This window comes from Levilactobacillus hammesii DSM 16381, assembly GCF_001434395.1.
Taxonomy (GTDB): Bacteria; Bacillota; Bacilli; order Lactobacillales; family Lactobacillaceae; genus Levilactobacillus; species Levilactobacillus hammesii.
In genome coordinates this window covers 1-54,331 of the sequence record NZ_AZFS01000064.1, presented here as the reverse complement: position 1 = coordinate 54,331, position 54,331 = coordinate 1, and the positions used below count along the sequence as shown (strand labels likewise).

Annotated in this window: 48 protein-coding genes; 15 read left to right on the top strand and 33 right to left on the bottom strand. The window is 50.3% G+C overall.

The features are described from left to right. Positions 1–191 precede the first annotated feature (191 nt). The 4 genes from FD28_RS10660 to FD28_RS10645 all read right to left on the bottom strand — a co-directional run bounded on the left by FD28_RS10660 (position 192) and on the right by FD28_RS10645 (position 5,741). Positions 192–671 (bottom strand): glutathione peroxidase, encoded by a 480-nt coding sequence (locus FD28_RS10660; RefSeq protein WP_057735032.1) that lies wholly within the window; start codon positions 669–671, stop codon positions 192–194. Positions 672–772: 101 nt separating this feature from the next. After that, positions 773–1,270 (bottom strand): isochorismatase family protein, encoded by a 498-nt coding sequence (locus FD28_RS10655; RefSeq protein WP_057735031.1) that lies wholly within the window; start codon positions 1,268–1,270, stop codon positions 773–775. Positions 1,271–1,563: 293 nt separating this feature from the next. Further along, on the bottom strand, positions 1,564–2,829 hold the full coding sequence (locus tag FD28_RS10650; protein WP_057735030.1) for a hypothetical protein: 1,266 nt from the start codon (positions 2,827–2,829) through the stop codon (positions 1,564–1,566). Positions 2,830–3,209: 380 nt separating this feature from the next. Next, a complete protein-coding gene (locus FD28_RS10645) occupies positions 3,210–5,741 on the bottom strand; it encodes a glycoside hydrolase family 30 protein (protein WP_057735029.1) in 2,532 nt (843 codons plus the stop codon). A 651-nt stretch (positions 5,742–6,392) separates the two neighbouring features. Between FD28_RS10645 and FD28_RS10640 the strand changes: the two genes are divergently transcribed. Beyond that, positions 6,393–7,388 (top strand): LacI family DNA-binding transcriptional regulator, encoded by a 996-nt coding sequence (locus tag FD28_RS10640; RefSeq protein ID WP_057735028.1) that lies wholly within the window; start codon positions 6,393–6,395, stop codon positions 7,386–7,388. A 234-nt stretch (positions 7,389–7,622) separates the two neighbouring features. On the opposite strand, the gene uidA is transcribed toward FD28_RS10640, so the two are convergent. The 7 genes from uidA to FD28_RS10605 form a co-directional block, all read right to left on the bottom strand. Continuing rightward, positions 7,623–9,434, bottom strand: coding sequence for a beta-glucuronidase (gene uidA / locus FD28_RS10635; protein ID WP_057735027.1), 1,812 nt, complete (start codon positions 9,432–9,434; stop codon positions 7,623–7,625). Between the two features lie 27 nt (positions 9,435–9,461). Next, a complete protein-coding gene (locus FD28_RS10630) occupies positions 9,462–11,348 on the bottom strand; it encodes a DUF2264 domain-containing protein (protein WP_057735026.1) in 1,887 nt (628 codons plus the stop codon). 177 nt (positions 11,349–11,525) lie between these two features. Then, positions 11,526–12,821, bottom strand: a complete 1,296-nt coding sequence (locus FD28_RS10625) for an MFS transporter (RefSeq protein WP_057735025.1) — start codon at positions 12,819–12,821, stop codon at positions 11,526–11,528. 406 nt (positions 12,822–13,227) lie between these two features. Then, on the bottom strand, positions 13,228–13,416 hold the full coding sequence (locus FD28_RS10620; protein WP_057735024.1) for a hypothetical protein: 189 nt from the start codon (positions 13,414–13,416) through the stop codon (positions 13,228–13,230). Positions 13,417–13,513: 97 nt separating this feature from the next. After that, positions 13,514–14,164, bottom strand: coding sequence for a VTT domain-containing protein (locus tag FD28_RS10615; RefSeq protein WP_057735023.1), 651 nt, complete (start codon positions 14,162–14,164; stop codon positions 13,514–13,516). Positions 14,165–14,476: 312 nt separating this feature from the next. Beyond that, entirely contained in the window at positions 14,477–15,934 is a 1,458-nt protein-coding gene (locus FD28_RS10610) for an NCS2 family permease (protein WP_057735022.1), read from the bottom strand. 258 nt (positions 15,935–16,192) lie between these two features. After that, a complete protein-coding gene (locus FD28_RS10605; protein WP_057735021.1) occupies positions 16,193–18,100 on the bottom strand; it encodes a heavy metal translocating P-type ATPase in 1,908 nt (635 codons plus the stop codon). A 141-nt stretch (positions 18,101–18,241) separates the two neighbouring features. On the opposite strand from FD28_RS10605, the gene FD28_RS10600 reads away from it, so the two are divergent. Continuing rightward, positions 18,242–18,547: an ArsR/SmtB family transcription factor gene (locus tag FD28_RS10600; RefSeq protein ID WP_057735020.1), complete on the top strand. Its 306-nt coding sequence runs from the start codon at positions 18,242–18,244 to the stop codon at positions 18,545–18,547. A gap of 641 nt (positions 18,548–19,188) precedes the next feature. Here the strand turns inward: FD28_RS10600 and FD28_RS10590 are convergent. Together FD28_RS10590 and FD28_RS10585 are read right to left on the bottom strand one after the other, a co-directional pair. Next, a complete protein-coding gene (locus FD28_RS10590; protein ID WP_157059886.1) occupies positions 19,189–19,920 on the bottom strand; it encodes a matrixin family metalloprotease in 732 nt (243 codons plus the stop codon). 180 nt (positions 19,921–20,100) lie between these two features. After that, on the bottom strand, positions 20,101–20,763 hold the full coding sequence (locus tag FD28_RS10585; RefSeq protein WP_157059885.1) for a TetR/AcrR family transcriptional regulator: 663 nt from the start codon (positions 20,761–20,763) through the stop codon (positions 20,101–20,103). 163 nt (positions 20,764–20,926) lie between these two features. Here FD28_RS10585 and FD28_RS10580 point away from each other — a divergent pair, with 163 nt between their 5' ends. Further along, positions 20,927–21,823, top strand: a complete 897-nt coding sequence (locus FD28_RS10580) for an alpha/beta hydrolase (RefSeq protein WP_057735017.1) — start codon at positions 20,927–20,929, stop codon at positions 21,821–21,823. Between the two features lie 58 nt (positions 21,824–21,881). On the opposite strand, the gene FD28_RS10575 is transcribed toward FD28_RS10580, so the two are convergent. The 3 genes from FD28_RS10575 to FD28_RS10565 all read right to left on the bottom strand — a co-directional run bounded on the left by FD28_RS10575 (position 21,882) and on the right by FD28_RS10565 (position 23,733). Then, positions 21,882–22,151 (bottom strand): type II toxin-antitoxin system RelE family toxin, encoded by a 270-nt coding sequence (locus FD28_RS10575; RefSeq protein WP_057735016.1) that lies wholly within the window; start codon positions 22,149–22,151, stop codon positions 21,882–21,884. Then, a complete protein-coding gene (gene relB / locus FD28_RS10570; protein WP_057735015.1) occupies positions 22,148–22,366 on the bottom strand; it encodes a type II toxin-antitoxin system RelB family antitoxin in 219 nt (72 codons plus the stop codon). The genes FD28_RS10575 and relB overlap by 4 nt, the downstream gene beginning before the upstream one ends. 173 nt (positions 22,367–22,539) lie before the next feature. Then, on the bottom strand, positions 22,540–23,733 hold the full coding sequence (locus tag FD28_RS10565; RefSeq protein WP_057735014.1) for a multidrug effflux MFS transporter: 1,194 nt from the start codon (positions 23,731–23,733) through the stop codon (positions 22,540–22,542). Positions 23,734–24,031: 298 nt separating this feature from the next. Between FD28_RS10565 and FD28_RS13320 the strand changes: the two genes are divergently transcribed. Beyond that, the gene (locus tag FD28_RS13320) at positions 24,032–24,262 is read left to right on the top strand and encodes a hypothetical protein (RefSeq protein WP_057735013.1); all 231 of its coding nucleotides are present in this window, start codon (positions 24,032–24,034) and stop codon (positions 24,260–24,262) included. Further along, positions 24,249–24,617, top strand: coding sequence for a type II toxin-antitoxin system PemK/MazF family toxin (locus FD28_RS10555; protein WP_057735012.1), 369 nt, complete (start codon positions 24,249–24,251; stop codon positions 24,615–24,617). The genes FD28_RS13320 and FD28_RS10555 overlap by 14 nt, the downstream gene beginning before the upstream one ends. Before the next feature lie 144 nt (positions 24,618–24,761). On the opposite strand, the gene map is transcribed toward FD28_RS10555, so the two are convergent. Beyond that, complete coding sequence (gene map, locus FD28_RS10550; protein WP_057735011.1) at positions 24,762–25,550, bottom strand: type I methionyl aminopeptidase; 789 nt, start codon at positions 25,548–25,550, stop codon at positions 24,762–24,764. 264 nt (positions 25,551–25,814) lie between these two features. Between map and FD28_RS10545 the strand changes: the two genes are divergently transcribed. The 4 genes from FD28_RS10545 (at position 25,815) to FD28_RS10530 (ending at position 29,196) form a co-directional block, all read left to right on the top strand. Further along, positions 25,815–26,726 carry a hypothetical protein gene (locus FD28_RS10545; RefSeq protein ID WP_057735010.1) on the top strand — a complete coding sequence of 304 codons (912 nt, stop codon included), beginning with the start codon at positions 25,815–25,817 and terminating at the stop codon, positions 26,724–26,726. A gap of 346 nt (positions 26,727–27,072) precedes the next feature. Continuing rightward, a complete protein-coding gene (locus tag FD28_RS10540; protein WP_057735009.1) occupies positions 27,073–27,903 on the top strand; it encodes an undecaprenyl-diphosphate phosphatase in 831 nt (276 codons plus the stop codon). 303 nt (positions 27,904–28,206) lie between these two features. Next, on the top strand, positions 28,207–28,548 hold the full coding sequence (locus tag FD28_RS10535) for an aggregation-promoting factor C-terminal-like domain-containing protein (protein ID WP_083478187.1): 342 nt from the start codon (positions 28,207–28,209) through the stop codon (positions 28,546–28,548). Positions 28,549–28,665: 117 nt separating this feature from the next. Then, on the top strand, positions 28,666–29,196 hold the full coding sequence (locus tag FD28_RS10530; RefSeq protein ID WP_057735007.1) for a hypothetical protein: 531 nt from the start codon (positions 28,666–28,668) through the stop codon (positions 29,194–29,196). A 47-nt stretch (positions 29,197–29,243) separates the two neighbouring features. On the opposite strand, the gene FD28_RS10525 is transcribed toward FD28_RS10530, so the two are convergent. Next, positions 29,244–30,407 (bottom strand): DUF998 domain-containing protein, encoded by a 1,164-nt coding sequence (locus FD28_RS10525; RefSeq protein WP_057735006.1) that lies wholly within the window; start codon positions 30,405–30,407, stop codon positions 29,244–29,246. A gap of 284 nt (positions 30,408–30,691) precedes the next feature. Between FD28_RS10525 and FD28_RS10520 the strand changes: the two genes are divergently transcribed. Further along, complete coding sequence (locus FD28_RS10520; protein WP_057735005.1) at positions 30,692–31,732, top strand: zinc-binding dehydrogenase; 1,041 nt, start codon at positions 30,692–30,694, stop codon at positions 31,730–31,732. 168 nt (positions 31,733–31,900) lie between these two features. Here FD28_RS10520 and FD28_RS10515 read toward each other — a convergent pair whose 3' ends face one another. Continuing rightward, positions 31,901–32,473: an NADPH-dependent F420 reductase gene (locus tag FD28_RS10515; protein WP_057735004.1), complete on the bottom strand. Its 573-nt coding sequence runs from the start codon at positions 32,471–32,473 to the stop codon at positions 31,901–31,903. A gap of 189 nt (positions 32,474–32,662) precedes the next feature. Between FD28_RS10515 and FD28_RS10510 the strand changes: the two genes are divergently transcribed. Then, entirely contained in the window at positions 32,663–33,094 is a 432-nt protein-coding gene (locus FD28_RS10510; protein WP_057735003.1) for an Rrf2 family transcriptional regulator, read from the top strand. Positions 33,095–33,692: 598 nt separating this feature from the next. Here FD28_RS10510 and FD28_RS10505 read toward each other — a convergent pair. Beyond that, the gene (locus FD28_RS10505) at positions 33,693–34,823 is read right to left on the bottom strand and encodes a GGDEF domain-containing protein (RefSeq protein ID WP_057735002.1); all 1,131 of its coding nucleotides are present in this window, start codon (positions 34,821–34,823) and stop codon (positions 33,693–33,695) included. A 436-nt stretch (positions 34,824–35,259) separates the two neighbouring features. Between FD28_RS10505 and FD28_RS10500 the strand changes: the two genes are divergently transcribed. Further along, on the top strand, positions 35,260–35,463 hold the full coding sequence (locus FD28_RS10500) for a hypothetical protein (protein ID WP_057735001.1): 204 nt from the start codon (positions 35,260–35,262) through the stop codon (positions 35,461–35,463). A gap of 140 nt (positions 35,464–35,603) precedes the next feature. Here FD28_RS10500 and FD28_RS10495 read toward each other — a convergent pair whose 3' ends face one another. From FD28_RS10495 to FD28_RS10465, 7 genes are all read right to left on the bottom strand, one after another. Next, complete coding sequence (locus FD28_RS10495) at positions 35,604–36,467, bottom strand: glycosyltransferase family 8 protein (RefSeq protein ID WP_235806889.1); 864 nt, start codon at positions 36,465–36,467, stop codon at positions 35,604–35,606. 535 nt (positions 36,468–37,002) lie between these two features. After that, positions 37,003–37,710, bottom strand: coding sequence for a hypothetical protein (locus FD28_RS10490; RefSeq protein WP_057734999.1), 708 nt, complete (start codon positions 37,708–37,710; stop codon positions 37,003–37,005). A gap of 263 nt (positions 37,711–37,973) precedes the next feature. Then, positions 37,974–39,572: a TIGR03766 family XrtG-associated glycosyltransferase gene (locus tag FD28_RS10485; RefSeq protein WP_057734998.1), complete on the bottom strand. Its 1,599-nt coding sequence runs from the start codon at positions 39,570–39,572 to the stop codon at positions 37,974–37,976. Further along, a complete protein-coding gene (locus FD28_RS10480) occupies positions 39,562–39,990 on the bottom strand; it encodes a 6-carboxytetrahydropterin synthase (protein WP_083478174.1) in 429 nt (142 codons plus the stop codon). The genes FD28_RS10485 and FD28_RS10480 overlap by 11 nt, the downstream gene beginning before the upstream one ends. 3 nt (positions 39,991–39,993) lie before the next feature. Next, on the bottom strand, positions 39,994–41,349 hold the full coding sequence (locus tag FD28_RS10475) for a TIGR03111 family XrtG-associated glycosyltransferase (RefSeq protein WP_083478173.1): 1,356 nt from the start codon (positions 41,347–41,349) through the stop codon (positions 39,994–39,996). Further along, positions 41,349–41,948, bottom strand: coding sequence for an exosortase family protein XrtG (gene xrtG / locus FD28_RS10470; protein WP_057734996.1), 600 nt, complete (start codon positions 41,946–41,948; stop codon positions 41,349–41,351). Before xrtG ends, FD28_RS10475 begins: the two co-directional genes overlap by 1 nt. A 50-nt stretch (positions 41,949–41,998) precedes the next feature. Beyond that, entirely contained in the window at positions 41,999–43,207 is a 1,209-nt protein-coding gene (locus FD28_RS10465) for a Firmicu-CTERM sorting domain-containing protein (protein ID WP_157059884.1), read from the bottom strand. Positions 43,208–43,708: 501 nt separating this feature from the next. On the opposite strand from FD28_RS10465, the gene FD28_RS10460 reads away from it, so the two are divergent. The 3 genes from FD28_RS10460 (at position 43,709) to FD28_RS10450 (ending at position 46,975) form a co-directional block, all read left to right on the top strand. Beyond that, positions 43,709–44,554, top strand: coding sequence for a hypothetical protein (locus FD28_RS10460; RefSeq protein ID WP_057734994.1), 846 nt, complete (start codon positions 43,709–43,711; stop codon positions 44,552–44,554). 318 nt (positions 44,555–44,872) lie between these two features. After that, positions 44,873–45,802, top strand: a complete 930-nt coding sequence (locus FD28_RS10455) for a tyrosine-protein phosphatase (protein WP_057734993.1) — start codon at positions 44,873–44,875, stop codon at positions 45,800–45,802. A 234-nt stretch (positions 45,803–46,036) separates the two neighbouring features. Continuing rightward, on the top strand, positions 46,037–46,975 hold the full coding sequence (locus FD28_RS10450) for a nucleoside hydrolase (RefSeq protein WP_057734992.1): 939 nt from the start codon (positions 46,037–46,039) through the stop codon (positions 46,973–46,975). A 120-nt stretch (positions 46,976–47,095) separates the two neighbouring features. On the opposite strand, the gene FD28_RS10445 is transcribed toward FD28_RS10450, so the two are convergent. The 6 genes from FD28_RS10445 to FD28_RS10420 form a co-directional block, all read right to left on the bottom strand. Next, the gene (locus FD28_RS10445; protein WP_057734991.1) at positions 47,096–47,782 is read right to left on the bottom strand and encodes a GNAT family N-acetyltransferase; all 687 of its coding nucleotides are present in this window, start codon (positions 47,780–47,782) and stop codon (positions 47,096–47,098) included. A 279-nt stretch (positions 47,783–48,061) separates the two neighbouring features. Continuing rightward, positions 48,062–49,204, bottom strand: coding sequence for a PrsW family glutamic-type intramembrane protease (locus FD28_RS10440; protein WP_057734990.1), 1,143 nt, complete (start codon positions 49,202–49,204; stop codon positions 48,062–48,064). Positions 49,205–49,216: 12 nt separating this feature from the next. Further along, positions 49,217–50,605 (bottom strand): serine hydrolase, encoded by a 1,389-nt coding sequence (locus FD28_RS10435; RefSeq protein ID WP_057734989.1) that lies wholly within the window; start codon positions 50,603–50,605, stop codon positions 49,217–49,219. A gap of 14 nt (positions 50,606–50,619) precedes the next feature. Then, positions 50,620–51,306: a zinc ribbon domain-containing protein gene (locus FD28_RS10430; RefSeq protein ID WP_057734988.1), complete on the bottom strand. Its 687-nt coding sequence runs from the start codon at positions 51,304–51,306 to the stop codon at positions 50,620–50,622. Positions 51,307–51,319: 13 nt separating this feature from the next. After that, positions 51,320–51,586, bottom strand: coding sequence for a Mor transcription activator family protein (locus tag FD28_RS10425; protein WP_057734987.1), 267 nt, complete (start codon positions 51,584–51,586; stop codon positions 51,320–51,322). Positions 51,587–51,880: 294 nt separating this feature from the next. Next, on the bottom strand, positions 51,881–54,331 hold a 2,451-nt coding region (locus tag FD28_RS10420), incomplete at its 5' end, for a leucine-rich repeat domain-containing protein (protein ID WP_057734986.1).

The following is a 54,331-nucleotide window of genomic DNA, read 5'->3' as shown; positions in this document are numbered from 1 at the left end:
CGCTTCTCAGGCCGCAGGCGGTCCCCACAGCAGCCGGAATCTCTGGCAGCCGCAGGCGGAACGGCAAGGCGGCCAGCTACCACCACCGTTGCCCAACAATGCACAATAACGTTAAGTCTTGAAAGGCGTTGGTTGCCAGAAACTCTCTGGTAACCAACGCCTTTTTAGCATGGGTTCAATTCGGCAATGCCCTAACCCACCGTGACCCGCAAAGCCTGGACAATTGTGTCTTCCAGACTCTCCGGCTTAGTGATTGGCGCATAGCGATCAATTAGCTGGCCGTCCCGACCAATCAAGAATTTGGTGAAGTTCCATTTGATCCGACCGTGCCCCGCCGTCGCCTTAAGGTAAGTAAACAAGGGGTCTTCGTCCTCCCCGTTGACCCGCACCTGCTTAGTCATGGGAAAGGTTACGCCATAGTGCATCTGACAGAAGTCACTGGTGGCTTCATCCGAATCGAGTTCCTGGTGAAACTGATTGGATGGCAGTCCCAGCACTTCGAGGCCTTGATCATGATACCGCTTATACAACGCTTCAATGCCCTCAAGTTGCGGCGCTAGGCCACATTTGCTCGCCGTATTCACAATGAGCACCACCTTGCCGCGATAATCCTTGAAATCAATCGTCTGACCGCTCATCTCAGTTTCGGAAAAATTATAGATTGTTGCCATGGGCCAACTTCCTTTCTAGAAACGATCCTTCGCAAAACAATTAATCCGTTTAAATCAGTTGTGCATAATCAAATTATACACCAACTAATTTAGAATTGCGTCTAATCCATTGCTGGATAAACCGTGGCAAAGCTACCGTCCCAGATGCCTTCGTGGTGACGGCGAATCACCGCGGCGGGGAGTTCGGGGGTTTCAAAGGTCGTGCTCATCCCAGAAATGGTCATCATGTCAAACCCGCGATCATGGCCGACCCGAAAAGCGGTGTCCACGCAGTATTCAGTCCGCAAGCCACAGATCTCCACGCTTTCCGCCAGGATGTGGTGTAACCGTTCCGCCAAGCCCGTCTCGTAAAAGGAATCCGAGTGGTATTTCAGAAAAACCGTATCCGCCGTCTGCCGGTGCAAGCGCGCATCTAAACGCCACGCATCACTGCCATACGGCAACGTATCGTCCGTATGCTGCATGAAGATCACGGGCCGGTCCTCATCATGGTAAATATCTAGGCGCTCATTGATCCGGTCAACCAGCGCTGCGTACCCCGCTGCTTGATTCAAGCCGTTTTGAACATCGATCACTAATAGGACATCTGCTTGTGGCATAGTTGTCACCCTTTCGGTCATTTAGTTGCTTTGAGTGTAGCACGCTTCCCTTAAAATTTCAGCACGCGGATCGGATAAACCACAACTGCCCCACGCAGCCTCTACTTATTACTAACGAGAAAAAGGCGATTTCAGTCTCACTTTTTTGAGAAAGAAATCAGAAATCGACAAAAACTCGCTGACAGTCCTGAATTGGCTGTCAGCGAGTTCTTTATTTTGAATCTTAGGATCACCGATTTTTCACTGACTTATAGGTGACCTAGTCGAAATACCTTTATTCACACGCTTTTCCGTTACGGCTGCGTCTTCAACATCTCCACTGCCTTTTCCGGCGCAGCCTGTATCAGATACGTCAGCAACTCATCGAAGGGCAAATCCGTTTGCACCAAGGTTTCATCCTGATCGTCAATCACATCAAAGACCGAGATGATGGGATAGCGAAGGCGGGGCAGCCGCTCGCGAGCATTGACGCCCACGATATTGCTATCAGCCACCTCAAAATCATGCACCAAAGCAAAGCTGACTTGGCGGCGGAGATAACGGTCGATGCTCAGGCCCTGACTGCTAGCCAACGCCAACACCCATTCCGTCAGACGCCGATCGGTGGCCGCAAATTCCAAGGGCTGGTCACGCCGCATCCAGTTCATCACCGTCAGCATGTCATCGTTCGGGATTTGACCGCCATAAGTGCCCTGGCCCTCATAACCGTGAAAACGGTAGCTACTATCCAGATGCGGTTCATCTTTTACGACTGGCAGATGCTCGATGTCCCGCAAATCAGCCGCGCTCTGAACGACTCGTGGTTCCGAGCAATAGTTTCGATAAAGGGTGACATCGGCTTCAGCCAGCAGATCTGCGGACAGGTTCGGGTAACAGAACAGGGCCTTGATGGCAAAAATGTCCACGCCCAGTAAGAGACTCCACAACACAGGAATTAACATTTTTTTGGTCAAGTCACGAAAGAGGGCCTGACCCGACCGATCCAAAACTGAGTAATAGGCCTCTTGATCAAGCATAATCTTACTGCCCACCTTGGTGCGGTACATGAAGGGCACGTCGTTTTGGTCGACCATAAACTTACTACCACCCTCACTCTCGACAATCATGGGTGCTGGTCCCTCGTCTTCGCGTTCCTCAAACAACACACCAAGGAGCGCGTCATCGGCGAGTACATCCCAGGCGTCGTAGGGCTCCTGATGAACACCGACCACAGAATATCCCATAGGAGCAACCCACTTAATCAGTTGCATCACAAAATTAAAGTCGGGATTGTAAGGTTCAATGGGATCTGGGAGGGTATCGGTATTTAAAATATCAACGAGCACATTTTGGAGATGGCCCTGATCCAGATCGTGGGCAAAGTAGTAACGACCATCACTGCTGAAAAGTTCAAAGTGGGATTGGCGTTCACGCATGCGGCGGCGTTCACCGGAAAATAGCGTGACGACCCCCTCAGACACTAGCGGCATGCGCGTACCATAATCGTACGCCGACACACTACTTTCCAACTGCATCTTTTTGAGAAAATCATTCAAATCAAAGCCCTGTTCTTCTTCCATGTCAGACCTCCTACGGTTAACCTCGAGCGGCAAACAACGGTACTTTAGCTTACGGTCTAACTGTAGCATGTGGCCCTGACACATGGTGTCGCTATGGCGCGGTCTGGCTGCAAAATCGAAAATTTTTTTAATTATATTTCGGTCGTGCAAAGAGTGGGACAGGAGGCGCTTAGATCCTGAGCATTAACCCCATAAGGCGGAAAATCCCGGGCTTGGATTATTCGCCTTATGGGGTTAAGCGCAGGGATCTGCCTTCTGTCCCACGTTTCAGCCATATACGTTTTGAGCGCAAAAAAAGTCTGGAAGTTTTGTCCCAGACTCTTGAATTGCTGCAAATTTTCTCTTGGCGCGCATTTCTCAAAACACCACGCAGTTAGGAATTACCGGTAGAAGCCAACGGCATCCAGCGTGTAACGCCCCGCCGTCACGGTAATCGTCACGTGATGCTTAACCGCTGGCAATCCCAGGAAGATGGCATTCTCCGCCTTATCCGCGGCGCGTTGCGGTTCAAAGTTGGGGGCCAATACGTGACCATCCACGCTGACCGCCAACCGACTCGTCACCATCTGTTTACCGTACAACGCAAAGCCGGTACCGGTGAAGTCAAACGCGACCTGCGTCTTCTCCCCGGCAGTCCCCGTTGATAGCGTGCGGTTCCAAATCGTATTGCCTAACCCACAGACATGTTGCCAATCCCCCCGATACGTGAGCCGTTCGTCTAAGTCGTCTCGTCGTTGATACTGCACGTCATCGGTCGCGGCGCTTTTGGCAATCACAATCTGCGAAATTTCGGTATGGTAGTACCCGGTTCCCAGTTTAACCCGGCCGCTATAGTGTGGATTGTCGGTATCCACGTAAGCCAACACGGTCTGACCATCAACGCTCGCCGTCAACCGATTATCCCGCACCCCGAAGCGCAGGTGATGTGGCTGGGCGAGGTCCAAGCCATCCACGTAGGCCAAACCCACTACCCGGTCGTCCTTGAGCAACTGGCAGCTGCCGTCCGTGGCGAGTTTGAAGACGTATGGGGCACTCTCCAGGCGACCTTTAACGTCCGTGACCTGGTAGAGCCCAATCCCGAAGTAATTGCCACTCGGGGAGTTCTGCTGCGTCTGCTGGTCAAAACGCACGGTCACCGCCACGGTGTAGTTGTGCCAGCGGTCATCCCCCAGCGTCAGGTTCGGTGCAAAGGAGTATTCCCAGTCCAGTGCCCGTTCGGCCTCGGTGATCTGCTGACGCAAGACCCCCTGGCCCTCACGAACCTCAACCTCAAAGGCCCCGCCCTGATCCGTGGTGTATCTTGGCGTGCCGCCCCGTTGCGTTAGATATTTTGCCGCGTAGCCGAAGTCATCTTGATAGAAGATATCCTGACTCTCCGCCACGTCCAACAGGTCATTGGTCACGGGGGCCACCTGCCGCGTATAGGTAACGGTAGGGTCATTAGCCAATGCTAGTGTGGTTGCCGTCACGATGGAATGGGACCGCACCAGAACCCGCAACTGCCCCGCTTTGGCAACTAGGGTTTCCCGCTGGCGTTTCAACCCGCTATCGTACGCCTGACCCGTAGCTGGCCCGCGACTCTCCCAAACGGTGACCGGTTTGCCAACTGCCGGCAAGTTGCGCAGCTGGAGCGTGTACGTCCGCGGTTCGGCACTGTCGTTCACCAAGACGGTCGAGAAGTCCTGCTTATCCGGGGCCACCAGCGTCAAATAGCTGGGAGCCGCCGTATTTTCCGTCAGATTCTCCGTTCCGCCAACGCGGCTACCACAGGCACTCGGCAGGTAGCGCCAGGGGTGGCTTTCCTGCCAGCCCGCCTGAGCAAAGTCCGTGAAGTGCTTCATCACCTGTAAGCCCACGTTATCCACCTCAAAGTAGCCGGACCACGGGTGATTGGCCGTAATCAATTCCTTGTGACTATAATTCACCCCGGGATAGTAGGCGGAAACGGCCGGCTGGAAAATGTAGAAGGTCCGCCGGGAGTTCACGTAGCTCTTAATCAGACGGTTGGCAACGTCCAAGCCACTCTGCTTTCCCCCAATGCCATCGCCGGAACTCGCCCGCACTCGGTACTTGCCAAAGGTCATTGGCGCAATGCCCTCGCTATACCAAACCTCGTGGTGCTGCTCATCGGCCAAGCGTTTGTATGGCTTATGCGGCCCATCATCGGTATTATAGTGATAACCGACTGCCGCCACGCGCTGAAGTAGTTCCCGGTCAGTCAACATGGCATCACCAAACGCCGTCTCGTAATTCTGATCGGCCGCAATGATCTTGATGTGCTGATACTGAGCCACGGGGAAGCCGTCAGGAAAGTCCGTATCATTGTGGAGCCGGTCCGCAAACCACTTGATCCACCGGTACATGGGGTGTTTGGTCTCATTTCGATCCGGATCGACGTAATCGAATAGGTAACCGAACTGTTGATAGGCCGCCACGATAGTCTGCTTGTAGAGTTGATACATGGGCTCATAAGCATCCTCACTGACGTTGTGGTCGGGATCAGCGCTCTTCACGGCTTGCCAGAGCGGCCGCAGGTAACCGGGTTCGCCCCAACGCAGGAGGCTCGTCTTCAACTGGGGATGGTATCGCTTGGCATCCGCAATCAACTGGTAACCGGCGCCCCGCAAGACGTTGGCGGGTTCCTCGGCCGAACGCTTCGTGGCCGGTTCGGTCCCGGACGACGTATTGGCATCATCCCCCAATTCCACCTTGACCATGTTCATTAAGGGATGGGGCCCACCAAACAGAATCTGTAAAATCTGCCGATAACTCGCGGGTTGTTCTGCTTTATAATCTAATAATAACCGTGATGAATTATTACAGCTCAGGTAACCAAACCCCTTGAACGTATTGGCATCATGGGCCGTGGTATCCAGCAGGTCACCATCAATAGTCACTAATGTTGTATTCATTAATTCCGTCACACTCCGATCTATTAAAATACAGTTTAAAAATATGAAGCTGGCTGATCACCTGCGGCTGCCAGAAGTTCCGGCTGCTGTGGGGACCGCCTGCGGCCTGAGAAACGGTCTTCCGGCTCGGTTTGAAGCCTGACCAAAACCGTCAGTCTCCAAACACGTCCCACGGTGTAAGCCGCTTCTCGGCTAACACCGTTGTCACGGCTGCCTCCACTTCTGGCCTCCTCCGGTTAAGCGAGTTCTTAACTCTAACATTGATGTGAGCATCGCCGATCTGGCAACGTTCATCCCAGGTTATGGGCAACTTTCAGTGGATCTGTGAGTGAGCTAATTTTGAGTTCGGCTATGCCATTTTCCAAGTAGTCTAGCTTGGACGCCCTCAGGGAATATAGTCGAAACCTGTTCCAGCTCAAATTTGGTGAATAGTAAGTTCGTATCATGATGCAACGTTGCCTGCAATACCGGCAGATGACACCAGTACCTTCAAGTTTGCCAAGCAACTAAAGTTTTAATTATTGGTTTATGTGCATAAAGAAACTAAGAAATCTCAAATTTTAGTAAACGTTTGCTCACTTTTACAGCTATAATACTTATATGCAATGGAATACGCAGCCTGTAAATAAATCTCATTCAGGAGGACATCCGATGACAACCATCAAAGATGTGGCCAAAAGTGCTGGTGTGTCGGCCTCGACCGTCTCACGGATCTTAAATTACGATGCCACACTCGCCGTCAGTGAAGAAACTCGGCGGAAGGTCCTAGAAGTCGCCGAAAAATTACAATACAAGAAAAAAGCCAAGAAAGCCAAACAATCCGGTGCCAAAATCGCCGTGGTTCAGTGGCACTCCGATAAAGAAGAATTAAACGACCTCTACTATTATCAAATTCAATACGGTATCGAGACCCGGGCCCTCAGTGGCGGTGTTTCCGTGGATACCATTTCCTTTAATAATATTGCGCACATTGACCTCACCGCTTACGTCGGGATCATTGCCGTGGGCAAGTACGATGAATCCGAAATTCACCTACTCGCCGACTACCATAAGCCACTGGTCTTCATCGGTGAGAATTACCTACTCTACGGTTTCGACAGCGTTCAGAGTGACTTCTTAACACCCATCAACTGGATTATTAATCATTATCTGGCTGAAGGGATTAAGGATATCGGTTTGATTGCTGGCCAGGAGGAAACTCTGACCGAACACAACGCCGTGTATGATCCTCGCGCCACGACTTATCGCACGCGAATGACACGTGAGAAATTGTTTAACCCGGACTACCTCTTCACGGGCAGTTACGGCCCCGATTCCGGCTATCTCCTAATGGAACGGGCCATCACCGAGCTCAAAGATGACCTCCCCCATGCCTTCATCATCGGGAGTGATTCCATGGCTATCGGTGCGCTCAAGGCCCTGAAGCAACACGATATCCAGGTTCCCGATCGCGTGAATATTATTAGTTTTAACGACGTGGCGATTGCTAAATACGCTTATCCCGCACTCACCACGGTTCACGTTTACACGGAAATCATGGGCGAACGCGCCTTCGATCTGCTCCAAGAACAGATCAAAAATGCCAATAAGATCCCTGAATCAGTCGTGATTAGTACTCGAATTATTAAACGCGACAGCAGTCTCTAGTTATCATAAAACCCGCAGTCAAACCCAGGCTTCCTCATGCTGGGTTTGACTGCGGGTTTTAACGATTTAAGTGGTCCAATTCATCCGGCACCAACACCGCTAATGATCACATCAAACCTAGTTTTGACTTTCTCAGCTTCAACTACATGCTTACCTTCCGCTTACAACTGCCAGAGGTTCTGGCGACTGTGGGGGTCAACCATCACGGGCCAACCGAAAGGCGGAAGACCACCGTCATTCGTTTTTGAAGTTAGGATCAATGTCTAACCACCGTTTACGCAGGTAGAATGCCGCTGCCTTCGGTTGACGATCACGGGTAAACAGGCCCTTCTTGTTGCCGTTAACCCGCATGTTGCCTTCAACCGTTTGGAAATCGGCCAAATTCCACGGCTGTTCCCCGCGGATGAAGTCGTAGGAATCAAAGACCCGATTGAACATCTGGAGCAATTCAATCTGATACTCCTCACTCCACATCACGGATGGCAGCTTGTGCAGGCCCGGTTGGGTGTCGGCCCCGTACTCCGAGAAGACGATCGGCTTATCAATATCCGAGGCCGCCCACTTGTCGAGTTCCGCGCGAAGCCCCGCTTCCCCATCGGAGATCTCATACCCCCACTTGTGGTACCAACCTGGATAGCGGTTCAACAGGTAGAAATCTGGGAACTGCTTGCAGTAAGAGGTATCGAAGGTATCGTCTTCGTTTAGGGTAAAGGTCCGCGGCCGTTGATCGGGATCTAAGGCCTTGGTATCCGCAAAGAGTTTTTCAAAGTATGGCACGGCCGATTCGCTCGACGTATCGGGCTCGTTGAGGAGGCTCCACGCCAGCACACTCGGGTGATTCTTATCTCGATGAACCATATCGGTAATCTGATCCAAGTGCTTCTTGTAGAGCTCTTCAGTCCAATCGCCATCGAAGAAGGATTGGTCGAGGCCCCCTAAGAAACTGGCCGCGGCCATTTTAAACCCAACGGCGGGCACCTCATCGATGATTAAGAAACCTTCCCGATCGGCAAACCGGTAAACCTCTTCGTCATAGGGGTAATGTGACGTCCGGAAGGAATTGGCTCCCATCCATTTCATCAATTCAAAGTCGCGCATTTCCACGTTGAGGTCAAAGGCCCGGCCCGCATAAATGCTGTCTTCGTGGCGACCGAATCCCTTCAAATAAACGGGTTGGCCGTTCACTAAGATCTGATGACCTGCAATGGCAATCGTCCGAATCCCAATTTCATCGCTGTACTCGTCAATCAGTTGGTCATTGGCTTTTAATTGGATAGTCAACGTGTAAAGGTGGGCGTCACGCACGTTCCACAACAGCGGGTGCTGGACGACCAAGTCACCGGTCCGGCCATTCCCCGTTGCCACAACCTGCCCCTTTTCATCGCGCAATGTCACACTGACACTGGCGGCCGCCTGACTCGTGGTCACGGTGTAATGCACCGTGGCGGCATCGTCCTGTAACGTGGACACCGCCGTGTAATCCACCACGTGATTCTGTGGCGTTGCGATCAGGTGAACACTACGGTTAAGGCCCGAATAGTTGTAAAAGTCAAAGAAAGGCTTGGCCATCTTCTTACCATTCTTGAGAACCGCGGTATCACCGGCTGGCAAGGCATCCCGGTGAAGCTCATTGTTCATCTTCAAGACGATTTCGTTTTCGGCGTCAAATTTCACGGCACTGGTAATATCGGCAAGAAACGGTAGGAAACCGCCCTCATGACTGCGGATCTCCTGGCCGTTCACGTAGACCGTTGCCCGGTGCGTTGCCGCGCCAAATCGTAGGCCAATCAATTGGCCCCGCAGTGATCCCGGGATAAATACCCGCTTGGCATACCAGAAGTCCCCGGTAAATTCACGTGAATCCTTGTCCGTAAAGAAGTCATTGAAACTAGCCGGTACGGGCATCTTAATCGGGTCTGGCAGTTGCTGGGTCCAGTGTTGCGCACCCCCCTGACTCTCGCGGTCAAATTCAAAATCCCACAGACCGTCTAGTTTTTGATCAAACCGGCATTGATTGGTCAACGGGTAGAGTAATTCTTTTTCCATAACGTCTGATTCCTCCAAGCTTTTTCTTTAAAATTCATCCAGGGTGACTTTAGTTGTCTGCCCGTTCAAGGTTATTTCGACACGGTTCCCCACGAGTGCCACCGTTGGCACGACAATCTGGCCATCGGCATCCAAACTTTCTAACTCGCGGTCACCGAGGTAGAGCGAAACCAGCGTGTGTTTCCCCGGCTTCAGGATCCCCGTTTGTAGTGGAATCTTGGTCTTAGGGAAATAAATGTTGGTATTGGGTTCTGGCACGGACAGGTCGACCTTTAAGTTGTCAGACAGGCCAACCAGCCCGGTGATTCCCACGCGCGTCTGGTAAAAGACGGCGTTCTTCGCCTTCACGGCAACCTCGTGTTCCCGCGGATCGCCACTGTCGGGGGCTGCAAAGCTCCCTTCGGCAACGTGCAGCTCCCGGGCCGTGTCAATCTGGTGAATCCGCACGTGCCACGGCATCGCTGGGATCACGTAGTTTTTAATTTCGACATCATTCCAGGGTTGCCAGTCAGAGTAGACGTAGTCATCATGAATTTGATAGTCCGCGTACTTGAAGGCCGTTCGCCAGAAGTTCTCCGACTCGGAAACGGCCAGCGTGTTGTCAAAGGCCCCCTGTTTTAGGAGCACAGAACCCTTGGGCGTACTGAAGCCAAAGGTTGAGGAGTACACGTACTTTTCGTACTTGGCTGCCCCTGCCGCGTGTTCGTGGGAGTGTTGGCCGGCCGTAAACGACTGAACCTCCAACCCCGTTTGACTGTGGGCAACCAGCATCCGCGGTTCCGGCTGTTTTTTCAGGGATTCAAACTTGAAGTCTTCGCTTTCCGGCGTTGTCCAGAAGGGATCGTCGTCCGGTAAGGCGTAGAAAATGAAGGTCTTCAGCGCCCAATAGGCCGAAGCGGGCCCATTGTAGCCCTCCGCAAAGACCATGTTGGGATAGGCATACCCGATGGGAATCAAGCCGTCCGTGGTAAAGATATTTTGTTGGAACCACCAGCGAAGGTTGTTCAAGAGCAAGTGCTTCACATCCCCGAGGCTGTATCCCGTTGGCAAGTCAATGTGCGCATAAGCCGCCACGGCCCAGAAAGCCGCTTGGGCAAAGCGATAATCGAGGCTCCGACCATACGGCAGGGCCGCACCATCGGCCGCAAACCAGTTGGCATAGCTAGGTACAAACGCCTTAGCGCGCTCCCGCAACAGCGTGGCTTCATCCCCCTGCCAGTCGGTCAACCCAACCGTCAGTAAGGTGAAGAACTGGTAAGCAAACGGAATGTAGTTATCAATCTGATTCTTGTAGCCGTCGTAAGACCAGCCGTGATCCAGGTAATGCGTGTTGGTGATAGCATAGTCGTCGGCCACCAACTGGGAATGATCGGCATAGCCCGTGTCGGTGATAAATTTATTCACCATGGCTTTGAAGAAGAGCCAGTTGGTCTTGGGCACGACCTTGTCGTTAACCTGGTCCATCCAGTCCACAACCTGCTTCTGTTGCGTGGTGGACAGACTATCCCAGAAGTTGGGCTTAGTTTCATACAAGAAGGCGGTCAGGGCCCCCATTTCGACGAAGAGCTGGTCGTAGTCGCCCAAATCGCCACCCCAGTAGCTGTCTGACTGGGGATCGACGCCGGCGAGAATGCCCTGCGTGGTCATTTCAAACCAGTCGGGATAGGCCTTAATGTTCTCCGCGTTACTGAAGAACGGGCCGAGCCCCCAGAGTAAGCGCATGAAACCCTCGATTTCCGTCTTATCCTCCAGATAGACGGCACCACTATCGCTCATACGAAAGCGTCCGCGCAACTTTTGTTGACGCAAGACGTCCATGGCTGGGCGCAAAATATCAAGCAATGCCGACTTCACATCCGCTTTACTGCGGAGGGGATTGGCTTTGATTTGTTCATTAAATAATTGCCGTTTCACGTTAAGTCCTCCTTTACCTTTTTTCGAAAAAGGCCCTACGCCGCTATTGACATAGAGTCTTCTTTGTACAATCAGAGCAATGATTACTTCACTTATAGAGCAGTAACGTATGGGCAACATTGAAGAAAACCGTCGCCTTACCGTTCGCCAGTGAATTTTCATCGCAAGTCGTAAAATCTACCGAACACGTTTGATCATGGCGATCGCAATACCACCGATTAATTCCATGGCAATGGCAAAGATGAAGATGGCACCGTAACCGAAGGCCGCAACAATGGCAGAAGCGACCATGGCCCCTAACATTTGACCCAACGTGTTGGCCAAGTTGATCAACCCTAAGTCTTTGCCGGCCGTATCGGAGGAAGGCAAAACGTCCATGTTCAAGGCGCCATCGACGGAGTTGTACAACCCATTACCGAAGGCGGCGATGACGGCGTAGACGAACATTGCCCATGGCTTCTGAACGAACAGTGGGAACAAGGCGGCGAAACCTAACGCAAAGGTGGCAATCACAACAGGAGCTTTAACCCGGTTTAACTTGTCGGCCAATGGTCCCCCAATTAAGGCGAAGATCACACCGATAACTAACATAATCGTTGAGAAGATTGAAATTGATTTCCCAGCTTCACTCGTTCCTTGACCAATGTAGTCGGTGAACAAGAAGAGTAAGAAGGTCGTCACAATCGTTGACCCAACCACCATGAAGAATTTACCCGTCAAGGCAAGGTAGAAGTCCCGTGCATCATGCGTTGGGAAGAAGAAGTACTTCTTTAAGGTGTCCTTGTTCAAGGATACTTTAGGTTCATCCAGGTTACCCTTTTCTTGAATCAAGAGTAAGTGAATGATGGCCAAGATAACCGTACTGCCGGCCATGAAGTAAATCCCCATTTTAACGTTACCCAGGAATTGAGCCGCTAACAGCGCGAACCCTTGTTGGGCAATGGTAAAGCCGACCCCGTAGAAGGTCGAAACGGTTCCCCGCCATTTCGGGGCAACCCGGTCCGATATTTGCGGGTATATCGCCGCCGCAATGGCGTTTTCGGCCGCGGCCGCGATAATCCAAATCAGAATGATGGCCATAATCGATTTGACATTGGCAATCACAATCAGGGAAATTGCAATCGCGATCGTCCCAATGACAATGTAAGGCTTCCGTTTCCCGAACCGCGTCCGGGTCACATCAGAGAAGGCCCCGAATAACAGGTTGGCGACGGCCCCAGTGATGGAAGCGACCGTGGCAAGAATCCCAACGGCCCAAACTTTATGTACGGGGTCCAATTGCGCGAATAATTGCGGGATTAAGACACTTCTAGTAGACCCAATCGGCCCGTACCAACATAATGGCGCTAAAAACATGGCGGAAGAAACCATCCAAGGCAGTTTCGGTTGTTCCTCGTCTTTAACTTTGGCGTTGGTAACGACCCCGACACCTGCCTTGACGGCTTTCTTATCCGTCCGATCATCTTTCGACATGACTGCTCACTCCTAAGTATGTATAGAATTGTAAGGGCTTTCTTTTCTGAGTAATTTTTAGTCCCCGCTAAATCATGATTCGGGGACGTCTTTAAAATACGAAATCATTCAGAATAAAACGCTTACAAGTGGATTATAACGCTTTCATTTCGTAAAGTATAGGCTAAATTTAGTAAAATATTACCTAATTTTACAATATTTACTAAATTAAAAGAGTGTGTGACGAGAGAGCTTCGCCACGCACTCTTTTGCACGAAAAAAAGGTGTACGCCTCTTTTGGCAGCACACCTCTGACTAACTGATCAAAATTTAAGAGACACGTTTGCAGGTTGGTCGTGCTGAGCTGATGGCCTTCATTAACCCATCCGATACCCAGTTGCCCCTCATGATTACTAAACATGCCGGCCTACTGATCGGAAATTTTCGCATCCTTACAGAGCTTTTGCAAGTCCGCTGCCGCGACCATCAGCTTCACTTCACCCGTTTCCAGATTCACGTCCGCCTTAAGATTAACGGTCTTTGTCATCAAACTGCCCGTCTGGCGTTTGATCTTCAGTGGCATTGAATACGCTAACGTCTCATATTGTTGGTGCATGGGCGATCCCTCCCAGTTCAAGTTGCCCACAGCGTAACACAATTGCGGGAGCCTTACTGGGCACGCGTCTTACAAATATTTTTATGAGCCGCGCAGGTTAGTCAACGCGCTTCTTCTGCAGGGCCACCTTCAGCCATCCCACTACCGCCGGAATCAAGGATACCACGATGATCCCCAGTACGACGGCCGAGAAGTGCGCCTTCACAAAGGCAATGTTGCCGAAGAAGTAACCCCCACCGCAGCAGATCGCCACCCACGCCACGGCCGCACTCACGTTGTATTTCAGGAATCGGCGATAATCAAAGTGCGAACCGGCGGCAACAAAGGGCACAAACGTCCGAATAATTGGCAAAAACCGACCCAGGAAAATGGCGAGAGGCCCGTGCTTACGGAAGAACCGTTCCGACTGCGCTAGACGTTCCTGATTGATCAACCTGCCAAACCAGGAGCGCTTATTTAAGGCCACGCTGGTTCGCCGCCCCAGGTAAAAGTTCAACGAATCACCGCCAATGGCCGCCACTAGAAACAGTGGGATAAACCACCAGATGTGCAGGCCATATGCCGGATTGGCGGCCAGTGCCGCAGCTGCGAAGAGTAACGAATCGCCCGGCAGAAACGGTAGGATTACCGCCCCGGTTTCCACAAAAATAATGGCGAACAGGATGAGGTAGGTTGAACTGCCGAACGTATTGACAATGCTGACGAGGTGACTATCAATGTGTAACACGAAATCAATGAAATATCCCATGAGGTCCTCCATCAACCGCACAAAATCACGGTCGTCTCTTATTTAACCTCAATAATATTGAAAAATCGTGGACGCTGACAGAGGCAACAAAAAAGATTAATCTGTGATTTTATCAGAGTTTAAGTCTCGGTAGACTCGTAGAATCACGCAAACGCGATATTAACACAATTTCTGAAACGCTCTGTTAGTCACAGGTACCCCTCTTGGCATTCCGCTTACCGAGAAAGTGACATCCAGAATCAACTGGTTACTTGAAAATTAAAAAGCATCAGATTGGCTTTTCCACCCCAAAGCTTCTGACGACCTTATTGACTAGACAAACGCCAGCACCGCAAAATTAATCACGAACAGTGCCGACACAATCCAAATCAACCCGTGAACCTCTTTGGCCTTGCCTTCCACCGTCTTGACCAAGCAGTAGAAAATGAATCCGGCGGCAATCCCGTAGGTAATGTTGTAGGCAAACGCCATGATGAATGACGTCATAAAGGCGGGAATCGCCTCACCAAGGTCGTGCCACGGAATCTGGCTAAAGGCACTCATCATCATGATCCCTACCAGAATCAGCGAAGGTGCAATGGCCGCCGTCGGAATGATCGACAGCAACGGTGACGCAAGTGAACTCAGCAGGAACAGAACGGAGACCACGACGCTGGTTAATCCCGTTCGCCCACCTGCCCCAATACCGGCGGAACTTTCCACGTAGGTTGTCAGGTTAGACGTTCCGAAGATGGACCCCACCCCGGTCGCAATGGAATCGGCGAAGAGGGCCTTGTCGAGTTTTGACTTAAAACCCGGTTGTGCTTCCAGCTCCAGTTCACGTTTACCCGAGAAGATCCCCGTCTGCCGGCCGGTTCCAATGAAGGTCCCCAGCGAGTCAAACGTGTCAGACAAGCTAAACGATAGAATCGTCATCAGCACCAGAATCACGCGATTGTGTTCGGCAAACAGTGACCCCATCCCCTCGGACGAGAAAGCTGCCAGAAAGGTCGTGCCCAATTGATGAAAGGAAGACCCAATCGAGTAGCCACTCGCGAGGTGCAGATTCGTCACGCCCATGGGGATCCCAATGACCGTCGTGGTTAAGATCCCAATCAGCAACGCACCGGGCACCTTACGAACCTTGAAGATAACGGTCACAATCAACCCAATAACGGCTAGGACCAGTGATGGTGAATTGAAGACGGCCAGTGCGGGAGTAATGCTCCCGTTCGTCACCACGGAGCTGATCCCGTGTTTGAAGGTCTCTTGCGTGGCGTTAAACGCTTTGCCATTAACCGTCAGTAAACTGCTCGTATCGCTGGTAAACTGCAGAAAGTTCCCGTTTTTCAGCCCCACATACGCAATGAAGGCCCCAATCCCACCACTAATGGCGAGCTGCAGGTTTACAGGAATCGCGGAAATTAACATCTTCCGAATCTTGGTGGCCGTAATAATGATATTGATAATTCCGCAGAAGAATACCAGTGCGAGGGCCTGTTGCCAAGTGAACCCTAGCCCCATGACCACGGTGTACGTGAAGAAGGCATTCAGTCCCATTCCGGGAGCCAAGGCGTAAGGCACGTTGGCAAATAACCCCATGACCAACGTTCCCGCGACTGAAGCAATGATGGTTGCTAGAAAAACGGCCTGTTGGGGCATTCCCGCCTGGCCCAAGATCTGCGGATTGACAAAGAGAATATATGACATGGCGAAGAAGGTGGTCACCCCAGCGCCAATCTCGGTACCAACGGTGGTTCCTGATTCCTTAAGCTTAAAGAACTTATCCACAGTGGATTCCTCCTAAATACGAATATTATTATATTTGCTTAAAATAATGTCAGTTTCTATAGGGACCACTATACCAGATAGCCCTGATTAAGCCAAGAAAAATATACGATACACGAACTTAATCATTTTACATTGTAGCAGTTGTGAACCAACAGCATCCCCCTCACGCACACTGGTAACCCACGCTATAAACGCAAAAAAATCCCGTAAAACCAACCGAACTGGTTTTACGGGACTTAAGCACGCATTTCTAAAAATTTACCCACTCACTTTGGCCAAGGTCTTCTGAACTTTCTGGGGCTTCTCTTGGCGCCCAATGAGTAACAATCGCAAGGTGTTTAGCACGGCGATCAGCGTCACACCGACGTCTGAGAACACCGCCCACCACATGGTGGTAATGCCGAATGCCGCCAACGTCAAGAAGAGAATCTTAATCCCCAACGCAAAGACAATGTTTTCCCAGACAATCTGCTTCGTGCGCTTGGCAATCGCAATCGTCCGTGGAATCGCCAAGGGATCATCGTTCATCAAAACGATATCGGCCGATTCGATGGCGGCATCGGAACCCAAGGCGCCCATAGCAATGCCCACATCGGCACTCGCCAATACTGGTGTGTCATTGAGGCCATCACCAACAAAGGCCAGCTTTTCTTTAGGCCCCAACTCAGCCTTCAACTTTCCCATTTCAGCCACTTTGTCTTGGGGCAAGAGTTCGGCCTTAACCGCATCGATCTTGATCTGATCACCCACGGCCTGGCCCACTTGACGGTTGTCCCCCGTCAACATGACCGTCTGGCGAATACCATTTTGTTTCAGCGCCGCCAATGCCGGCACGGTGGTGTCTTTGATGGCATCGGCCACTTCAATGGCCCCCTGGTACCGATCGGCTAATGCCACGTAGACCATGGTTCCCGTGGTACTGTCTGGCAAGTCGTTCGTGATTCCAACCTGCCGCATGAGTTTGGCATTGCCCACGTATAGGGGTTGCCCCGCACTGGTCGCTTTAACGCCCAGACCGACCAATTCCTCGGCGGACTGCTGACCATCAGCGCGGATACCAGCCATGGCCACAATCGACTTGGCAATCGGATGGGGTGACGCCACTTCGGCAGTCGCCGCCAACCGAATCAGTGCCGGCTTGCTGAGACTCACGGGAGCCACGTTAACCACCGCAAATTCACCGCGGGTCAACGTCCCCGTCTTATCAAAGGCCACCGTTTTCACCTGATTCAAGGCTTCCAAATAATTACTGCCTTTAATCAAGACGCCCGCGCGAGAAGCGGCGCCAATGCCACCGAAGTAACTCAGTGGCACGGAGATCACTAAGGCACACGGACAAGAGATCACCAGGAAGATGAGGGCCCGGTACAACCAGTCGTTAAACGGCAGTCCGAAAAACAACGGTGGCACAATCGCCAGTAAAGCCGCCATTCCCACAACCGCCGGGGTGTACACCCGCGCAAATTTCGTAATAAAGTTTTCCGTCTTGGTCTTCTTCGTCGTGGCGTCCTGAACCAATTCCAGGATCTTCGCCACCGTTGAGTCAGCATAGGCTTTTTCAACGTGGAGTTCGATAACCCCGTTACTGACAATGGTTCCACTCAACGCTTGATCACCCGCGGCAACCAGTGACGGTTTGGTTTCGCCAGTCAGGGCCTTGGTATCCAAATAGGTCTCGCCACTGGTGACGACCCCATCGGCTGGTACTTTTTCACCCGGTCGCACAATCAGGGTATCCCCCACCTGAACCTGGTCCGGCGCAATCTGTTGCGTATGCCCATTGACCACCAGGTTGGCATAGTCCGGACGAATCTTGAGGAGATCCGTGATCGACCGTTTGGACTTGCTAACGGCTGAATCCTGGAAGAATTCACCGATTCGGTAGAAAAGCATCACGGCGACGGCTTCGGGATACTGTTGAATCGCCAGCGCACCCACCGTAGCCACCGTCATCAGGAAAGCCTCACCGAAGAGTTTCCCAGTAAAGAGATCACGAACAGCTTCAACTAGAATCGGACCACCCACCAAGAGATAGGCCAGCAGGTATAGTCCAATTGTAACCGCTTTCAATAACGGTGAAAAACCTGCGATAATCAGTAAGATAATACTCCCTAAAATCATGGCTAAGTCACGTTTGGTCTCAGCTAGCTTCAGATATTCCCGCATCGTACTCGCCTCCTAAGTCTTATATGAATACTCGCTCATATGTATGGCTTCATCATAACATATCTCATACTGGTGTCAACTGCTAAAGTGGACAAACTCGCCCAGCCCTTTTATGGTAAAATGAACCCCATGGTGATAAATATGGAAAAACAAACGACTCAGCTCCCTACAACCGAAGAAATCAAAAAAAGCGTCGACCTCTTCAAAACCTTTGGCGACGCGACGCGCTATCAAATTCTCTCTTTGCTGTACCAAAATAGCCGCACCGTCAGTGAAATTACGGCGGTGATGGATGTCTCCCAATCGGCAATTTCCCACCAACTCAAGACCTTGCGCCAGGCCGGCTTGGTCATTGGCAATCGCGAGGGTAAATTCATCAAATACGCACTCGCTGATGAACATATCTTCGAAATCTTTGAGCTGGTCAAAGCCCATATTCAAGAATAGACTATCTAGACACTAAGCGGTCAGGACGTTTGCCCTGGCCGCTTAGTGTCTTTACGTTTATAACCTAAAATCTGAACGATAAAATCCCTGTTCCGTCTCAGTACTGGTAAACATTCACGCCATTAAATTCGACTAAATTGGCCGCACTCCGGCTGCCAGGGATTCCGCCTGCTGTGGGGACGCTTCAGACCGGCAGAACACCGGTCTTCTCGCTCGATTTGGAGCCACGAAGACCACCTGTCTCCAAAGTCGCCCGTGCTGTAAACTGGCTGGAAAACGCCAGTTAACACCACTTTCACGGCTGGCTCCATCCCTGACCTCCTCCGGCTCTGGTTGTGTTTTATCACAACAACGGTTGAAAACGTGGGATTTAGCAATTTCGGTCCAACTAATAACGACTATGGCAGTCATTAACTCAGTCGCCTAAGATCGCCGTGTAAGCCGTGAGGTCGGCAGATATGGGCTCAGGCGCGTCGTTCTACTTAGTCAGTAAGTGAATTCCTTACTGGCTTAGTAGAAAACCAAGCTTGTAGACTCGTGATTTTCGAGGCTTCAAGTTGTGTTCGCACCGTTCCAGTCCCATATCTGCCGACCGGTAAGGCGAAGGACCCACCAAGTTGCCTAGCAGTCCCACTGTTGTTTTATGACCGATAGATCCGCTTCAAGCCGCGGATATCGGCATGGGACAGCTTGACCTTCCCCTGATCCAACGGGTACATCACCGAATGCCGATTCATGCTGTGATCCAATCCTAGGGCGTGCCCTAATTCATGCACGGCAATGGAGTCCCCATAGGCTAGCGCGTATTCCGTGTTTAGGCTGGCTTTGGCGTGGTTGTGCACGACGATCCCGTGAATGCTGACGGTCTGCGTAATGCCCGGCCCACCACGACCGAGCTCCACACTGGTCTGATTGTGCCCCACCTGTTTGCGATAAGTGCCAAAGGTAATCCGGTTCTTGCCGTGTTTTGCAAGGCCAGGAACCAGATGGACAATCCCGGTTCGATTGTAGATGCGGATTGCCCGCTTGAACGTTTGACGCCCTGCTGGGGGCATCGTTGCCGTGAAGCGGTAATGATAAGTCTTCTTCAGCTTTAACCCCGCCACGACGGGTTCCACCGGCGTATGGGGCTTCGCCTTGTGTGCAGCCCGGCGACTAGATGACGCGCGAAGGTCCGTGACCTTTTGGGGACTGGCCTGGCCCGCATCCGAGGGCGTATCCGGTTGAAACTGCCTATGAACCTGCCGTTCCACGGCATTTCCCATGGCCGTGACCTGCTTCGATACACCGGCCAGTGGGCCCCAGCCATCCTTGACGGCCATGACCGCCACAACCAGCGCTAACAGTACCAGCAACCGTCTAACGACTTTCAATCCGCTCTTCCTTTCCTATCGTTTCCCGATTTCATCAATGATAGTGATTTTACGCGAGCAACGACGCAATAGCAAATGTCCAGAGGCGGAATCCTACCCAAAACCGCATCAAAATGATCGGTATCATTTTACTCCCGAACAGTCCTAGTCGAAACGTGCGACCCAGGCCACCTATTTTTCCTATACCATCAAGATTCGCGAATAAGTCGCAATTATCCGATCGAATTGACCGGGCGCCAATGCCTGATGAACCGCCACGCGATACTCAGGAGCCACCGTCTCACGCACGACCTGGTCGAAGTAGCCATTAATCAGGTCGCTCACGGTATCCCCACTGCTTAGCAAGAACTCCCGCGTCAGCATGGCCGGAATGACCTGTTTATCCTGTAAAACGGCCAAATGCGGTTTCAGTTCGGGCATAAAGAAGCCACTGGCCTGGCCATCGCGATAAAAGGCCAACAAGCGTTGTTCGTACGCGTGGCGGGCCTGCATAAACTTTTGATAAAGTTGCGGATAGTCCTGCTGGAGATCCCGCAAAAAGACCGCCGTCGTGGTTCCCAGATACGCCACGTTGGCCGAAAACATCTGGGGAAAGGCCGCCGTATACGCCTCTGGCTGACGCATTTCAGTGGGCACCGTCATCGCCGAAACGTAGTCCAAATAACGTTGAACCATTGCCGTGATCACGGCATCCTTCGACCCAAAGTATTGGTACAGTTTAGCCCGACTGACGTTCATGATTTTAGCCAGTTCATCCACCTTGATACCCGCAAAGCCGTGAACAATGACGGTCTCCTGAACCGCCATCAGCATTTGCAATTTTCGTTCTTCTCTGTCACGCACGCACGTCAGTCCTTCCTTTTTTTCAAATCATACCGTATTTTTGGATTGCACACAAATTATACGTTTTAGACTTTTTAAACTCATTATGTATATTTTTATTGACTCTCAGCCAAATTCAAGCTATCTTTAAAGCAGATATTTTGTCTCGTGAAGGGAGAAACTCATGCTTTCAATCGTCTTTGGCTTCGCCGGTTTACTCGTGTTAGATCTGCTCTCCATCAGTATCTGTCTGGCCCAGGAAAATGTGGCCCGACCGACCACCGCTCCCAAGGCGACGGTGCCGCGAACTGCCGATCAACAGGCATTCATGGCGCTTCCCAGAGAAACCTGGTGCCTTGACACCTGTGATGGTCTCTGCCAGAGTGCGTGGTACATCCCAGCCGCTAAACCCAGCCGGCACACCGCCCTGCTGTTCCACGACTTCCGCGCGGATAAAGCGTCCATGGCCGATTATGGCATGCTGTTTCACCGTCTGAATTACAACGTCGTCCTGACGGATAACCGCGCTACCGGGCAGAGCGAGGGCAACTATACCGGTTACGGCTATCTGGAACGGATCGATGCCCGCTGTTGGGTTGAAGCCACGATTGCCAAACTGGGGACAGATACTGAGATCGTCCTGTTCGGCACAGCCATGGGCGCCGCTATCGTGGGCATGACCTGTGGACTAACCCTGCCGCGTAACGTGAAGGCCGCCATCATGGACTCCTCATACACCTCCGCCATCGACGAACTCCGCTACCGGGTGAATCAAGAGTACCATCTGCCCGCCATTACGGTTCACGTGGCCTCAAAGGTCGTGAAGATCCAGGCCGGTTACTGCCTCGATCAGGCCAGTCCCCTTGAGGCCCTGAAGAAGAGTCATCTCCCCACCCTGTTCATCCACGGTGCCGCCGATGAAACCACACCGGTCAAGATGGCCGATGAACTTTACACGCAGTATCACGGTGCCAAAGAGTTCTGTATCATCCCCCACGCGGCTCACGGACAAAGCTACGCCACAGATCGCAAGCAGTACGAGACGCGTGTGGCGGGCTTTCTAGAACGCCACGCCGCTTAAACATAAAGGACACGACAAGCCTACGCTGAAATCGCGCAAGTCTGTCGTGTCCTTTTCATTATTTATAAACGTCATTCCTCTTGGCCGTTTTAACGACTAAAACAACAAAATTGCCATCCTGAATATCCGCAACAATTCGGTAACTGCCAACCCGATAGCGCCAGAAGGTCCCAAGATCACCTTCCAGGGCTTTTCCCCAAACACGTGGATTGGACGCCCCCTGAATATGCTCATCTAACCACTTCACAAGGCGCAATTGAACTTGCCGATCAAGCTTACGAAACGCCTTATCTGCCTTAGCCGAAAATGCCCAAGTATACGTCTTCATTCAAGCGCCAATCGGTGCCTAATCTCTTCACGAGAGACCACTGCATCATGACGATCACCGAGATTGCTAACGGCGTCTTGGTAATCAGCCTCATCTTCCAAACGTTCCAAAATCGTTTGACGCATAAACGTCGTGACTGACTCCCCATAGAAATCTGCCAATGCCTTAACTTCTCGGTATTGGTCATCTTTGAACCGCAATGATGTAACTGTCATCTTCAGCACCTCCTAGCGGTATTATACCATGCTTAGGCTTCAATTGAAGTCTGAATGTTTTCCCCTTTAATCTGCAGAAATTCTAACTCAATGTGTCACTGCGAGTGTGAACGATCAGCACACGGCGGAATCGAAGCGACACATCTCCTGAACAAGGAAACTCCCTCACTTTTTCATTCCGTCACAGTTGCCCGTATCCGGCTACCAATCAGCCCGATAAACACCAGCAGCATGCCACCACTGAGGCCGGCCATATACCACGGCAAGGCCTGGATTGCGCCATTGTGCAGCCAACTCATGCCGTACGTCAGTGCGCTAACCACTAAGTAGTAGCCCAGGCTGAACCAGCCACTGGCACTCCCCATGACGGCCTCGTAGCCGACCAGCGCCCGGTTGAGCGCGTTAGGCAGCGTCACGTTAAGGCCCAAGAATGTGAGGAAGATCCCGCCAATCATCAAAATCGGCTGTTGACCATAAGCGGCCACCACGAGGCCCCCGCTGGCAACCACGCTGAACAACAACCCGCGAAGGGCCACCTGTTCCGGCGTCCAAAAGTTCAAGCAGCGGTTCACCAGTAAGGCACCTAGTAGGCTGGCACTCGCTAGCACCAATCCTAGCCAGCCGTATTGTACGGCCGAATAGCCGAAGTGCGTCATGAAGATAAAGGGCGCCTCGGCGTAATAGCTAAATAAAATCCCATTGATGCCCCCAATCAGCAGGCCGTATCCCCAGACTACGGGATCGGTCAGCAGGCGGCGCACCACCCGCCACTGATGGACCCGCGGTGGCTGAACATCCCGGCGTTGGGTCTCGGGTAACCGACTCAGGGCATACAACCCGACCGCCACTGCCATGGTTACCAGCGTTGCGAAGACACTGCGATAGCCAAAGTAGGTCTGCATGACGCCCCCAATTAAGGGACCCAGCGCTGGGGCCAGGGCCATGGCGGCACTGGTCTTAGCAAAGACCTTGGCTCCGGTAATGCCGCTAAAACTTTCCCGCATCATCGTCTGGGTGACGACGGATCCCGCACTGGCTCCCAATGCCTGAATCAACCGCCAGCCTAGCAGACCCGTAAAGGTTCCCGTCAGATAAAGGCCCAGGTTACCCAACAGGTAGACCGCAATGCCGGCTAACATGGCCGGTCGTCGCCCCCATTTATCGGCCAACTGGCCCCACATGAGGACCCCGATGGCAAAGGCGACAAAATAGGTGCTCATCGTCAATTGTACCTGACTCGCGCTCACGTTAAAGGCCCGGCGCAGCTCTGGCAATACCGGGGTAAAAATAGACTCGCTAATCTGTGGAAAACCAACGAGTGTGATCATCAGTCCCAGGGATGGGGCTGATGGACGGACGTTTTTCATCATTTTTCTCCTTAGAATTTACTTTGAGGAAAAACGTCCGTATCCGTCTGCGGGGACACACGCCATTAGCATCTTAAGCGTCATGGGCTGGTCACCCCTTCCTGTTTAATGTTGTTTTAGACTAAGGGAAAAGGGGGGCCTTGTCAAGGGTGAACACTGATTGAACCGATGAATTCTGAAGCTGCCTTGATATATCGTGAGTGACAGGAAACGAATCTCACTCTGTTTTTTGCCCAGCATAATCGTTGACATCATCCCAGCTCGTATATATCATATGTATATATCAGGAGGCGATTAAATGAAATCTGTCAAGCCAAGAATCGTTGGAAGTTCAACCGTTCTAACGGTTCCCAAGGGGATCTCAGCAAAATATCCCGAGTACGATGTCTACTCCGGGCGAAATGGCGCAATTGTATTCTTACCAAAAGAAAAGAATCCTTTCACTGATCCTGAATTCATTAAACGCCACCAGGGGGCACTGTCCGACAAAGATTTTACCCAAGTCGAGGTTCAACATGACGAATTCTAAGTCACCGTCGTTCCCTGAACAACAAGAGATTGTGTGGGTAGACTTTCAGCCATCCAAACACAATGAATTGCGAGGTAGACATCCTGCTGTTGTACTCAGTACTAAGGGATTTTCACAGATCACTGGTCAAGTTGCCGTCTCACCCATTACGCACGCCACCAGTAATCACCTAAAATCATTCTTTGTGCCCATCTCAAACAACGCCCAGATTCAGGGGTACGTTAATCCGCTTCAATTTCATACGTTTAGTCTGCTGGGCCGACACATTACCAGTACCAAAACTTTTCTGGATGACGCCGCCTTTATGAAAGTCATCCGGACTCACGCTCAAATCCTGAACATCTACGATAAGTAGCCTAAAGGGTCTGAAACACAACTCAAAAATCGGTCATTTCAGAAACGATTAAGTTCTGAAATAACCGATTTATTTTTTGCCATGATGGTGCCGAAACGTGGGACAGAAGGCGCCTTCTGTCCCACTCCGTTTACACGCCCTGATTTACTTTAACAAGTACTTCGCATCCAGCTCATGATCAAACGACGTCAGGATCTTGGGGCCATCAGTCGTAATCACAATGGTGTGTTCGTACTGGCAGCTCAGACTGCCGTCAATCGTGGAGATCGTCCAGCCATCAGCGGCCGGATCGCTACAGCCCCAATCCCCCACGTTAATCATGGGTTCAATGGTGATGGTCATCCCCGCCTTCAGCCGCGTCCCGTGACCGGCCGTTCCGTAGTGGGGAACATCGGGATCCTCATGCATGGTCGGGCCGATACCGTGACCAATGTAGTCCCGTACCACACCGTAACCCAACTGGTTTTCTGCGTAGTCCTGAATGGCAAACCCAATGTCACCAATTCGATTGCCAACAACGGCTTGATCGATGCCCAAGTAAAGTGCCTTTAACGTCACGTCCATGAGTTTCTGGACTTCCGCCGAAGGCTGACCCACAGCAAACGCATGGCAAGCATCGCTCAAGTAACCGTGGTAGTCAATCACGGTGTCCACCTTGACCAGGTCGCCGTTCTTGATGAGCACGTCCTTACTAGGACACCCATGACAGATCACATCGTTGACACTGACACAGGTCGAGAACTTGTAGCCCTCAAAGTTCAATTCACCCGGTGTCGCATCGTGATCAATAATATATTGATAAGAAAAGTGATCGATATCCCAGGTCGTGATTCCTGGTTTCAGATAATCTTCCAAGGCGTGAAACAGCCCCGCGAGAATATCGCCAGCCGCCTGCATCCCTTCGATTTCGCGTGTCGATTTTAAAGCTATCATGTTGCCTCCTGATGGTTTGGTTGTGTGCGTTTTAGTTATCTCTTTCAGTATACCTTACTGGAGATGTGCTTCAACAGGCAGATCACGGTTGATTTTAGACTAGCGGCTATTGAAGCGATTTCAAACTGCTAAGTCATCCAATTCCTGCGACAATCGCACTTTCAGCCATTTTCATACCTGAATAATTTGATGAAACATGTTACAATCATTTTTGCTGTGTCACGCACGATTGTCATTCAAAGAATTCACCAAGGAGGTTTCCCAATGTCTCTGACAAAAAGAGAGGGCCGCGACTATCTGATTGGCTTCGCCCTGGTTCTCACGATGGTCGGCATCGCCACTTGGCTGCACGATGCCGAAATTATTCTACCTGAGATTGGCGCTTTGACTGCCGGGATGTGGATCTATCACAATCCCACTTGGGTCAGCCAACCCATCAAGATCTTTCTGGCGCCCTCCGGAACTGCGGTGATTGGCTTTATCGTCAACCAATTTTCCATCATCTATCCTGAAAAGATCGGGATCACGCTACTCTTGATTCTCCTGTTTTTAAACGTGCTACGCTCAACGTTGGCCCCCTCATTTGCAACGGGCCTGCTTCCCATCATCATCAACGCGACGCACTGGTCCTTTATCCTTGCGATCTTCGCCTTTACGCTGACCTTGATGGTGGGCGTTCTCCTGCAGGGTCACTACAAGGGGCAACCCGCTGGCAAACCCCTGCGGTATCAGCACATGCTGGGCTTTGTCCTGGCCGCTGCCATCTGGATTGGCGCGGTCTGGCTCGCTGGCTACCCGCAAATGGCGGGAATCCCGCCCGTGCTGGTGGTCTTCTTCGAGGTTTCGCAGATGACTAGCTACAGCGGCAAGCTGGCCCTCAAACACATCGTCGCGCTGGGGGGCGCCGCAACCCTGGGTGTCCTGGTCCATCTCGTGGTGGCGTCATGGCTACTGGCCACACTCATCACACTGCCGTTGGTCTTTATTCTCTTGCAACTGCTACGAATCAAGCTGCCGGCAGCTTATGCCTTCCCATTGCTGGCCTTGGTGTTACCCACCAGCATGTTCCACACCCTACCGATTGCCGCTACCCTGGCCGCCTGCTTCTTCTTGGGTTCAGTGTTCGCTTATCGCAAACTAGCAACGCTAACCGGGCTGGCATCGGAAAATAATTAAAGCTTAACTTAGAGAAGCTGGGACAATTGCCCCGGCTTTTTTCTATTGTCCAAGACTGGAACATGACCACGATGCCTGATGTCACAGGTATTCACCACCTCAGTCTGGGCGACCCTAATTAGAAATAGCAGAGCGCCGTTATTTGCGCGATACTTAGCGACATACAATGGGCAAGTAGCTGGGTAACCGGAGGCGGCCAAAGATTCCGGTAGCCGCAGGTGACGGCAACTCGTACTCTTTTACAGAGTTTTTACGCAAACCACATGGACTCTTTACACCCCTTCTGTACGATTAAAATTACCGCATCATTTAGCCACTAATTCACGACAATAGAGGGAGTCTTGACGTGTTAGATATCATAAAAGCCGCCATTTTAGGCATCATCGAAGGGATTACAGAATTCTTACCCATTAGCTCTACCGGTCACTTATACTTAGCCGATGAATTTATCAAGCTCCACGAGTCAACGGCCTTTATTAATATGTTTATGGTGGTCATCCAGCTCGGCGCCATCCTCGCCGTGGTCGTCCTCTACTTTGGCAAACTCAACCCTTGGGCACCTCACAAAAACCAGCTCGAACGTCATCAAACCTGGACACTGTGGTTCAAGGTAATCCTCGCCGTTCTGCCCTCGGTCATCGTGGGTCTGCCACTAAACGACTGGATGGAGGCCCACCTCACCAGTTGGCAGGTCATCGCGACCACACTCATCGTCTACGGAATCTTATTTATTGTCATTGAAACCTACAACCGGCGAACGACCGCCCGTTTCACCGACCTCAATCAGCTCCCCTTCAAGATCGCCATTTTGATCGGGCTATTTCAGATTTTGTCCATGGTTCCCGGCACCTCACGCTCTGGTGCCACGATTCTCGGCGGGATTCTCATTGGGACCTCACGCTTCGTGGCGACCGAATTCTCCTTCTTCCTGGCGATTCCCACCATGTTTGGCGCCTCACTGCTTAAACTCCTGAAATACTTTCTACATGGCAACACCTTTACCGGCAGTCAAACTCTCGTGCTACTGACGGGGACCGTCGTTTCCTTTGCCGTTGCCTACTTGGCGATTAAATTCCTGTTAAATTACATCCGCCATAATGATTTCAAAGGCTTCGGTTGGTACCGCATCGGGTTAGGGGTCATTGTGATCGCCTACTTTGGTCTCATCCACGCCTAACTAGCACCTCATTCTATTTTTAATCTAACTAATCAATAGCTTATCCTAATTTTCGACACCATTCCTATCCTAATCTCAGTTTATGTAGCCAGTTATACGCATGAAAGCGCTGGATAATTCATTTTGCAACAAACTGCAATCAAATGTGACGGCCTTTTAACTGCTTAGTAACTAAACTGCAATATTTCTCGGGTATGCTGTAAAGTATTAAGAAAACAGATTGGATAGATTAAAAAAATGTCGAAATCAAAACTTACAACTAAATTTGCATCACTTTTACTTTTGTTTGGCTTTTCCTTCGGCATGGTGACCGATGTAACGTCAAGCTTGGTTCCTGAACAAACCACGACTGCTCAGGCTTCTTCTCGGGTGTCTGCTAGTCAGGCCAAGAAGATTGCTAAGATTAACGCCGGCCTGTCAAAATCCCAAAAATCAGCTAAGAACTGGATCGCCAAGCGCGAATCAAGTTACAACTACTCTGCTCGTAACGGAAACTGTTACGGTCGTTACCAACTTTTGAAGTCCTACTTGCACGGTGACTACTCTCCTGCAAACCAGGAAAAGACGGCTAACCGTTACGTCAACAATCGTTACGGTTCATGGACGAAAGCCAAGCGGTTCTGGCAAAGTCATCACTGGTACTAAAACGCCATTTAATTTAACAGATGCGTTTTGAAGACAGCACAATTTAAGTAAGGCGGTTAGACCCAGATTGGTTTAACCGCCTTTTTTCTAATTTATTTTAAGAAAGAATGATTCCAAATGAAGAAACGCCTCGCCATTGGCGGTCTGCTCCTCTTGTTGGTCATGGGTGGACTGACACTCTCCCACGTGACACGTCAGTCACAGCCACACCCCTCATCAGCGACCCCAACAGCCTCTAGCCGCAAAGTCGCCCCCAAGCTAACCCGCAGCGACTTACGGCACAACCGTAAGCTCACGTACAGTGCCATCATTTACTTTGCCATTAAGCACTCCCAGCTTCAGCGTTGGCAGGAAGTCTCCGATTTTAAGCTGGGATGGCAAGTCGAGAGCTATCCTAAAAATGGCGGCACTAAATACCTAGTCTGGCCCGACCAACACATTCAAGATAGCGCCAAGAACCTGGCGCCCAACTGGTTCCGGCTAACGGACAGCCAGCACGTGTTATACGACAGCATGATCGTCCACTCCTTCCGTAAGGACCAGACGAAGACAGCCACCCTGCGTGAAATCGTCAACCAGATCAACGCCGACCACGCAGCCACCAAAGTGCGGGCCATGCCCCAAAGACTCACCGTGGTGACTCACTAACCCGACTCAAAAAGCCGATCCCGTTTCGGCATCGACTTCAAATTCGTTTATTCTTCTAGTGAAATGATACTCTCGGTCCCCACGTTGATCAGTGACTCAATCCGATCCAACAGGAGCAGGAGCCACCCGAAGGCCATCACGAAGGCCACCATTTCAAAGGCCGTCAGGGAAAAGTAACCGATCCCCCGGAAGAGGACTTCGGCAACGATCAGGGCCACCCCGACCCCATACGAGAGATACAAGAATTCCTGCGTGATCTGTGGCAGCAACCAGCGCACGCCCACAATCAGTGCGAGCACGCAATAAATCAAGAAGCTGGCGACCTGGTCGTGGAGCAGATGCGACGAGATGTTGTTCGGAAAGACCCCCACTAGCCCCAGATTAATGGCCGTCAGCGTCAAGAGAATGCGGAGCACAATCAACCGCCGTGACCCCGGGTAATATTCCTGCAGGCTGACGAACAGGTAGTCAATCAAGGCGATCATCAGCAGCGCCGAGAAGATCAGCGTCGCGTTGAATTGCCAGCCACTAGAGGCGTTACGCGTCCCCAAGAAGCTCAGGTTGTGTTGCCACCAGTAGCGCTCATTGTTCACGGCCATCGAGATCACAACCCCGCTGATAATCACCAAGGTAAGCACAGTTGATAAAACCCCGGCATCCACCGCCTGTGCAAAGTAAATCATGGCCAGATTCACGAAGACTCCAAAGACAAAGATAATGATGCTGGCCGTAATCCGATCAAAGCTGGCCCCGTTAAACAGCATCCCCAGTAGCCACATACTCCCTACCAGTACCAAGGCCAGGATCAGGGCAAAGGACAGCACAATCACGGGAAAGTTTCGCCAGTAGATATTCTTGGTGAAGTGATTTTGGGGATTATTACGATCGCGAATAAAAAAGATCGCAAACAACAGGGTCCCCATCACCACGCCGGTCACAATCAGTCCCGTCGCTAGCGACTCATCCCCCGACAGTTTGAGATGACGGACCCCCTGCCACCGGCAAAAGAGGTAATACCCAATGCTGACCACAAAGGCGGCAATGACTGGCCACCACATGATACGATTCTGAAAGATCCGCCGCCGTGATTCGGCAAATTCCACGACTAGGCGGTCGCGCTTGACCACGAGTTTAACCGGCGTGCCATCATCGAGCTTTAACTGCTCACTGATGTCCGCCGGGATCTTTAAATTAAAGTCCTTATTTTTCATGTTTCCCTCCACCGTTCCGTAAACCATTCTCGTTAATTATAGCAAATCTAGCGGGAAATTAATGAGGTTTATCGCTGGTCACCGCTCTTCTCTCTAAAAAACGTTCCTCAGCTATAACCAACAGGCATCGCCAACAATAGTCCATAAGTATTAGACAAGCCTGTCCCGCTGGCTTACACTGATCTGCGGGGGCGCCTTGTGCGTCCCCTGGTTGAAGTCATGATTCTTTACATGCACTCTGTAAACGCTTAAAATTTTCAGTATCAAAGCCTAGGAGGCCAAACATGAAATCTACTATTTTTATGAAACCTGGAAAAGTTGAAGTTGAAGATATTCAAAAACCCACGATTCAAGCCAGCGACGATGTTATCATTCACGTCGTACGGACCTGTGTCTGTGGGTCCGACCTGTGGGCCTACCGCGGGTTAGAAGACAAGGCTGCTCACTCCGAAAATTCCGGTCACGAAGCCATCGGGATTGTGGAAGAAGTCGGGTCTGACATCACCACGGTTAAGCCCGGTGACTTTGTCATTGCTCCATTCACTCACGGCTGTGGCCACTGTGCCGCTTGTCGTGCCGGCTTCGACGGTGTTTGCCAGAACCATACTGATAACTTCAGTAACGGTGTGCAGTCCGAATACATTCGTTTCCAACACGGGGAATGGGCCTTGGTCAAGATTCCTGGCCAACCCGAAGATTACAGCGATGCCATGCTGAACTCCCTCCTGAGTCTGGCTGACGTCATGGCAACGGGTTACCACGCCGCTCGTGTCGCCAACGTCAAGACTGGCGATACGGTCGTCGTTGTCGGTGACGGTGCCGTGGGTCTCTGTGGTGTGATTGCCGCTCAGATGCGTGGTGCTAAGCGGATCATTGCGATGAGCCGTCACGCCGACCGGCAAAAGTTAGCCCTCGAATTTGGCGCGACGGACATCGTTTCTGAACGTGGGGACGAAGCCGTTGCCAAGGTTAAGGCCCTGACTAATGATGCCGGTGCCGATGCTGTCTTGGAATGTGTTGGGACTGAATTGTCCAACGACACGGCCATGAAGGTTGCCCGTCCAGGTGCTATCGTGGGCCGGGTTGGTCTGCCTCACGAACCTAAGATGGACATGACCACGTCCTTCTACACCAACACCATCATTGCCGGTGGTCCCGCTTCCGTCACTACCTACGATAAGCAAGTCTTATTAAAGGCCGTGCTGGATGGCGACATTCACCCCGGCAAGGTCTTCAACCAACAATTCACGTTGGATGACATCGACAATGCTTACCAAGCCATGACCGACCGGAAAGCCATCAAGTCACTGGTTGTCATCGGTTAACTTTTCCCATTTAAATAACCCATTAGGCCAAGCTCGCCGTCCGCGAACTTGGCTTTTTTGCGGCCCAATCAAAAATAGCCTCAGAAATCGCAAGCGATTCCTAAGACTATTCCCCAAATATCACATTTTAACACTGACCCAGTTACTCTTTAGCACGTTTATTTAACGCTACTTTTCGACCGCAAAGCCACCGGTCCAGCCAATCTTTTCGCCGGCAGCTAAGGTCATTTGTAAGAAACCAAAGCTTTCCAGTTCACGGGCCCGCTTCAAGGAACCTGCATCGACGAAGGCAACGCCACTGTTGGTCAATGCCGCAGCCAAGTCTTGCTTGGCAGCTGCGTCATCACCAGCAGCCATGACGGTCGTCTGTTGATCGCCCACCTTACGGCTCTGCAAAGTTGCGGCGAAGGTGGTGTTAAAGGCCTTCAGCACCTTTGAGTCAGGTAAAGCAGCGGCAATCTGGGCAGCTGCTGAACTGTCAGCGGGAACGACCAATTCGTCCCAAGTTTCAAAGTTCAGTGGGTTCGTAATATCCACAACGACCTTGCCTGCTAAAGCGGCTTGGTTAGCCTTAGCAATGCTCAGAGCGGCGTTGTAAGGAACGGCCAACACCACAATCTCTCCCAGATTTTCAACTGGGTCCTTGGAATCAATGTAGCTGACTTGGTTACCGCCTTGCGTGAAGACGTCACCGATTGCTTGACCCATGTTACCTTTACCAAAAATTGTAATTGCTGCCATAATGCAAACCCCCTGATTAATTTTTGTATTATTTTTAAGTACAGTTTGTATCATAACCGCATTTTATCCGAAAGTCAACTATTTGTATTTCCGGAAGAAATTACTTTTAGATTCCAGTAACTTTTAGCTGACTTTTTACGAAAACTGTTATAAAATAACATACAGAATTAAAAAAGGAGGCGGCCCCGGATGGCGAACACCCAATTCAGTGATACCATTCACGTCTTAGTCTACATTGCGTACTTTAAAGGCAAGAAGATTACCAGTCAGGAAATGGCTAGTAGTTTAGAAACATCCCCCAGTCTCATTCGGAAGATCATGGCTAACTTAAAACGTAGTCACCTCCTCGCGCCGACTCACGGGCCAACCCAACTGGCCCTGGCACGGGAACCCGCAGCCATTACGCTACGGGATATCTACGCAACCCTGCCTGGGCAGGCGCCCCTGCTGAACGTGGACGCACATACGTCTCAGAAGTGTCCTATCGGCAAGACCGTGCCCAAGGTTCTCGGCCACTACTACGATGAAATTCAAGCAGCAGCGGAGGCTAAGATGGCTAAAATCACCCTCCAAGACCTGCTAAACGACGTCACCTTAATGCAACGCTTAGCCGCAGAATAGAAGAAGAGCTAACTTTAAAGCGCCACACCGAAAATTTTCGGTGTGGCGCTTTTCTTATGAATAGTTATCAAATGATTCAGCCATTTTCCACTGAATACGCCTGATGGTTTGGCAATGAACGCCTCTGCCCACAAGCTAGTGTTACTTTGCCAGAAGACTAATCAACCCTGAGACTAGTAGAATGCCCAGTTGAATTACCATCATTCTCCTCACCCGTTTCCACAGCGGTTAGCCCGCGATTTAATACCTACAGCATACTGAACTCCCGGCATTTTATATACGAGGTCAATAAGAGAATGATCTGACAAATTCTCAGAATCAACGCTAGACCGCAAAAAAATGGCTGATTCCATCGGCAGAATCAGCCATTCACAGACAGTAACTTCTTGCAGAGTAAGGGAGTTAGAACATGCCATCAAGTTCAAGAGTGGTTCAACCAGGCCGGTGTCGGGAAGTACCCGGCTTGATTAACCATGACCCCATTATGCTGCTGAAGGGCCACAACTAAAAGTAGCTTCAAATAAACTTTTTCTGAGAATTTGTCAGGATTCCCCCACCTAAAAATCTGGGGAAGTTGTTTCTATAAGTTTAGCAATAATCAGGCGATGGTAATCTGCATCCGCCCGTGCCGTTTGGAATGATATAGGTTCCGGTCAACCCGATTGTAAAAGTCCATCGGGGCCTTATCATCCGTGGTAATTGCGGAAACCCCCACGGAAACCGACAACTTGATCACACCCTCATCCGACTGAACCTCCAGGTGATTAATCGCCGTGAAAATCTGATCGACGATGGTTTTGGTGGCATCAACATCGTATCCGGGAAAGAGAATATTGAACTCCTCGCCACCCGTCCGATAGAACTTCACCCGCGGGTCATTGGCGGTCAGCACCGTCTGTACGGTCGCTGAAACCTCCCTGAGGACTTCATCCCCAATCGCATGACCATAGGTGTCGTTGATGTGCTTGAAGTGATCGATGTCAAACATCATCATGGATAACGCCCGACCCGTTTGACCATAGTGCTTAAATAAATATTCAATATCTTCCGTATAAGCCGCAAAATTTCCCGTCTTCGTCAACGCATCGTGACTGGCAAACTTGGCCAGTCGTAGTTTGAGCGCCGTGTCGTGTGACAACATCGACACATAAATATAAAGCAACGTTTCAAAGATGACCAGATATAGCCATTCCTGCCACAACGTCGTCCAGGAGAAGTTAAACTTCAACATCATCCAGAACCAGAGCAAGCCCCCAAAAACTACTGTTGTCAACAAGTACGGCACGAAGGCATGCTTGAATTTCTGAAAGGTGGTATGACCGATGTTTAACACGACAAAGAACGCAAATAGTGTCACGGCATGGGCCCACGACTGCCAGTACCCCAGTGAGCCATCAAAGACCATGTAGACCAACATGATGGGAACCAGGAGGACGTACGGCACCCGGATTTCTAGGAAATAGGCACAGAATGTAATGGCAATCAATTCAAAATTCATAAACTGCCAGGCGTCACTCTGCCCGACAATCAACGACTGCATGCTAAAAACAAAGACCACCATATAGAGCAAGCCATACCAGGTGTTAATGACATTGTCAGAAACGTTGATTCGGTGCGTGTGCGTCCAAGAAATAATCCAATTATAGGTCACCCAATAAAGCGTGAGTACGCCCAGGACAAAGAATACACTGGTGGTAAATGGTGGCACCTGCCAATGAGACCACGTCATTAATAAACCCTCTTCTTTAAGTTTGCGTGATGCACCCAACGACTCACGCGTCGGGCCCGTTTACATTTCAATTCGACAATAGGCCCGCTAATGGAACAACACGCGGGCCAGCTTATTTACATTATCATAAAGCCATAATAATCCCATTATTAGGCAAAGGAAATAACCAGAATGGCAAAAGTGCTGAATTATGTAAACATTTTCAATAACACACTTACTTTTACTATTAACTATTCTCTAATAATTGACGCTCGTTCCCCGTCTGGCGCCCACAGCTATCTGAGAGTTTATCAGATAAAGCTCAGGAAACCCCTAGTGAATCACCACTAAAAAGCGCGTATTCTCTACACTAAGGGCAGGCGGTAACTTTCGTCGTCCGGCACCACTTACGCTATACAAACGAAAACGACAACTTAACTATCAGGAGGCACCTCTTATGAAAAATCAAAATAACGACAAAACCACGCAAACCGATCTCAACCAACTCATGCACCAGGTCGCCACGCAACACCGGCCCATCAGGCTACATTCGTCTACTGACGATGCTGACGTGGTCCTGATTAGTCAGGCCGACTTAGATACCGCTCAGGCCGTGATCAAGGCCTCAATCGGTCGTAATGTCCCGTTCTTAATGGCTTAATCGTAACACCCGGCCCCTATGCCACTCATCTCATGAAATGAACCGCCTTCTCGACAAGCATACCGGGAAGGCGGTTCATTGTTGTGCAGTAATTGCTGACGGCCACACTAAAAAGTGCGTGCACCCAATAACTTTTAGTCTCAATCAACCACTTTCGGCGCTGCCAACTCAGTCAACAGACGCTGTAGTTGCTGTTGATAATTCAAAAATATTCCTGTGAACTTGCTATCACTGCTTGGGTCCCAGGGCTTGGGCGTGCCACAATAGTGCAAAATCACGGTATTCGCCATCACCCAGTGAATCTCATGCTGATTTAAGCTCCGCGTCTGATACGTAAAGTATTTCCGCGTATCGTAATTCCAAACTTCCTCGGGAATTTCTAAAATATCGGCACCGTACAGGAAGTTTAAAACATCCTGATCTGGCAAGATCAATTCACTGCGATACTTTTCAATCGCCGCCGTAATATCGTTCAACTTAATCTTGGTGCGTGCTTGATCGAGATCAATGACCAAGACGCCCGAATTAAAGTAGCTGGTCTTTGTCCCTAACCGAATCATATTGAGACCATCAACCATCTTCGTTACACCACGATGGACGGCAGCGGCCAACATGTGACCCTTTAAGTCTATCTCCCATAGCGGACGAAGCGCGTTAATCACCAGCAAATCGGGATCTAGGTAAATGACCCGTTTGACATCTCTCGGTAAAATTTCACCACTGAGTAGCCGGAAATACATTTCCTTAGGATACCGCTTGATCAGGGGTACCCCCGCCGCAAAGTCGGCGGCCACGCGCTGATCCGTAAATTGCCAGTTAAAGACTGACGCCAACTGGGCCACCCCTGATACCTCTGTGGGTGTGAGTGAAGCGTGCAATAGCCACAAGTGAATCCGTTCCTGTGGATTGTTCGCATGAAGCGAGTAAAGCATCACTTTTAGCGGTGGTAAATACCCCGCATTCAACGTGACCAGGACGTTAATTTCATCAGTCAAATCATTCACCGACTTTCAGCCAATTTTTGAAGATTGCGCCAGTTCCGCCATCAAACGCGCTGGCTAGTTGCCAGTTATCTTCAATTTAAGCATACTCGGCGCTTTTCGTCACAGATGATGGTCGCACATCAGCTCGTAAATTTGGAACTCCCCACGCCGTCCTGCGGCAGTCCCAGCGACCTAGACGACTTCGTCTAGATCAGTTTAACAGAGAATTGAGGTATTCCGAGCGTTCATATCAAACCTGTACCGTTTCCATACACAAACTTTACCTGACCGGATTGGCACGTCTTTAAGATCTTTCTCTGGAACATTTTTCATTTTCACATGACCGAAGCGGGTGAGACTAGGCAGGCCCCTGCGCTTAACGTCAATAAGCACCGGCTCGGTTCCACCGAGCGGGCACTTATTGACGTTAATGCTCAGGGGCTAACCGCCCTCACTCACACTCTATACAAAAAAGCGCCATCACCTCTCGGATGATAGCAGCTTTCGTTTCCCTTACTTCTCAATGGCCATCTTAACCTGTAAACCAGTTCCCCAACTAGTCAGCGGCTTTGGCTTGACCACTCGTTAAGTTACTCTTTAATACCCAACCTTGACCCTTAACGTAACTAAAGGTCTTGGTCTTCTTTGCTGAATTCTTAGCCTTGATTTGCTTCGTTACCTTGTACGTCGTGCCAGCCTTAAGCTTCCCCTTGGACGTCAACGTCATAGTTGGCCGGTCTGCAGCAATCGCTGCCTTGTAAACGACTGGCCGAGCATCTTTGGTGTGGACCGTCTTTGCCTTCTTGTAAAAGGCTGAAGAAACGATCGTGTATTTCGTGGTCTTGGTTGCCTTGGCCTTAACACCGTCAGCAGCCTTAAACTTGCCGGCCGTTAACTTGCTGGCAACAACCCAGCCTTGACCCTTAACGTAGCTGTAAGTTTGGTTCTTCTTAGCACTGATCTTGAGCTTAGCTTGTTTCGTCACCTTGTAAGTCGTCCCTGCTTTCAACTTCCCCTTAGTTGTTAGCTTCATGGTTGGCCGGTCTGCGGCAACTGCGGCCTTGTAGACAACTGGCCGAGCATCCTTCGTGTGGTAAGCCTTAGCAGCCTTGAAGGTCTTTGCAGAAACAATCGTGTAAGTATGGCTCGTCGCCTTTGCAGCTGTTGTCGTTGCAGCCGTCGTACTCTTAGCTGACGCTGGTACCGCCAAAGCCATTGGTGCAACTAATGCTAAAACAGTCATTACAGTTAAAGATTTTTTCATAGTATCCCTCTCCCTTTTCCAAAGATTACAATTATTATAGTAATGTTACAGAATTGTGTCAATGGGATTTCGACTGTAATATTTTAAGACTTTCTAAAGGGGGCACACCGTTTAGGGGCGAGGCTATTCACTATCAATTTAGGCGACCGTTTCACACCAGAGAGGTCTGCGTGTGCAGGCCTAAAAGGGTCAAGCCATTGATAGCCTAACCCTTTTACTGGAGTTTATTCTAGTTTGGTAACACGTAACGGGCAAACCGGTGGTTAATCCGTCGACTGCTTTTTCTCGTCGGCTTGGATAGAAGCGTCCACTTTTTCTTCATACCAACCCGCAAGTCGCCCCACATTAGCAATGACCCGTTCAACCGACAGCGTCGCCAACAGGAGTAGACACGGCAGATACTGAATCAGGTAACGGCTACGGCCCCCTTCAAAGAGCAGCAGGAAGACAAAGCCCCCGACCATCGAGAGCCGCAGAATTTGGATAACCCGCCGTTCCGGACCAAAGCCCAGTGCGATGATGGTCAGTAAGCTAATCCACCACAACTGGGCCGCAAACCGAAAGTCCGCAATGTGCCGTCCGTACAAATAAATATAGTTCTTCAGTTTATTAGAAATTCCCTTATTGTTGGGTTTTTGGTTCTCTAGGAAAAAATGACCTTCCTTCAACCACCCAAAGGTGCCATCCGCCGTATTGTTACGTTGCTTTTTGACTAAAAATTTTAGATACCCCGTCGGCCCCAATTTCTTCAAACGCTTCTTGAGCATCATGACGGAGTAGTCCGTCTTCTGCTTTTTAGTCGGCAAAAAAGTCATCTCAACGGCTTGCCACCAGCTATAACCACCTTGCCCGTAGACCCCCATCGCCATAAAATGAATGGCCGGGATGGCCCGGGTCTTGTCGACCTGAATATAGGTCTGATTCTCCACGCGCGTATTCACGTAACGATACGTGTAAAAGGCACTTTCACCGATAAACAGAAGCATGGCCAACGCCACAAACACGTCTTGCATCCGTAATTTCTTGTGGTTAACCAACGCCAGCAGTCCTTCGATAATAGCAATCGCAATGACGGGAATGATCGAGGACGGCTTCATGAAGTAGGTCAGCATCACACTGATACCGAACCCGTTGGCCGCGGACAATCGCAGCAATGGATGCATCGTGGTCTTGCGCAGGGTAAAGTAACACAGCAGATAAAACGAGACCAGAGGGAGCCCCCAAGCATCGGTATAGGGCATAATGATGCTGGGAAAGACCGCCAACCAAGCGGCCTGAATGTACATTGCCGCTCCCAGCGCCCGTTTCTGCACAATCCGTACACTCAAGAGATTAAAAATGACCGACAGATCCACAAAAAATAGCGTGACAAAATCAAAAAACTCCCAGGTGGTCTGCTGAAAGGTGGTCGATAACCAATGCATAAACAGCATGATCGGGAGGTTATTCACGTTCAGACTAAAATAAGCCGTGGCATCCGGGTCTCGTACGGCGCTCGGGTCCGTGGCCGTATGCAATAACATCCCCGAGTCAAAACCACTGTTGGGGTGGACAAAAAAGACGAAGGCAATCTGCGCCGCCAACACCATCAGCAGGAGGATCGTCCCCGTCCGCAGCCGTTGCGTAATCAAGACACGGTACAGCCACGCGTGTACGCGCGGATACGCATAGTTCATCACGAGGATCGCCACAATGGCAATCACGAGCCCCGTCGTTACCATCGTGGTACTGGTTCCAAACGTGGCATTGTCTCCCAGGATAATGTTGGGCGATGTCACTGCAAAAAAGAGGGTCAGGAAAAACAAGACGTGCCAAAAGAAGTTAATCACCGACTGACTAAAATTGTAGAACCTACGCATGATCGTCTTCCTGCTTGGCCTGGTCCGCCATCACTTCCGCCTGCGTTGGGAATTGGCGTTCCGTAATATCAATACAGAACGACCGGGTTGGCGAATCACTGACCTCGATCCGCAAAAGAACCGCGTTATTCTTCCGGAGAATGCCATCAATTTCATTAAAAAGGTACTCCGTGACATTTTCAACAGTTGGGTTAATCACCTTAAACTCAGGAAGATCATTTAAGTACTTCCCAGAAAGTTCATCGATCGCCGTGTTCAGAGATTTTTCAATATCAAAGAAGGAAACCATCCCTTCAAACACGTGCAATTCACACACGATTTCCCAGGTATGGTTATGTTTCTTCCCGGTACCGGACTTCCACCGAACGGCGTGACTAGCATTAACGTATGATTTGATTTTATAACTTCGTTGTTTTTGCATCGCTTATTTTCCCTTCTTATCCTGACGCCGCTGCTCACGAACCGTTTCGACATCGTCTCGCAGGACTGCCGTGATACGGTGCCATTCTTCCGACAGGCCCCGCATATGCCAGGAAGCCTTGGTCGTCATCGCATTGATAATCCCCACTAACCGAATCCAGGAGCACATAAACATGTAGAGCGGCAACGTTAAGGTTACCCACCAGAGGTGCCGATAGAACCTTTGCTCCGCCGGATAGGGTCGCATCAGGATGTACACACTGACAAAGTTCACCACCGCTACCAAGACATACAACGCATAGATCAACAGGTAAGACAGCAGCAGGATAAAGGGCGAATAGCCAAAGGCAATCAGTGCGAAGGTGGCAAACGTCCAAATCATCCGTGGAAACGTAAAGGTATGATCGATAATCATCCGGCGAATCAGGAAGTTCTTGAAGAAACGTTTCAGGTTAGCCGTCTGATGCATGTAGCTTTCCGTGACTTCCAGTTTCCCACGTTGCCACCGCTGTCGTTGGGCATATAGTTCGGAGAAACCCGAAATCGGCTCGACATAGAAGATCGCATCGGCACAGATAATCACCTTTTTCCCCAGCCGCGTTCGAATCTGGAAGGTCATATCGGTATCCTCACCAATGGTATCGATATCGTAGAGAAAGGTCTCCATGAGGACCTCCCGACGAAATGCCGAGAAGGCCCCGGACATGGTGAACAGTTGGTCACGAGAGGCCTCAATCGTCCGCCCGGAGAGAAACGCCTGTGCGTACTCGTAGTATTCATTTTTGGCAAGCATGCGGTGCCACCAGCCCTTAACGTCTCTGACCATGTCACGTTTGGGCAAGATAGCCCCCGTCATCGCGGCCACGCTGGGGTCATTTTCAAATTGAAGGACCATGTTCTTGACCGCATTTTCCTCTAACAGGCCATCGCTATCAATGTTAATGACGTAGATCCCAATACTTTCATAAATGGCGGTGTTGAGGGCCCGCGCCTTCCCCTTGTCCGTATTGACGTAGCGTAGGATCAGCTCGGGAAAGGTGTTTTGCGCCTTGGCATAGGCGCCAAAGCTATTGTCCGTACTCTGATTATTTGCAAGGATCACCTGCATGGCACTCTTGGGATAGGTTTGATTGTTAATTGAGCGAATACACTCAAACAACGTATCCTCCGAGTTGTAGACTGGCACGATCACCGTGACCCAGGGCCACTTCCCTGGCGGCGTTAACTTGGGCTGATGACGGTGCATCCGCATGAGTTTGATGGTAGACAGAAGGGCTGGGATAATTTCAACCACGATCGGAATCAAGGCCCACGTAATCCAGAAGCCCATCCTGGTCAGTGCTAAGTTAATCCAGTACATCACAGCTTATCTTGCCTCCAATCGACGAACTCCCGATAAATGCCCCGTGCCAACTGCGAATAGGTAAAGACGTTGTAGTACAGCGCAATCACCAAGACGTAAAAGATGAGTCGCCCCATCACCGAGTGGGCCATGAAGAACGACTGCCCGCCGCCAAAGTGCACCACGGTCACAACCACACAGAGTCGTAACACGTTAATCGCATAGATATAAAACAGGCCAAATAACGCATAGAAGACCTTTTCCTTCCGCTGATACGTGGGAAAGAAGACGACCAGACTGACGAACGCACAGGTTTCGATGATTCCCGAACACTCGTAGTCGATCGACATAATCACGGGATTGCCGACATTTGTGATGTAGACCAATCCCGTATGATACATGATGGTACTCCAGTGGGTAATATCACTGAATAATGCCACACCGTGAATCACGGCATGCGTAAAGAACCAGACCCAGTACGGGTGACTAATCGACGTCAGGATAAAGAAGAGTCCGGCGCTCCCTACAATAAAGAAGTAGGCCGACAGCCGAGCACGCTTTAACACCGACAGTGCATATAGCCACACCACCGTTCCCAATAGAATACTTACTCTCATGAACACCCGCCCTATTGACTAACCTTTTCATTCCTATCAGACTGACACGCTTATTTTTTGGCCTTCCGGTTCAGCTTACCCGACTTTTTCAAGCGCCAGTAGCCTAAACCAGCGATCGCTAAGCCAATCCCGGAGATGACGTAAGGGCCCGTTGACCCACCGGCAACCGTCACCTTTTCATTCCCAATGTTGGGATTATACATGGTGATGGTCTGCCCAGTCATAGTGGAGAGGTGAAACTTACGGAGATCAACCTTGAACTCGGCGATGTTGTGACCATCCTTGTCACTGGAAACATAGCCGTTGCCAACGGTGCCGTACTGATGCCCGTCAGTGTACGTACCGCCTATGAAGTTGACTGCCTGAGACTCTCCGGCCTTGACACTAGACTCAGGCATATCATCTGACCAGACATTATACCGCTTACCCCCAATGTCAAAATTGTAATTACCATAGCCGGGAACCAAACCATACTTCATCTTAACGTAGACGTAAACATCGTTACCGTCGCTGACCATGGCCGTGTAACCGTTGTAGCCTTCCGTCAGCGTCACATTTTTCCAATCAGCAAACTTACCATCAATCTTAATATTCAAATTGTCATTATCGTTAGCGGCATTGCTATCAGTGGGCGTCGTTCCCTTAGAACTCTGATCTGCTTTACCGTTGATCGCACCGCCAGAGGCGGCCACGCTGGAACCATCCTGACCGGAATCGGTCCAGTCAATGGCCATCCTCGAGGGGTTATTTCCGATATCCGAGTTACTAATGGCCGCAACCTTACCGTTAACGGTCTTGGTGAGGTTCAGCTTCGTCAAATCAATCCGGAATTCCGCCACGTTATGCGATGCCACGTTGCCAACGTAACCCGTGCCGACCGTCCCGTACTGGTCGCCACCATTCCAAGTGCCAGCGACCAGGCTAAAGGCCTTCTTTTCTCCGGCGCTAACACTAGCGGTTAAGTTTTGGGGCTTCAGGAAATAATGCTTATCTGCAATGACCAGATCATAATTGCCATTTTCGGGAATGCCACCATCATTTTTTTGAACATAAACATCCAGGTATTGGCCATGGCTCTCCAATGCTGTAAACCCGTTATACCCTTCTGTTAAATCAGCCGTTTTCCAATCTGAAAAATCACCGTCAATGCTAATGTTATCGCTAGCCTCAGCAATCGTTGGCATCGTCTCGATTGCACCAGCTAGTCCTAGTGCAACCACCCCGGCCATGATTAACTTCCACAACTTCATAGGTTTCATGTTCCTCCCTTCAAACAACATCAAACTTCCTCAACTGGCGAACGCCTTTTAATCACGAAATTACCTATATACGGTAATACTATGCCATCATATTCAATTAAGCAAGGTAACAATTTCACCACAAATGCACCCGTTCCGTTACATGATGATAGCGTCTCAACATTGCGCAAACAAGCGAAACTCACATGGTTCCCATTGTGCCGTCACTATGGGCAGCAAGCTAGTTACTGTACAATAACAAAGTGTTTTATTAACCACTCTATTAGCGACCTGTTCTCGTATAAACGATTCATTATCCACTATATTTTTCGGGTCATTATACCCAACCGTATCGGCAGGCTTCACCGCTTAAAATCAACGCATTCGCAACATACTTAATTGGTGTAAAATATAAGCAAAGTGCTAACTGCTTGTCACCATTACCGGGCAACAGCAGCGGCATTTTTAATTTTTCGGCATCACCATTTTTAGTGTGACGCTGAATCCAGGGGAGATTTTTTCATGAAACGATGGTTAATCGGAACCACATTGGTTGCCGCGGGCCTCTTTAGCCTGGCTGGCACCACACAGGCCGCGGCGAAGAGTTCGTCGCCCTACCTACCGGACAACACGCAGTACGTCCGTCTGAAGAAGAACATGGACGTGGGCATTTATCAAAAATCGGGGAATCACTACCAGAAGCTTTTAAAGAAAAAGGGCGCTCTGCTACAGGTCATGGGTGTTGGCCGTAACGCGGTTAAGGGGAAATATGTGCCAACGGTGGCCTTGACCTCCGGCGCCGTTCACTACAGCCGGGCCAACAAGCTGAAGTACAAAACGATGGATAACATGCACCCGATGAACATTCCCTTTACCAAGGCGAACTTCAAACCCGTCAAACTCAAGGCGCCCGACAGAACGCTCCTGTTTCAAGCCGGAACCGGCTTCAAGGTGGCCTCTTCCATTGAGGAGAGCTTGGTCACAACGCCTGCCTTTTACCTGACGCTGGATAACTACCTGCAGTACTACAGCGCAGCTGATATCGCTAAGGTGTCGCCTAGTGGTCTCTACAAGGCTGTTGGTGGCATGAACGTCTGGAAGCCAACCGCTTCGGTTAAAGTCAGCAAGGTCACCGTTAAGGGTAAGACAACGACCGTAGACTATGCCAAGCCGCTAAAGGGCATGCCAAATCGAAAGATCAGCAAGGGCCACTACCGGTTGAAGATTGTCCACAATACGAAGCAGCATCACGCCACCTTCTTCCCCGATGGCTACACTGAGGAGGCCAACTGGACCACCTACAAGGTCAATGGCAAATCCTACTACGTTGGTGAATCGATTGAGGTTAAGGATTATCTCGATGACTAACTGTTAGATGATTTGAAGAGTGGACCAACACTCAAAAACTGACACTTTCAGAATGCTCGTGCTTCTGAAAGTGTCAGTTTTATTTTGCCCTTATATAGCCGAAAAGCGGGACAGAAGGCAGATCCCACCTGACCCACTCTTTTCAATTATTTTCCCCAACCAGCTCCTCATCTAAGCCCACTAATAGCCGGCTTGTCTCGCCTTTTTATAATCGTGCTTATGCCCGCATGTCCCATATCTTTACACAATCTACATCCGCCCTTTACATCCAGTGCGTATTCTAGGAGCTGTACCAAGCCAAGAGGAGGAGTTAACGATATGAATAAACGAATTAGCACCCTAGTGACCGCTCTGCTGTTAACCACGACGTTAGGTTGGCAACAACCCTTTGCCACCATTACGGCCAATGCCAAAACAACGACACAGACGACCAAAAAAGCCAAGAAGGTTAAGAAGGCCAAGTCAACGTCAACCCACATCAAGCTGCAAGGCGCATCCAACGCCCGCGACTTAGGTGGCTACGTCAACAGCAAGGGGCAGAAGATCAAAGCCCACCGTTTAATTCGTTCTAATGGTCTCTCAACGTTATCCAAGTCTGACCAGAAGAAATTAGTTAAGACCTATCACGTTGCTACTGACGTCGATCTGCGGACCGTCATCGAACAAAAGAAGAGTCCTGACGTGAAGATGAAGGGCGTTAAGCTGGTCAAGGCCAACGTCTTCAAGTCATTCGGTGCCTTCCCTGACTTCTCAAAGAAGGGTGCCGCAGACAAGATGATGGAAAAGTCTTACCACGATGCCATCACCACCGCTCAAGGCCGTAAAGCCTACAAATCCTTGTTCCATCAATTACTGAAGAACCCTAAGAACAAGGCTGTTCTCTGGCACTGTTCTGCTGGTAAAGACCGTGCCGGTATGGGAACTGTTCTGGTGCTCTCCGCCCTCAACTTCAACAAGAAGGCCATTGCAAAGGATTATCTAAAATCCAATACATACCTGACGCAAACCAATAAGGAAAACTTGAAGAAGCAGGAAGCTGGCTGGAAGGCGCAAGGCAAGACGCTGACGCCAACCGTAGTTGCTAATTTCAAAGCACAAAACGGCGTTAAGATGGCTTACCTGAACACGATGTACAAAGCCGTTAACACGAAATACGGCAATATGGACAACTTCTTACACAAGGGCCTTGGTCTGACCAACACCCAATTAAAGCAATTACGGGCTAACTACTTAACCTCCGCTAAGTAACCTTCCCGTGCACTAGAGAACCCACAATGAGCAAATGGCCAGAATCAAGTGATCCTGGTCATTTGCTCATTGTCGTCACGTCACCTTTCATCACAAATTGGGTAAAACGTTTTATAGTTCGTGTTTTACTGAATATTGTCTTATTTTGATGACATATTGCCATTTATCCTATCAATTTCCATACTTTCATGGTATGCTTCTTGAAAATAATAATTGTATGAAGGAGTGCTATTCTTGCAAAACATTTATTTCAACCACGATGGTAACGTTGATGACTTGGTTTCCCTGCTGCTACTTCTCCAGATGCCGGATATTAATCTCACGGGTGTCGGTGTGGTCGGGGCCGATTCATACGTTGAACCGGCCGCCTCAGCCTCACGCAAGATTATTGACCTTTTTGGCAACCCCCAGCATCCCTTAGAAGTCGCCGTATCTAACTCGCGTCCCGTCCATCACTTTCCACAAAACTGGCGATTGTCAGCCTACTCCTTCGATAACTTCCCCGTCCTCAACGAATCTGGACGGGTTGTGACACCCGAAGCCAAACAGCCGGCGCACATCGATATGATTGAAAAGCTCCAGCAGACACCCGGAAAAACCACACTGGTGATGACTGGGCCCTTAACCGATCTGGCTCGGGCACTCGCCATCGATCCGACCATCACCCAGAAGATTGAAAAGTTGTTCTGGATGGGCGGCACCATGAATAACCAAGGAAATGTTAGTGAACCCGACCAGGATGGCACCATGGAATGGAACGCCTTTTGGGACCCACAAGCCGTTAAGGCCGTCTGGGATACCGATATTGATATCGTAATGATTGGGCTTGAAAGTACCGATCAACTGCCCCTGACACCCGAACTGCGGCAGCACTTCGCCAATCTACGACAATATCCCGCTATGGACTTGATCGGCTATGGGTATTCCCTAGTCATGGCATTCGAAGCCGACTCTATCTATTACCTCTGGGACGTCTTAACCACCATAACCAGCAAGTATCCTGAGATCGTCACGACAGAATTAGTCACCAGTGATGTCATTTCCAAAGGACACGGTGCCGGTCGAACCTTTATCACACCCGATGGGCGGCCCATTACGTTGGTCACTCAAGTCGATAAGGACTTGTTCTATCAGCACTTTGATGACCTAGCGATGTCCGCAACGCCTAACTAACCATTCAACGTTTCCCTAACACGAACAATAAGCAACTGGCCCGAATCAAAAACGATCCTGGCCAGTTGCTTATTGTTCGTTATCTGCTAGTTAACCTACTCACCACCTAGAATGACCCCCTTACCGAGTCGGCGGTTGAATCATGGCTCGACTGATAATGTTGAATTCCTCTTGGCTAGGCTGCCAGCCCTTGACTAGCGGCGGTAGTGTTCGATCGAAGCGGTCCACGTCTGCCTGACTCACGTCCATGGCGCTACTTTCCTGGTAGATCCAGTGTCGACCCGCTAACGCATTGGGAACCAGTGTCTTCACCAACATAGCGGCCGGATACTGGTTGCCTGGCAGCGACACGTGACAGTCCGCACAGCATCGAAACCCCCGCGCCACATAGTTCGCTGGCATTCCAAAGATCACGACCGTGTCAAAGCCGAGCGATTGCGCAATCTGAAATGACGTTGTGATTAGCCGCTTGCCGTACCCCTTTCGCTGATAACCGGGACGCACACTTAGCGGTCCAAACGTTAGGATGGGCTTCACGTGGCCCTGATCATCCACTAATTTAGCGCGGGTATACATGATGTTTCCCACAATCTGATCGGCCAACGTCACCACGAGGTCTAGGGACGCAATAAAATCGGCGTGCTGCCGCAACTGGTGTGCCAGATAGTGTTCCACACAACCCGGTGCATATAAATTCCAAAAGGCAGCTCGCGTCATCAGCTCAACTTCAGACCAATCGGCTGGTTGTTCCTGACGAATGATGAGGGACTTTCCCGTTGTCGTTTCCGTTTGTTCCAAATAGATCATCTTTTTTCCTCCGAGGTCCAAGTGACACCGTCTGGGAGGTTGGTGTTAGCTTACTTAATCGGCCAAACCTCCCGATTACGCCACACTCACACTGTTCGTACGCATAGGCAAGTTCTCCTAAATCTTATTTGGCCTTATCGACCTTGTCCGTAGTTTAGCAAAGGCGCGTCCCCCCTGTCAAAGCTGGATAGCGCGTCAACTGATGAGCACTTTTAACGACAAAATCCGTCAAAGTCAGCCGAGAGCGGCCCCCTTTGACGGATTCATGATGACTTATGTTCAAGCCTGCGACTGTGCCTGTTGCTTCAAATGTGAGATTTCCTTCAACCCCGCACTCATCAGCACAAAGACCACAATCCACGCCACGACAATTAACAAGATGAGCTTCAGGTAAGGGCTGTCCAAAATAACAATATCCCAGTCCCAGGTTGCGTGCATCAAGACGCTCAGCGCAAAGAAGACCAAGAAGCGGGCATCCAGCAATTGGCTAAACTTGAAGGGTTGAGCGCGCTTAACCACCATCAGGGCCCCACCGGAGATGGCCGCCCAGACCAAGTGACCGCCAATTGCCGACCAACCACGAAGTACGGCCACGGCGACCAGTTGCTCACTACCGGCACTGTAAATATACCCCGCCGTTTCAAACGCCGCGAAGCCAGCCCCCACAGCCGCGCCAATCAGGATTCCATCCAAGATGTGTTGCACCTTTAATTGACTAATGAAATAAGTCACGATTAACACTTTTCCAAGTTCTTCAACAACACCAATGGACAGGGAATCCTTCAGCGTCATGACGCCGTAGATCTGATTACTGTCGCTAAACGTCACGAATTGATACAAGAACAGCGTCACGACGAGGGAGAAGATCCCTCCAATAAAGAACACTTTGACGACTTCAAAGAGACTGACATCCTTGAAGGCATCGGCCTCAAAGAAAAAGACCAGGCCGGAGAATGGCACCGCAAATGCCCCCACCAGGATCAACCCGGGAATGGCATTGCTGTTTCTGAAGTTAACGGCCATATAGAGCAGCGCCACGAACGCCACTAGGAAGCCCACCAAGATTCGTGAAAACAACCACGGCTTGGCCCACTCGTCGGACACGTCAGCTAAGGCCGGCGTGGTTGTCTTTGTCCCGGCAATAAAGATCGCGTTGGCCTCATCCTTCGTATGGTGCTTAAACACCTCGGAGAACAAATCCGAGAGGTTAACCTTAACTGCTCCTTCTTCGCCGGTATATTGATTCAGTTTGGCCGTCGCCGTGTCGTAAAGCCCCTTCACTTGATGAGACTCACTGGCTACCGGTGTTACCGGCGTTCTTTCTTGGGAGGCCGCCTGGCTGCCCGGCAACGCATGGCCGCAACTGGGACAAAATTTAGCGGTCTCTTTGACTTGATTCCCACAATATGGACAATATTTCATCTTAACCCCTCACTACTCTAAAATATTCTGATACAGCTTCAATCCCAACTGATTCATTGCCGCCACTTGATCGGCTTCATGACCATCTTGGGAAAGGACCACTGCGACGAAGGCCCCATGACGATTGGCCACAATCTCAGCGTCGTTTTGGACACCATAATCGGCGTACTCACCCGTTTTGTTATAGACTTTAGCCGAACTGGGCAACAGCTTGGGCAGTTTGGTCCGGTTCTGATTGTCCGCCAAAATAGCCAGCATTTCATCATCAGCGGATTTTGACACCAACTGGTGATTGTAGAGTTTCTTCAGGGTCATCCCCAGATCTCGTGCCGATGTGAGATTATCGCGCCCTTGATCAATGGCGTCGGTATCCATCATCTTTCGCTGTAGCTTAGTATCCGTGGCACCCATGTTCTTAATCTTATTGTTGATTAACCCAAAGCCACCCATTTTGGCAATCATAATGTTAGCGCCGGTATTATCACTGTCATCAATCATGTGCTTTAAAATCTCTCGGTAAGTCAGCTTGGTACCATCACTCATGTTTTGAATCACACCCGTTCCGCCCACCTTTTCGCTAGCGGTTAGCGTATGCGTGGCGTTGAGGTTGAAGACGCCTTCTTTTGCCATGGCGTAAGCCGTAACCAGGATGAACACCTTGATGCTGCTAGCCGAACTCTGCGCACCATTGTTGACAACAACCTGTTGCTGGCCGTTGACCGGTGAAACGTAGGCCGAGTTGGTGCCGTCAAGTGACTTGAATGCGGTCGTGATGTCACTTTCAACTGCGGAGCGATCAAAACTGGTCGTTGCGGCGTGACTGGTCTGCCGTGAGCTGGAGCTGGTCTGTGACTGACGGGGAGTCTTCCGTTCCGTGTGACTTGCCGTGGGCTTGGCAGTATGGCTGGTATCTCGCTGGAGGAAATAGATCCCCCCACCAATTAACAGGATTAAAAGTAGCGCACTGATTAACCACTGCCATTTAGGCTGTTTACCCTTAGTGGGCGCTGTCTCAGTTGTGGGCGTCTTCCCCGAGGTGACCGGCGTGGTCGTTCGGACCTGTTCGTTAGTTGCATCAGAGGTCATCGGTTTCGGTGTTGGCTCAGACGTCGTGGGTTCAGATGTCGTTGACTCAGGTGCTGTTGGTTCGGACCCAGCTGTCTCTTGATCAGGCATCGTCGTCTGCTCAGTCCCCTGCGTCGCAAAATCATAGCCGCAATTTTCACAGAAGCGACTCTCTTGGGAATTCGGCGTCTGACAACGGGGACATCGCTTTTGCTGACCGGAATCCACAGCATCCGGCGTCGGCGTCTCAGCTACAGCCGTCAGCTCGGCACCACAATTCTCACAAAATTTAACGTTCTCGTCGTTCTCGTGACCACAGTTTGGACAAATCTTCATACGTTTAGGCCCCGCTAGTTAAAGTTGTGCCCACAGTTCGGGCAGAATTTAGTCTCGGCCGCGACGACACTCTGACAGTCGGGACAGGTCTTTTCTTCCGGCTTAGGATTCAAATCGGCACCACAGTTCGGGCAGAACTTGGTGTCCAAGCCCACCGCCGCATGACAGTTCGGGCATTCCTTGCCTAGCTTCGTCCCACAGGAAACACAGAACTTGGCATCGGCCTTATTGGCTGCGTGACAATTCGGGCAAATGACTTCCCCCTCATGCACACTCTGACTGGCCGCCATGGACACCGTGACGGACTTTCCCCCGCTCATGATGAACTGCTCAACGTAGCTGAAAAGTTCATCCGGTAACTTCTTCTGGTTCCAGGCACCAATCGCCGCGGTTACGGCTAAGGGCGCAAACGCAATCATCCCGATGGTGGCTGCGCCGGCCTTGTCAATCCACTTTCCGGAGCCCACGTTCACCATAATTTGATTTTCACCGGCATTGAAGATCTGAACTTGAATCGCGGAATCCATCCCTACGATGGTCTTCCAACTATCCTCTTGCTTGGCTTGCACAAGGTAACCCTCGTTGGTGTGCATGCCTTCCGCGTGCAGTTGTTTCTTTTCACGTAGCCAGTTTTGAATCGCCTGACCCACCTTTTCGAGATCCAGGCCGTCACTCAGTTTAAAGATTCTTGAATCTGCCATCTTAACATCACTCCTATTTGTGTTCTCGTGCTTCCCGCATCACCATTTGAATCCATTTCTGCGAGTACCCATACTTCCGAGCCAACTCGTGCTGATTATGACCGTCGAACTCCTGCAAGACGCGCTGAGCGGTCACTTTTCGATCGTAAAGATGAATTGGAAAGTTCAGCTGGGTGCCTTTGTAATGTTCATAAATAATGAGCATCGACTCCGTCCCCACCAAACTATTCAAACTCTTGTAAAACTGGTGTAGTGCATCCAGCTCGATACGCTCTGTCATTGCCCTCGCCACCTCCTTAGGCTAAATTGTAATTGTTTGCGAATATTTTAGTAACTGCACTTATCCTCGCCCTTTTCCATGAAAAGTACCCCAACAATGGCCGGTAACTCGTCCTGCAGAACGCCGCTAGTTTAAAATCCCCGTGTAATGGGAAATCAATTGCCCACTTTTAAACCAAAACAGCAAAAAAGGTGACGCCCTTCGTAAAGGACGCCACCAAATGTGGAAAAATTTATTTTGTTGTCAGGTTAAGTGATGTTGGATCAACGAGACTTCTTAACCCAGACGTACCACTTAACTGCCGGCAATGACGGAATTGTAGGCCAGTAACATGTTTAAATCGTTGAAGGCGTAGGATTCGCCACCGGCTTCCGCGGAACCATAGAGGGGCGACGTCGTGTCGGTTGAGGTCATCGCGTTAAGCTTAGTTAACGCCTGACCATACAGCTTAGTATCGCCTAATGCCACCGCAATCTGTGCAACATAAGCGTAGTTAGAGGCGGCGTCATACGGACTCGCCGGCGACCCATCCAGATTGTAATCGTTGTAGATTTTTTCATCGGCAGTGGTGTGGGCTGTGATCCAGTCCAACGAGGTCTGCGGTAACTCACCAACTTTAGCCAAATTCAACATGGTTAGTAAGCCATCCGTAACGTTGATCTGTCCGCTAACGTTGTCATCACTGACCTGGTAGCTACCCGTACTGTAGTTGTAGTAGGTATTAAACATTGGCAACTGATCACTGATATAACTATCCTTGATCAGCTTCAACTGTTGTTGGTAAGCCGTACCACCGGCAGTGCCAGTCGTGGTTCCCAAGCCTTTAGCCTCATAGATGGTCTTTAACGTTGCCAGATCCAAGTAATCCAAACGAATCCGTTTTTCCTGACCGTCCTTCGTGCTATAGCCATCGATCATCTGATAGTAGGCGTTCATATCGTACTTCGTGAACCCATCAATCAGCTCGCTAATCAAAGCCGTGCGGTCGTTATTTGGCGACTTGCGATTCATGACTAACAAGGCCTGGATAATACGCAAATCATCAATCGAGGCACTGCCCTGAGTGACCGTGTGATCTTGTCCTTTTGCTTGCCAGTTAAAGGTATGGGTATCGCTGTCGTAGAAGCGGGCCTTGATCCCACTGAGAGCTGTGTCAAAGTCAGACTCATCCCCTGCCATGGCCAAAGACAGCAACCATAGGCCACTGGACTCCGTGAGTTCTTGATAGGGACTGTCAGTCTTGCCTTGTGAGGCCAGGTAGCCGGAATAAAGAACACCATCAGTATCGGCCAGCTTAGGCACAAACTTGGTCATATCTGCCTGTAATTTGGCGCGCGTCGCCTCTTGTTCCAGTGGTAGACCGGAAAGGGTGGGACTCATCTGACTCACCGTAGTCGGGGAGATTTGCCCCGCATCGCTAGTCTTAGCCGCCGTCGTTGGATCATCCGCTGGGGCACTGGCTAACGTGTAGGTGACATCACCAGTGTAGGTCCCTTTGTACGCGGTAGAACCAACCTCAGTGCTTAGATTTCCCTTAGTGGCATCACTACTATCGCCAACCGTTGTGGTATCGTCTGCAAGTGTAGGTTGATAATCATAAATGGACTGGGCGACATCGGTTAACAAGGTGCTGTGTTGCCCGTTACTATAATATATCGGTAGAGTATGCCCAGCAGATGTCAAACCAGTCGTCTGGGCGGTTAACTGATACGAGTCCCCCACCGCATTCGTCGAACTAACACCTAATTTAAAGTTGGTTGCTGGAACAACGCCGGCACCCACCTTAGGGGAAACAAAACCAATCTTGTCACCGGCACCCACCTTAGAAGCAAAATCAATCTTGTCATCAGTACCCGTGTCAATAGCGTATGTCTTGGGAATTGCCAGCGTGATGGGAACCGCCACTTGGGCCATATAATTCATACTCTGTTTAAATACAGCCTGACTGCCTGCTTGGTCAAACAGATAGAACGAGAAGTCCCCGTTGGTAACATTGGTGCTGGCCGTATCTATGGTTAGCAAAGGATGATCGGGGTCCGTCTTATCCAGAGTGACCCCTGTTTGTCCACCGGCCGGTTCGATGCCTAAGTTGCTGTAACCGCTCTGCCCTTGCTCACCACCATAATACTTACTTAAATCTAAAGTCATCGTCTTACCATCATGAGACGTTTGCCAATCTGGGGCGCTAATACGCCAGTCTTGGTACGTCCCCGAAGAGCCAGCAGCTGCACGACCACTGGTAATCTGGTTATTACTATAGGCTAATGTGGTTAGTTGTTGATTGTTGCTCAAATCCGGTAAATTTCCGGTAAGTTGATTTGCCGCCACATCCAGCCATTTCAGGTTCGTGGCTTTACTGAGGGTCGCTGGCAAACTGCCACTCAGTTGGTTACCGTTTGCTTCAAAATGAGTCAAGTTTGAAGTAAAACAGGCAGCTGGTATATTTCCAGTGAACCCATCCTTATCGAGATAAATTTCCGTTAAATCAGCCAGCTGTGAAATATTGTCCAATGTTCCTGATAGCTGGTTAGATGAAAGCTCCAAAATGTTTAAATTCGTCAATCCCGCCCAATTTTCAGGAATTGATCCCGTCAACTGATTCTCCTTCAGCTGAAGTTGTTTTAGTTTCGACCATTTTGTAACTGGGAATTGGCTAAGATCACCTGAAATATCATTATTCGAAAGATTTAAAACCGAAAATTGCAAGAACAAGTTAGCCACACAAAACAGCCCCAGGATATTCCG

Excerpts from the sequence above, each read along its gene's own strand:
- FD28_RS10660 (WP_057735032.1), bottom strand. The coding sequence starts at position 671 with ATGGCAACAATCTATAATTTTTCCGAAACTGAGATGAGCGGTCAGACG.
- FD28_RS10655 (WP_057735031.1), bottom strand. The coding sequence starts at position 1,270 with ATGCCACAAGCAGATGTCCTATTAGTGATCGATGTTCAAAACGGCTTG.
- FD28_RS10650 (WP_057735030.1), bottom strand. The coding sequence starts at position 2,829 with ATGGAAGAAGAACAGGGCTTTGATTTGAATGATTTTCTCAAAAAGATG.
- FD28_RS10645 (WP_057735029.1), bottom strand. The coding sequence starts at position 5,741 with ATGAATACAACATTAGTGACTATTGATGGTGACCTGCTGGATACCACG.
- FD28_RS10640 (WP_057735028.1), top strand. The coding sequence starts at position 6,393 with ATGACAACCATCAAAGATGTGGCCAAAAGTGCTGGTGTGTCGGCCTCG.
- uidA (WP_057735027.1), bottom strand. The coding sequence starts at position 9,434 with ATGGAAAAAGAATTACTCTACCCGTTGACCAATCAATGCCGGTTTGAT.
- FD28_RS10625 (WP_057735025.1), bottom strand. The coding sequence starts at position 12,821 with ATGTCGAAAGATGATCGGACGGATAAGAAAGCCGTCAAGGCAGGTGTC.
- FD28_RS10620 (WP_057735024.1), bottom strand. The coding sequence starts at position 13,416 with ATGCACCAACAATATGAGACGTTAGCGTATTCAATGCCACTGAAGATC.
- FD28_RS10615 (WP_057735023.1), bottom strand. The coding sequence starts at position 14,164 with ATGGGATATTTCATTGATTTCGTGTTACACATTGATAGTCACCTCGTC.
- FD28_RS10605 (WP_057735021.1), bottom strand. The coding sequence starts at position 18,100 with ATGCGGGAATATCTGAAGCTAGCTGAGACCAAACGTGACTTAGCCATG.
- FD28_RS10600 (WP_057735020.1), top strand. The coding sequence starts at position 18,242 with ATGGAAAAACAAACGACTCAGCTCCCTACAACCGAAGAAATCAAAAAA.
- FD28_RS10580 (WP_057735017.1), top strand. The coding sequence starts at position 20,927 with ATGCTTTCAATCGTCTTTGGCTTCGCCGGTTTACTCGTGTTAGATCTG.
- FD28_RS10575 (WP_057735016.1), bottom strand. The coding sequence starts at position 22,151 with ATGAAGACGTATACTTGGGCATTTTCGGCTAAGGCAGATAAGGCGTTT.
- relB (WP_057735015.1), bottom strand. The coding sequence starts at position 22,366 with ATGACAGTTACATCATTGCGGTTCAAAGATGACCAATACCGAGAAGTT.
- FD28_RS10565 (WP_057735014.1), bottom strand. The coding sequence starts at position 23,733 with ATGAAAAACGTCCGTCCATCAGCCCCATCCCTGGGACTGATGATCACA.
- FD28_RS13320 (WP_057735013.1), top strand. The coding sequence starts at position 24,032 with ATGAAATCTGTCAAGCCAAGAATCGTTGGAAGTTCAACCGTTCTAACG.
- FD28_RS10555 (WP_057735012.1), top strand. The coding sequence starts at position 24,249 with ATGACGAATTCTAAGTCACCGTCGTTCCCTGAACAACAAGAGATTGTG.
- map (WP_057735011.1), bottom strand. The coding sequence starts at position 25,550 with ATGATAGCTTTAAAATCGACACGCGAAATCGAAGGGATGCAGGCGGCT.
- FD28_RS10545 (WP_057735010.1), top strand. The coding sequence starts at position 25,815 with ATGTCTCTGACAAAAAGAGAGGGCCGCGACTATCTGATTGGCTTCGCC.
- FD28_RS10535 (WP_083478187.1), top strand. The coding sequence starts at position 28,207 with ATGGTGACCGATGTAACGTCAAGCTTGGTTCCTGAACAAACCACGACT.
- FD28_RS10530 (WP_057735007.1), top strand. The coding sequence starts at position 28,666 with ATGAAGAAACGCCTCGCCATTGGCGGTCTGCTCCTCTTGTTGGTCATG.
- FD28_RS10525 (WP_057735006.1), bottom strand. The coding sequence starts at position 30,407 with ATGAAAAATAAGGACTTTAATTTAAAGATCCCGGCGGACATCAGTGAG.
- FD28_RS10520 (WP_057735005.1), top strand. The coding sequence starts at position 30,692 with ATGAAATCTACTATTTTTATGAAACCTGGAAAAGTTGAAGTTGAAGAT.
- FD28_RS10515 (WP_057735004.1), bottom strand. The coding sequence starts at position 32,473 with ATGGCAGCAATTACAATTTTTGGTAAAGGTAACATGGGTCAAGCAATC.
- FD28_RS10510 (WP_057735003.1), top strand. The coding sequence starts at position 32,663 with ATGGCGAACACCCAATTCAGTGATACCATTCACGTCTTAGTCTACATT.
- FD28_RS10505 (WP_057735002.1), bottom strand. The coding sequence starts at position 34,823 with ATGACGTGGTCTCATTGGCAGGTGCCACCATTTACCACCAGTGTATTC.
- FD28_RS10500 (WP_057735001.1), top strand. The coding sequence starts at position 35,260 with ATGAAAAATCAAAATAACGACAAAACCACGCAAACCGATCTCAACCAA.
- FD28_RS10490 (WP_057734999.1), bottom strand. The coding sequence starts at position 37,710 with ATGAAAAAATCTTTAACTGTAATGACTGTTTTAGCATTAGTTGCACCA.
- FD28_RS10480 (WP_083478174.1), bottom strand. The coding sequence starts at position 39,990 with ATGCAAAAACAACGAAGTTATAAAATCAAATCATACGTTAATGCTAGT.
- FD28_RS10475 (WP_083478173.1), bottom strand. The coding sequence starts at position 41,349 with ATGTACTGGATTAACTTAGCACTGACCAGGATGGGCTTCTGGATTACG.
- xrtG (WP_057734996.1), bottom strand. The coding sequence starts at position 41,948 with ATGAGAGTAAGTATTCTATTGGGAACGGTGGTGTGGCTATATGCACTG.
- FD28_RS10465 (WP_157059884.1), bottom strand. The coding sequence starts at position 43,207 with ATGAAACCTATGAAGTTGTGGAAGTTAATCATGGCCGGGGTGGTTGCA.
- FD28_RS10460 (WP_057734994.1), top strand. The coding sequence starts at position 43,709 with ATGAAACGATGGTTAATCGGAACCACATTGGTTGCCGCGGGCCTCTTT.
- FD28_RS10455 (WP_057734993.1), top strand. The coding sequence starts at position 44,873 with ATGAATAAACGAATTAGCACCCTAGTGACCGCTCTGCTGTTAACCACG.
- FD28_RS10445 (WP_057734991.1), bottom strand. The coding sequence starts at position 47,782 with ATGATCTATTTGGAACAAACGGAAACGACAACGGGAAAGTCCCTCATC.
- FD28_RS10440 (WP_057734990.1), bottom strand. The coding sequence starts at position 49,204 with ATGAAATATTGTCCATATTGTGGGAATCAAGTCAAAGAGACCGCTAAA.
- FD28_RS10435 (WP_057734989.1), bottom strand. The coding sequence starts at position 50,605 with ATGAAGATTTGTCCAAACTGTGGTCACGAGAACGACGAGAACGTTAAA.
- FD28_RS10430 (WP_057734988.1), bottom strand. The coding sequence starts at position 51,306 with ATGGCAGATTCAAGAATCTTTAAACTGAGTGACGGCCTGGATCTCGAA.
- FD28_RS10425 (WP_057734987.1), bottom strand. The coding sequence starts at position 51,586 with ATGACAGAGCGTATCGAGCTGGATGCACTACACCAGTTTTACAAGAGT.